Genomic DNA, 57671 nt, shown 5'->3' on the forward strand with positions numbered 1-57671 from the left:
TCAACTGTCTTTTTACTTAATCTTTTTTAATCGTGCAATAAAGAAACCATCGGTATGATATTGATGGGGCCAAATTCTTATCATGCCTTGGTCATTGATTAAACCAGCTGCCATAACTTCATCAGCGATAATCTGATCTAATTCAAAGTCTTCGTGCTCCTGTAGAAATGCTCCGACTTGTTCCTCATTCTCCTGACTTGCCAGTGTACAAGTCGAATAAATTAAATATCCACCCGGTTTAAGCAAGGAACTAGTATGATTCAATAACTCTGCTTGAATTTCGGCCAAGGCTTGAATATGGTTGGCCTGTTTACTATATTTAATTTCAGGTTTACGACGCATCAAACCTAGCCCTGAGCATGGCGCATCCAGATATATTCTATCATATAATTTACCATCTGTTGGTATAAATTTACTAGCATCTTCAACCTGCAAACTCACAAATTGAGATAAGCCTAAGCGTTGAAGATGGTCGTCTACTTTTGTTAATTTAGCCGAAGAAATATCTAAGGCTTGTAATTTTCCGCCACCCAAATCTCGTAAAATTTGGGCAATATGTGTCGCTTTACCACCCGGTGCAGCACAGGCATCCAGTACAGTCATCCCTGCCTGTAATTTTCCTAAAGAAGCCACTAATTGACTCGATTCATCTTGAATCGTTAAAGCTCCCTGTTGAAATAGTGACGAATGAACGGGATTGCCTGATTCAAACCGCAAACCCACTGGTGATATCGGACTAGCTTGACTCGTCAACCCTTCTTCTGATAACTGTTCCCGGGCAGCCTGACTATTTAAACCAGACTTGACGATTCGAGCCGACACATAGGGTTCTTCTAATAAAGATCCTAATAAAGCTTCTAAATCTGCCTCACTGATTTGATGCTGAAGCTCTTTAATAATCCAAGGAGCGATTGAATATTTTACTGCAAGAGCTTGAAGTGGATTTTCTAGCTTATTTAAATCCAAATCGGCTCGACGTTGAAAATTGCGGAGAACTCCATTGACAAAGCCACCTAGGCCAGCATGCCCAATTAGTTTGGCCATTTCAACTGCTTGCGAGAAAACCGCATGATCGGGAATACGGTCAAGATAAATAAATTGATAGATAGACAGGCGCAATAAGCTGGCCACCCAATCATCGACTTTTTTCCCCTTTATAAAGGGTGCTAGAAAATAATCCAAACTATATCGTCTTTGAATGACCCCATAGACTAATTTAACCACTAGATTAGTGTCTACTGGACTGAGACTGGTTTCTTGATGAAAACGATCGAGGAGGACATTTGAATATCCTCCATGGTTTTCCACTTGGTCAAGAATCAGTAAGGCTTGAAAGCGAGCTTGATCGGCTAATTTTCGAGCAACATTTTTCTTAACCTTCATGACCAGAACTCATTTCAAACACTTGGTTAACCAATTCATGGTCTGCCATTCCATTTAAATATTGTTTAACCGGCATTCTTTTTTTGCCATTAGGTTGAACTTCTTCAATGGCAAAATAAGTGTTTTGGCCTGCCTGAACAATCAGTTGGTCCTCGGTACTTGCTACAATTTGACCTACTTGACCTTGAGGAAAGTCTCCAGTAATTGGTCGGCCAGCCCAAATTTTAAACCGTTGCCCCTTTAACCGTGTAAAAGTTGAAGGAAAAGGTCTAAAGGCACGCACATGGCGGTCGATTTCAATGGCTGTCTGATTCCATTGAATTTCTTCTTCTTCTTTGCTGATATTAGGCGAGAAAGTTGCCTCTGCTTCATTTTGAGGCCAAGCTTGATTTGTCCCAGCAAAGACGGAGGGTAAGGTTTTTAATAATAAGTCACGACCTAGGTCGGCCATCTTAGCAAAAACATCAGCCACGTCATCCCGGTCAAGAATCGGAAGTGAGGCTTGGGCTAAGATATTGCCGGCATCCATTTTAGGTGTCATATAAATCAATGAAATCCCGGTTTCCTTCTCCCCTTTCCAAATTGCATAATGGATGGGAGCGCCCCCACGATATTTAGGTAGGAGTGATGCATGGACATTAATGGCTCCATATTTGGGTGCATTGAGAATGGATTTAGGGAGAAACTGACCAAAGGCTGCCGTAATGATAAGGTCAGGCTTCATTTCAATAATAGTTTTGGCTTGGTCAGACCCAGCTAGTTTTTCAGGTTGAAGTACGGGAATCCCATAGGCTTGCGCCAATTCTTTGACTGGTGATGGAGTAATCACACGCTTCCGGCCTACCGGCCGATCAGGTTGTGTAACTACTGCCATTATTTCATAGGCCTGACTATCAATTAGGCCTTGTAAAACTGTACGGGAAAATGCCGGCGTCCCCATAAAAATTACTTTTTTCATAAATTGCTTCCTTTCTACATAAAGAATAAAGGATCATTGTCAATGGTTACATAGATACCATTTTTAACTTCACTTTGATTGCTTTCAAGAATAATATCCAAAGCCTGGTCTATTTGACTTTTTTGCTTATATTTTAATAATAACTGAAAATAATATTGATTGTTAATTTTAGCAATTCCTGATTGGCTTGGACCTAGTAAGATAAAGTCCCGATTAGTCCCTGTGATTGACTGGTTTAGCTGACTTTTTAATTCATAAACTTTACGAAGAGCCTTGCCTTCGTACTTACTAGAAACGGTAATTAAAGTCATAAAATAGTATGGTGGATAGGCTGCCATATGCCGTCGTTGCATTTCATAATAATAAAAGCCCTCATAATCATGTTTTTGGGCAAAATGTAAGACATAGTGTTGTGGGTTATAAGTTTGAATAATAACTTGGCCTTGATAGGCACCCCGCCCCGTTCGTCCTGCTACTTGAGTTAAGAGTTGGAAACTTTTTTCAGCGGCGCGAAAGTCTGGTAGGTTCAAAGAGGTATCAGCATTAATGACACCCACCAAGGTGACCTTTTCAAAGTCGAGTCCCTTAGCAATCATTTGGGTACCTAAGAGAATATCAGCTTGACCTTGACCAAATTGATTCAGGATTTGTTCATGTTGGCCTTTACGACGAGTTGTATCATTATCCATCCGTAGAATGCGAGCTTGTGGAAAAAGACTTTGTAGGCTTTCATACACCTTTTGAGTGCCAAGGCCATGCCCCCGTAAATGGCGTGAACCACACTGAGGACAGGTTTGCGGCACCTGCTCTCGATAATCACAATAGTGGCATTTAAGCTTAGCATCATGCTTATGATAAGTTAATGAAATATCACAGCGAGGGCATTGTATAACATGCCCACATTCGCGACACATGAGATAAGAAGAATATCCCCGGCGATTTAATAACAAAATAATTTGTTCTTGCTTGTCCAAGCGTGTTTGGATAGCTTCTTTTAGCAAGGGGGAAAACTCATCAAGCGTTTCTTGAGCCAACATTTGTGACATATCTACAATTTGAACGGGTGGTAAAGGTGCTTGATTTACCCGGTCTTTCATCGTAATAAGATGGTAATTGCCAACTTGAGCCCGGGTACGCGACTCAATTGACGGGGTCGCAGACCCCAGGACTAAAGGACAATGGTGGTATTTAGCCCGTAACTTAGCGACCTGACGTGCATGGTAACGTGGGTTGTCTGACTGTTTATAGGTACTTTCATGTTCTTCGTCCATGATTATAATCCCAATGTTTTCTAAAGGAGCAAAGACTGAAGAACGTGCCCCAACAACAATTTTGGCTTCATGTTTGAGGATGCGACGCCATTCATCATAACGCTCCGCTGTTGACAAGCCAGAATGAAGAACCGCCACCCCTTGGCCAAACCGCCCCACAACCCGCTCAACCATTTGCGGGGTCAATGAGATCTCAGGAACTAATAAAAGAGCTGTTTGCCCCTTTTCTACTACGCGGTCGATTAATTGTAGGTAAACCTCAGTTTTTCCTGAACCTGTGACACCTTCAACTAAGAAGGTGTCATTTTTTTCTGTATCAATTGCTAAGGCAATTGTCTCATAGGCCCGTAATTGTTCCGGTTTAAGGTCCTGTTTTTGACTTCTTTCTAAATCCAAATGTTTTAACGGATCACGATATGCTTGGACTTGATTTAGACGTAACCACCCTTTATCTTGAGCCCGTTTAAGCACTTGATAATCAATCTTTGTATCTGTCATTACACTTTTAGCGGGGATAGCCTGTTTATCATCCACATCACGTAAATAATTTAATAAAGCACGTAAGTTACGGTAGTTCGCTGGAGTGTTATCTAAAATAGCTTGATAACCTGTCTGGTCCAGTAAGGGCTCGACCATTTTGATGTATTTCTGACTCGTTTGGTCAACCACATGGTATTCTAATTCAATTATTCCTTGGTCAACTAATTTACGAATACGATAGGCCGATAGCTTAGCTTCTAAGTCTTCCTTGGTTATAGCCTCTTGTGCTAAAATCCCCATTTCGGCTTCAAAACTTTGTCGATCATGAATCAGAATCCTAGTCTCATACTTAACCCGTAACATATTAGGTAACATGGCCTCAAGCATGGAAATCTCAAATACTTGTAAATCGTGGGCTAACTGATGGGCCAAAGAAATCAATTCTTGGTTCAGAAATGGTTGATAATCCAGTAAAGCAGAAATTTCCTTTAATTTACCATCAAAGTTAGTTTCGTCAACCAGTTCAACAACAAAACCCAAAAGATGTCGGGAACCAAAGGGGACTTTCACCCGCATACCAACTTGGATTAAAGCTTCAAACTTTTTGGGAATCTTATAGTCAAAGGGGCGATTCACTTGTGCAACTGGAATATCCACAATAATCTTCCCAATCATAGGTTCAACTCCTTTTAACCTGTCATAAAAAGAGAGCGGGAGAACAGGTTTCTAGCTTGCCAAAACCTCTATCATCCCACCCCTAGCTTTGTGGTTTTCTTGGTGGTCTGTTTTATCTATTGATAAACTCCTGTGAGCCACCCAAATAGATAAACACAATCATATTTAATATAAATTATGGCTGAAACATTTATTTGTTCCAGCCATTTTTATCCCATTATTTATCAACGATTTCTAACTTATCTGCGACTACTTCTTCTAAAGCTTGCCCCACTGGTTTAACTGATTGGTAGTCATCTAATTGATATTTCTTATGGGCTTGCATCTCATGCGCACGTTTACTTGCTAAAATAATTAAACTATAAGTTGAAGGAACTCTCTCAACCAACTTATCAATTGAAGGATATAACATCATAGGTCTTCATTTCCTTTCTGAAAATAATCACGAATTTGACTCTGAATTTGGTCTACAACGCGATCTACTTTTAAATGTTCGCTTTGGATAATTGCATTTACCTTTTGAACGGCATTTGAAACTTGATCATTCACTACAACATAGTCATAGTGTTTCATCATTTCAATTTCTTCTCTAGCTTTCTGCATACGTTCATAAATGACTGCCATATCATCAGTGCCACGGCCAATAATACGTGATTCTAACTCATGGAGATTAGGTGGTGCGAGAAAGATGAAAATTCCCTCAGACATCCGTTCACGTACCTTTAAGGCACCTTGAACTTCAATTTCTAAGAAAACATCTTTCCCTTTGGCTAAATTTTCTTCTATTTTTTCAATGGGTGTTCCATAGTAATTCCCCACGTATTCTGCATATTCAAGTAATTTGTCATGACGAATAAGTTCTTCAAAATGAGAACGTGTTACATAATAATAGTCTACCCCATCTTGCTCTCCAGGCCGCATTTTGCGGGTGGTTGCTGAAACAGAATATACATAGTTAAAAATATTGTTTTCAAAAATAGCTGCTCTTACTGTACCCTTACCTACACCAGAAGGGCCAGATAGGACAATCAGCAATCCTCGTCGATCCGTCATGATCTACCTCCATCTGTCTGCCAATTTATAATCCCTATCATAACACATTAGAAGCTCAACTTAAATGAATTCTAGCATTTCTTCCAAATTTTTCCTAGAAAAACGCTTGACAAAACGAACAAGTGTTCGTATAATAAAAACACAAACACATGTTCGCATAGAAAAGAGATGAAAGAAATGGAATCACCAATTAAATACAACTTCATAGTACACTTAAACCAAGAAAAAAATAAACTAGTTAATAAGTTAATGGATACCTTTAATTTGGCTGAATTCCGGGCGCCCCTTTCTACTACTATCATGCCGGTCACTCAAGTTGAACAAACCCTTAACCAACATTATGTAAGCCTAGACCCAATTTATATTGAATTTGAATACTACAATCATCAGAATAAAATCCAAGAAGATTACCGGGTTGTTCAAATACTTGCACCGATTAACCATGAACGACACGTTCAACTGCTAGATTGTCAAACCCATCAACAATTTTCTTTAAGCCTTCAACAAATCCTAACGGTCTCTGCCAAGGCCGCTTAGGATATATAAGAAAGACTTGTCTAGGGAAAGCTAGTATCTATTAGCTTTCCCTAGACAAGTCTTTTTTATTTAATCATTTAATAAAGAAGAAGTTTCTTTACGTGATAGATAACGACTATGGGGAGGAATAATTAATTTCGGCCAAAGTCGAGCCATAATTGAAAGGATTCCCCCTGTAATTAGCCCTGTTAACAAACAAGATAACCAAAAATTAAGCGATGTCAAGCTAAATTGGTTTGAAGCTTGTAGTAAATAACTAGCCAGTAGAAAAGCTAATAAATAATAAACTACTGAGACCAAAATGCTTGCTGTTATTATATTCAGGTAGACAGACGAATAACGACGATTATTTAGGGTTTTTTGTGTATTTTTGGTAAATAACCCTAACAAGACTAAACTCATCACTGGAACCAAGTAACGCAAGATTAGGGGTAACCATTGATGTTCTTGACCAATAAACCAACCAACACCAAGTACAGCTAGAGCTCCCGTCAGGATTGCTGCCGGTGCGCCTTGGCGTAAACCTAGCCAAATTAAAGGTATAAGAAACAAAGCAAAGCGATAAGGAAGTTGATTATTTAAGACTTGGTAAGCTACAAAAGCTAAGCCTAAAGCCAGAATTAAAGCAATCAAGCAGTCGCCCAACAAGCGGCGAGTTCGTTTATTCATAGGTTATTTCTCCTTTATTAACCTTCATCTTCAGGCTGATAACTAGAGCCTTCCATAATGATTGGCAAAATGACTGGACGTCGTTTGGTTTCCTTAAAGAGGTATTTACCAATTTTCTCACGTAGATCTGATTTCAAATTACCCCAGTCAAAATCGTCTTTGGCTAAATGTTCTTCAAGCACATCTAGGGTCATATCGGAACATTCTTCAATCAAATCTAAACTGGTCTTCATGAAAACAAATCCTCTTGAAGTTATTTGTGGCCCAACCAAAACACGTTTAAGTCGGCGAGAAATTGTAGCAACTACCACAAAAATACCATCTTCACTTAAAATACGACGATCTCTTAAGACCACATTCCCTATATCCCCTACGCCTGAACCATCAACGAGTACATCGCCAGCTGGCACAGAAGCAGCGATATTGACTGAATCCTGTTTAAATTCAATGACATCACCTAAAACTGGCATCAAAATTTGATCATCAGTATAGGCTAGTTCTTGGGCTAACTTAGCATGGGCATGTAAAGTTCTAGACTCACCATTAACTGGAATAAGATAATGGGGTTTTAAGAAATTCAACATAAACTGAAGGTCATTTTTATTAGCATGTCCAGAAACTTGTGCGTCTTCCTTAATCGAACGAACACTGGCACCAGCCCGGTAAATCATATCTGCCGTTTTAGCTTGGGTCGTTTCCATGGCAACAGATGGGGTTGTCCCTATATAGACTAAATCCCCTTCTTTTAAATGAACCGTTTTATGACGATTATTAGCCATCGCTTGCAAGGCTTTGATAGGTTCACCCACATTACCAGTTTCTAAGACAATAATTTTATCATCTGGGGTCTTAGTCATATCTTTCATTTGGCCAATGACATCTTTACTTGGAATCTGAATCTTATCAAGTTTAATAGCAACATCAATTAATTGCATTAATTGGTTACCACCAAAAAATACGGTCCGACCAGATAAGTAAGCCGCATTCAAAACTTGTTGAATCCGGGCGATATTAGAACCAATACTAGCAATAATGACCCGTCCAGGTGTATTCATAAATGTATCTGCCATATTTCCAACAATCGTGGTGACAGAATCATTGTTGGTCAAAATTTCTGCATCGGCTGAGTCACTTAGTAAAGCCAGAACACCCTTTTCACCAATATCGGTTAAACGGCCGAAATCTGTTTTATACAATTCTGAGGCAGAAGAATCAAATTTAAAGTCACCCGTATAGACAATAGCTCCTAAAGGCGTTGAGAGTACAATCCCTACTGATTCAGGGATGGTATGGGTGGTTTTAAAGAAAGAAACTGTAGAAGTCTCAAATTCAATTTCAGTTTCCGCATCAATCACAAAGAAATTATCCAAATGCTTCCCTAAACCAGCTGCTTTAGCATCTAACTTAGCTAGTTCAATCGTTAAATCGGTTCCGAATACAGGAGCTTCTAGCGTATCTAATAAGTAAGGTAAGGCACCCATGGCATCCGCATGCCCATGACTTAAGAAAATACCAACAACCCGTTCCTTATTTTCTTCTAAATAGGTAAAGTCAGGAATTACTGCATCAATACCTAACATTTCGTCTTCAGGGAAGACCAAACCACAATCGAGCACATAAATGGCCTCATCTATTTCGACCACATACATATTCTTGCCCTCTTCGCGTACCCCGCCAAGAGGAATAATTTTAACTGCATTCATATAGCACCTCATATATATTTATCTATTTTTCTTGTTTACAATCGTATTTAGTATAACACATTCTTAACTTAATTTAAAAAGCATCTGATTACTAGCGTCCTAAAAGATTTTTGCCTTAATTGCGCAAGTTTTTTACATTACAAAAAACCCAATCAACAAAAGGAATTAACCTATTGCTAATTGGATAATATAGACAAATTTTACTTGATTAATACTTTCCGTGATAAATTAATCCGACCCCGGTCATCAATTTCAGTTACTTTAACTGTCACATCATCACCCATGGCTAAGACATCTTCAACTTTATCGATTCGTTCTTTAGCTATTTGAGAGATATGGAGTAAGCCTTGTTTACCTGGTAAGATTTCAACAAAAGCGCCGAATTTTTCAATCCGAACTACTTTCCCCGTATAGACTTCACCAGCCGCCACTACATGGGTTAAACTTTCAATAATATCTTTGGCTTTATTAATCATGGCTTGGTCTTCAGAGTAAATTGACACATTACCTTCATCATCAATATCGATTTTAACACCTGTTTCATCGATAATTTTGTTGATCGTTTCGCCACCCTTACCAATCACCACTTTGATTTGGTCAATATCAATTTTAACCATTTCAATCTTAGGTGCATACTTACTCAATTCAGGTCTTGGTGCTGCAATGGTGGAAGTAATTTGATCCAAAATCTGCATCCGGGCTACTTTAGCTTGAGCTAAGGCTTCCCGCAAGATTTGTTCTGTAATTCCTTGGATTTTAATATCCATTTGTAAAGCGGTAATTCCTTTAGCAGTACCAGCTACCTTGAAGTCCATATCACCGAGGTGATCTTCTAGGCCCTGAATGTCCGTTAAGATGGTATAATCAGCATCATCATCCATCACCAAGCCCATGGCGATCCCAGCCACTGGAGCTTTAATTGGGATACCAGCATCCATCATGGCTAGGGTTGACCCACAGATAGAGGCCTGGGAAGACGAACCGTTTGATTCTAAAACTTCAGAGACAAGACGAATCACATATGGAAATTCTTCTTCTGAAGGAATAACATGTTTCAAGGCCCGTTCACCTAAAGCACCATGGCCCACTTCACGACGACCTGGGCTACCCATCCGGCCAGTTTCACCCACTGAATATGGAGGGAAATTATAGTGATGCATAAACCGTTTATAATCTTCGGTACCTAAGCCATCAATAATTTGATGCTCTCTTAATGGGGCCAAAGTTGCAACAGATAAGGCTTGCGTTTGTCCCCGAGTAAAGAGACCAGAACCATGGACCCGTGGTAAGAGACCAACTTCTGAAGAAAGTGGACGAATTTCATCAATTTTACGACCATCTGGCCGCACCCGTTCTTTGGTAATTAAACGGCGAACTTCATCTTTTTCTAAATCATGTAAGGCAATATTTACAGACTTAATGATTTCTTCAAATTCAGGATTACTATCATATTTTGTTTGGAAATATTCCACGGCCGCTGCCATAACGTCAGCAACGGCTTCTTCCCGGGCTTTCTTTTCTTCAGTTTGAATGGCTTGAACCATTTTAGCTTGGAAAAGTTCATTGACTTGGTCCACAATGTCAGGCAGAGGTTTAGCCAAGGTCAATTCAAATTTTTCTTTACCCACAGCTGATATGATTTCTTCTTGGAAGGCAACGAGTTCTTTAATAGCCTCATGACCGAATAATAAAGCTTCTAACATTTCGGCTTCAGGAACTTCAGCCGCATCAGACTCAACCATATTAATTGCTGTCTTAGTCCCAGCTACCGTTAAGTCAATTTCAGTTGTAGCGAGTTGGTCAACACTTGGATTAATAATTAATTGACCATCTACTCGAGCCACTTTAACCCCAGCAATTGGACCATCAAAAGGCACATCAGAAACACCTAATGCTAAGGAAGCACCAAACATAGCGGCCATCTCAGGACTATTATCTTGATCAACGGATAAGACGGTTGCTACAATTTGAACCTCATTCCGGACTCCATCAGGAAACATTGGCCGAATTGGACGGTCAATTAAACGCGCGGTTAAGGTTGCATGTTCTGAAGGACGCCCTTCTCGTTTTAAGAAGCCACCTGGTACTTTACCTACAGCATACATTTTTTCTTCATAGTTAACTGTCAGTGGGAAGAAATCACCAGTTCCAGCTTTTTTAGATCCAACCGCTGTAGCTAAAACAACCGTTTCACCGTAGCGAACTAGAACGGCACCCGATGCTTGCTTGGCAACTTGGCCAATCTCAACTTGTAGAGGTCGACCCCTAAAATCAAGCTTAAATACTTGTTTTGTCATATATACTCTCCTTTTTATTGCAAACGGTAGACTACTAAACAAATATCAATTAAACTCCTTAGCGTTTAACTCATACTTGTATAGTAGTGACCAACCATTTGTATATTTTTATATAAAAAGAAGGATGACAAAAATGTCACCCTTTTTAAAATCATGATTAACGACGTAATCCTAAACGAGAAATTAATTCACGGTAACGAGGAATATCGTTTTCACGTAAGTAAGCTAATAAGTTACGACGGTGTCCGATTTTCTTCATTAAACCACGATAAGAATGGAAATCTTTCTTATGTTCTTTAATATGCTCATTTAATAAGTTGATTTCTTCAGTTAAAACGGCAACTTGTACCTCAACTGAACCTGTATCGCCTTCATGAGTAGCATATTCTTTAATGATTTCGCTCTTGCGTTCTTTGCTTAATGCCATCTCATTTCACCTCTTTCTATGATTTTGTCCCTAACCAAGTAAACGTTGGTGATTCGATTACTGAGTTAAGGCTTTGCGCCCACCGTCCGTCGGTCAAAGACAGCAACAGACGGCTACTTGAATAATATAGCTTATTTACTAAGGATATTCAAGCTAAAACAGGATTTTTTATAGGGTTTTTATTTTTTCTTATAAAAAACAGCCTTTAATTCCATAATAATATCTCTAAGCTCGGCGGCTGCCTCGAAGTTCATGGCTTTAGCATGTTGCCTCATTTCCATTTCTAAGCGGTCCAACTCTTCTTCTCTTTGGACCCGCGATAGGGATTTGAATTGTTGCAAGATATTTTCTTCTTGTTCATCAGAAGATACTTCCTTAGATATCTTAATTAGATCGCGGACTTCTTTCTTAATGGTTTGTGGCGTAATCCCATGAGCTTCATTATAAGCCATTTGAATTTTCCGGCGTCGTTCTGTTTCATCCATGGCTTTCCGCATGGAATCGGTGATTGCATCTGCATACATAATCACCTTCCCATGATCATTCCGAGCAGCCCGACCAATGGTTTGAACTAAAGACCGTTCTGACCTTAAGAAGCCTTCTTTATCCGCATCTAAAATCATAACTAAGGAAACTTCGGGTACATCGAGTCCTTCCCGCAACAAGTTAATCCCGACTAAGACATCAAAGATTCCCAGGCGAAGATCACGAATTATTTCCGTCCGTTCCAGAGTCTTAATATCTGAGTGAAGGTACTTCACCTTAAAGTCTAATTCCTTCAAATAATCAGTTAAGTCTTCGGACATCTTCTTAGTTAAAGTTGTAATGAAGACCCGGTCACCACGGGAAATAGTTTCATTTATCTCACTAACAATATCATCCATTTGACCCTTGATTGGTCTGACCTCAATCACCGGATCAAGTAAGCCAGTTGGCCGGATTATTTGCTCAACATATTGGTTATCAGTTAGGTTTAATTCATAAGGACCTGGGGTGGCCGAAACATAGATCATTTGATTAACTTTTTTCTCAAATTCTTCCAAGCGTAATGGTCGATTATCTAAAGCTGACGGTAACCGAAAACCATAATCAATTAATTGTTGTTTCCGAGCCCGGTCACCGTTATACATACCGCGAATTTGGGGCAAGGTTATATGTGATTCATCGGCTACAATTAAATAGTCATCAGGGAAGAAATCCAAGAGAGTAAAGGGTGCTTGCCCTGGTGCCCGACCATCCATGTGCCGAGAGTAATTTTCAATACCTGAACAATACCCCATTTCCAAGAGCATTTCGATATCATAGTTGGTTCTTTGTTCCAAACGTTGGGCCTCAAGGAGCTTATGTTCTTTATTCAGTTCGGCCAGTCTTTCTTCTAATTCAGCGCGAATGGTTTCCACTGCCCTCAAAGTCTGTTCTTGGTTGGCCACAAAGTGAGTAGCAGGATAGACTGGGAAGTGCTTCAATTCGGATTTAATTTCACCTGTCATCACATCCACTTCACGGATCCGGTCAATTTCATCACCAAACCACTCAACCCTAAGCACAGAGGAGTCATGGGAGGCGATGAAAATTTCAACCACATCTCCCCGGACTCGGAAAGTTCCCCGTTGGAAATCATAGTCATTACGGACATACTGCATTTCAACTAAGCGGTTTAAGACATAGGCACGCGAGATTTCTTGTCCTTCTCTTAGAGACAAAACTTGGTCCCGGTACATTTCTGGGTCAACCAAACCATAAATACAAGATACCGACGCAACCACAATAACATCACGCCGTTCTAATAAGGCTGAGGAAGCAGAGTGACGTAATTTATCAATTTCATCATTAATAGAGGCTTCTTTTTCGATATAGGAATCAGATGAAGGTACATAGGCTTCTGGCTGATAGTAATCATAATAAGAGACAAAATATTCAACTGCATTATCCGGGAAAAATTCTAATAACTCACTATATAATTGACCTGCTAAAGTTTTATTGTGAGCTAGGACTAAAGTTGGCTTGTTTATTTCCTGTATCACATTAGCAATAGTAAAGGTTTTACCTGTCCCAGTAGCGCCTAAAAGAATTTGATCCCGTTTTCCTTCTTTTAGACCTTTTACTAAATCGGCAATCGCTTTGGGTTGATCCCCTGACGCTTGATAAGGTGCTTTTAAATTAAAATGATCCATCGTTTTACTCCTTTACGAATGAATGTTCGCTTTTATGATACCCTAATTTCTAAAAAATGCAAAAAGTAGGATTATATCTAAAGAAAAATAAAAAAAAGATTGCTTTTAGCTTTTTAAATACGTTATAATACTTCTTGTTGACTAAGTCAGCTTTGACTTATATACTATTAAGAACCAATATTGAAAGAGGTGACATCATGGCAAACTCAGCACAAGCAACTAAACGTGTGCGTCAAAACACTACTAAACGTGACTTAAATAAAGCTCAAGTATCTGAAATGCGTACCGCTATCAAAAACTTTAAAGCTGCCGTAGAATCTTCAGCCGATAATGCACAAGAATTATTCAATGCAGCCGCAAGTAAAATTGATCGTGCAGCTAAAAATGGTTTAATCCATGGTAATAAAGCTGACCGCGATAAAGCTAAATTAAACTCATTATTAAATAAATAATTAAAATAAATATTTTGAGCCAGCCTCTTCGCGATGCTGGCTTTTTTCTTTACTCTTTTTTATTTATTCTTTAATTTAGCTTTTATTTTTTTCTACCATATCTTGTAATTTCATCAGTAAAATATAAAAATAGGTTTCTTTATTGCCCAATCCTTGTTTCATAGCAAAATCAGCTTCTACCAAATCCATATAAAATTGTTGTAATTGATTTAGACTAAGGATCCGGTTATTTTTTAAAGCTAATTTAACCCGGTAAGGATGGACCGAAAGGGTTTTAGCAATATCTCCTTCTAAGTGGCCTGCTTCCATGAGGATTCGACTTTGGATAAATAAGCGAAATTGGGTAATCAGTAAAGCGTGCAATTGAATAGGATTATTGTTTAATAAGAGTAAATCGCGGTATATTTTGACTGCCTTTTCAATTTGGAGGGCCACCACCGCATTCGATAATTCAAACACATTTGATTCTAGGCTGCGAGGTACCAATAATGAAATATCTTTTTTGGTGATTAATTGGTCCGGATTAGCAAAAGAATTCAGTTTATTTAATTCACTTGTTACCTTTGTTAAATCATAATTTGTCCTAATTAATAGTTCTTGGATACCCTCTCTTTGAATCTTAAATTTTCCATCTCTAAGAAATTCTTTTAAATAGGCTTCAACCGCCCGTTCATCCATCGGCGTCATTTCTACGAAATTCGCCTCTTTTAAGAGTGCCTTACTTAACTTGCGCCGTTTGTCTAAATTATCCTTTAAGACCCTAAAAATCAATACTGAAGCCTCATTGGGTTGGGCTAAATACTCTAATAAGGCTGCTTGCTCTTTATCGGTGATACTTTTACGACTGGCCCCAATCAGGCTATCCGCTTGATCAACCACAATGACCCTGCGGTCTGCAAAGAAAGAAAAGAGATTCGCTTCATCAAGGACTAGGGTTAAACTGTCTTCTTGTAAATCAAAGCGCGTTAAATCAAGCTCCTCTTGTCCTTGACGACAATGGTCTAAGAGACTAGACAGAAAGGTATCTTGGAGATACTGTTCACTCCCATATAATAGATAGACTGGACTTACTTGGCCAGTTTTTAATTTTTTTAGGGCTGATTGGTAACTTGACACGAAATCTCCTCCTCTTACAAGATTACAATACTATTATCCTAGTTTAGCTTATTCTTTACTTAAATTAAAGCTCAGACTTGCATGTCTTTTTCAAAGCTATATAATAGGGAACATATTCTAGAAAAGGAGCCCATTATGAAAGCAAAAATTGGTATTACTGGTAATATTATTACCTACAAACGGCCTGAAGAAGTGGCTGCTTTTGACGCCAACTACACGCCACGTGAATTCTCACAAGCTGTAGAATTAGCAGGGGGAATTCCCTATATCATTCCGATTATGGATGAATCACTAGCTGAAGAAATTATGTCTAGCTTAGATGGCCTCATTCTAACGGGTGGGCAAGATGTTTCGCCCCTCTTATATAATCAAGAGCCCCATCAAGCCATCCAAGAAACTTCGCCCCAAAGAGACACCTTTGAATTAGCCCTTATCAATGCAGCAATTCACCAAGGTAAGGCTATCTTAGGTATTTGTCGCGGACTACAACTATTAAATGTCCGCTATGGGGGCACACTTTATCAAGATTTATCTGAAGATAAGACAGCTTACCTTCAACATAACCAACAAAGTTTACCCCAATTTCCAACCCATCGCATTCAAATCAAAGATCAGTCGAGTTTATCACCCATCTTTGGTAAGGAAATTACCGTTAACTCCTTCCATCACCAAGCAATCGATCAATTAGGTCAAGGGCTTACGGTGATTGCTCAATCTCTGGATCAGGTTATCGAAGCGGTTGAAGCACCCGCAGATAATGTCATCGCGGTCCAATGGCATCCTGAGTTAACCCATATTCATGACCAACACTCCATTAACCTCTTTCGAAATTTAGTCGAACGTGCCTTGCCAAAAGATTAAAAAATAAAGCTAGAGAGTTCTTCTGAAGAACTTTCTAGCTTTTAATATTAGGCTTCAATTTTAACAATCCAATTTTTTTCTTCATCTTGTGAATCTAAGAGGCTGGGATTATTTTCAGCTTCTACATGTTTAACAACAATTTTACCCGAAATTGGACTAGGAATTTCAATAGTGGCTTTGGAAGCTTCCACATTTAAGAGGGTATCCCCTGCTGCAATTTCACCCAGACGGGCTATATTCGCATAGACAATCTCTCCAACTTCTTCTTGTAGGACTTCATTAACACCTAATACGATTTGACCTGAGGCTTCTTTTTGCCATAAATATTCTACATTCATCTTAATTCCCCTATCTTTTTGTATGTCTAAAAATCATCATTGTCGAAAATGTATGACTTATAGTGATAACGCATTGACAGTATCAAGCCTACCCCAATCATGTTGGAAAGTAAAGCTGAACCCCCTTGAGAAATAAAAGGTAATGGCACCCCGGTAATTGGTAGGAGTCCAATATTCATTCCAATATTTTCCAAAATATGGAAGAGGATCATTGAAATAACCCCAGTTGCAATATAGGTATAAAACTCATTCTTAGTTTTAAAACAAGTTTGAACCATTTGATAAATCAAAATAAAATAAATTAAAAGTAAGAATGAGGCACCGATAAAACCAAAATTTTCACCAATGGTGGTAAATATAAAGTCAGATTCCCTAACCGGCACGGTTACTTCTGAAACCCCTAGTCCTTTGCCAAGTAACTGACCTGACCCAATGGCTTTAATTGATTGAGCTAACTGATATCCAGACCCCCGCGTATCCGCAAAAGGCTCTAGCCAGTCTTTAATCCGGTTAATTTGATAAGCTTGAACCAACTTATTCTCAATCAAGAAGTCTGGGAAAAAGACCACAGCAGAAAGTATTCCTGCAGCCAAGGCTACAACAATCAGAATCGCCGGTAATAAGATTTTCCAAGAAATACCCGATACCAGAATCACACCGCCGGTAATGGCTAACATAACCAAGTTCGTCCCTAAGTCATTTTGAAGTTGAATCAAAACCATTGCTGGCAAAGCAACCACAGCAATTTTTCCTAATAATAACCAATCTGATTTAAGGGTTCTTTCAATAAATTCATGGTTATGTTGGGTTACTACCCGCGCTAACATAATAATGTAAGCCGGTTTAACAACTTCCGAAGGTTGGAAAGATAAAGATCCTAGTCTAAACCAAGAACGAGCCCCCGTTTCAGCAGCTAGTTGCCGGTCGTAAAAAATAAGCACAAAAACTAATAAAAGGAGTCCTAAGCCATACAAGTAAGTGGATAATTTCCAGTATTGTTCACTATTAAACTGCATGACTACAATAACGGCAATCGACCCTACAGCATACCAGAGGGCATGAAACAAGGTTGGGGCGATATTTTCCCCATTAATCATGGTCGTGGTTGCATAGACGGATATTAAGCCAATTAGGGCTAAGATAATAATTGTTAAGATTATGCCATAATCAACCCGAGATTCTTGTTCAATTTTTAATTTTCGTGACATGTTCATTTAAATAGACTCCTTCGAAGTGTGGTCTGACTCCACTTGATATATCTGATTTTGTAAAACTGGTTGACTTTGACCATAGTAAACATAATTCGAACTTGTGGCCCGAAAGACTGCTTGATCTTTTACTTGGTCTGAGATTTCCCAATAATTTTTTTCTTTAAAGTCGTGGTAAAAGACATTAATAAAAGCACCAATCGCAATCACCATGGCATTAAAATATAACCAAATCAGTAGGATGATAAAAACACCAATTGTCTGATTCGAAGTAGACCGGCCCATCATGGAAACAACCAGTCCAAATAATTGGGATATCAAGGTAAAGCCAAGGAGAGCAAATAAAGTGCCCGGAATAGAATACCGCCAAGTCCAATTAACATTTGGGATAAATTGATAAATAATTAATAGAACTAAAGCTAATAAGGCAAACCCAATCAAACCACTCTGATTAATCAGGATTTCCAATAAAGCAAAATCAAAGCCAAAAATATCTTTTACTGCCTGGTAGAAGGTTTCACCATATAATACGGCAAAGCCTAGGAAGACCCCTACCAATACAAAAGCTATCGTAAATACGTAGGAAAACATTCGAGCAATTAAGGCATTTTTTCTTGGTTCCGCCTTATAAATCGTATTAAAAACCCTTTGAATCGTATTAAACACATTTGAAGCGGGCCATAAAGAAATAATCAAACCGAGTGAGAAAGCTCCAGAAGATGTTGATGATAGATAATCTTCCAATAAAGGCAGCAGGAGCCCTTGCACTTGGCTCGGCAGAACATCTTTAATTGTGGCTACAATATCCGTAGGTGAAAATGGTAAGACAGAAATTACGTTAGCTAAAGCCAACATTAAGGGAACAATGGCCCAAATGATATAGAAGGAAAGCTCAGCTGCATAGGAGCCAAAAGCTAACTGCTTCTGATTGAATTGAAAAGTTTTCAGTAAACGTTGAAAGACTGATGGTTGTTCTGACACACTAGCCCTCCTCTCCACTTTAATAGTCTTAAAAATTTTAACACACTTAGGAAAAAATTTCACTCATAGCTATTGGAAATTTGCTTTGCTTTTCTTAGACTTTTTCTAAATCTAGGTTATAATTAAATGGTAAAGAAAGGGAGGAAGATATATGTCTAAAGGTGTGACATTTTATTTTGTAAGACACGGAGAAACCTACCTAAACCGCTATGGCCGCATGCAAGGCTGGGCTAATGCCCCTTTAACCGATGAAGGGATTGAAGTGGTTCACCAAAGTGGTAAAGGCCTATCAAAAGTAAAATTTGATGCGGTTTATACTTCAGACCTTCAAAGAACCATTGATACAGCTAATATTTTATTAGAAGAAAATTTATATGCTGACGGATTAGAGATAACCCCCATGAAAGAATTCCGGGAAGTCCATTTTGGTTTCTATGAAGGCCTACCTGCTGAAGAAATTTGGCCCAAGGTGATGGAAGAAGCCTTAATTATTCATGACCTACCCGCTGGTAGTGAACCTGACATTAAAACAAGTCTAGACTTGTTAAAGAAATATGATCCTTATCACTATGCTGAATCTTACGCTGAGTTTTGGAACCGAGTTGAATCAGGTCTCCTAATTTTATTAAATAAACACGCTGCGACTGATCAAAATATTCTCGTAGTCTGCCATGGTATGACCATTCGCAATTTATTACATGGTCTGGTGGCTGACTTTAAAGAAACCATTCCACTCGACAACGCCTCTGTTTCTATTGTCCAATACAAGGATGGTCATTTTAAAATGACTGCTTATGGTAAGACCGACCACTTTGCAAAAATTGCGGAAAAAGCTGGGGAATAACATATAAATCGATAATTCGCTCAACTTCTTTATTGGATGTTGAGCTTTTCTTTTGAAAGTGTAGCTTTTGCGTTTAATAAAATAGTATGCTATAATTAGTATCTAAATTTTCGGGGGTGTACTGGTTTCGACAGATTTCATACGAGCTCTTGATGCGTCAGGAAGGCAGCGACTACCTAAAAACGCTACAGTTAAATATAACTGCAAACAATAATAATAATTTTGCTTTAGCAGCCTAATAACTGCTTGCAAAGATCAGCCCGGTATCGCCCATGTACCGGTTCCTGGTCTCAATTAAGTGGGATACGATTTAACTTTCCGTCTGCAAGTTAAGTAAGAGATCATCAGACTCGCGACCTCAAATGCCTGTTGGCCGGCTATGAGACAGCTAAATCTTAATAGGATCAACTATTGACGTAGATTCGGGAGTGGCGGGCTTTCTGGACAGGGGTTCGATTCCCCTCATCTCCATAATAAAATAGCTGGACTTTGGATGTTTATTATCCAAAGTCCAGCTATTTTTATGAAAAAATGTAATAATTGAAACGCCATATTTTTTATTTAATAATAAATATGCTATACTCTTTACAATTTGAGGAGGTAATTCTATGCGTTTGTTCCAAGTTGAGTCAATTACTGAAGATATTTTCCGTATCAAAATGCCCTATGTTTGCGTTTATGTCTTTGAGGGACGAGATCGAGCGCTTGTCTTAGACACCGGCTGGGGCTACGGGGACCTAAAGTCAGTCATCGACTCAGTCACTACCAAACCATATGATGTAATTATTTCCCATGCCCATTCTGATCATTATGGAGGCGCTTCTCAATTCAATGAAGTCTATATGAGTTTACCTGATAAAAATGGCTATTTAAACCGACTTAAAAATGATATTCGACCACGAATTATGCGCAATGCTCTCAAAAAAGACAACTTTCCCGTCCATAACCCCCTCTTTGTTGATCCTATCCCCAAAGCAATTAAATATTATTCTAATGGTCATATCTTCGATCTTGGGGGGCTTTCTCTCCAAGCCCTTCATCTACCAGGACACACACTCGGTGAAATGGTCTTTCTTATTCCAGAACGGCGCCTCCTCTTTACTGGTGACGCCTGTACCGACAATACCATGATTTATTTTGACCACTCTGCCCCCTTATCCGCATTTCGTGAGAGCCTTTTAAATATATTGAAAATTAAAGAACAATACGATACTGTTCTATTGAGTCATGCTCCCTATCAAATAGATAAAGAAATCGTCGACTCTAACTATTATTGGGTCGAGGAAATTTTGGCCAATCGGGATGATCAATTAATCATCGGTGATAATGACGGCCAACCCATCTATACAGCACGTGACCGCCGTAAATCATATCCTCCCCTTCAAAGCCTAGGTAATATTCGCTATAGCCAAAATCTAAAGTATTAAAAAAACTCCCCTCGGAGGTTTTTTCTTTTATGCTTAATGATTTTTTTGATAAAGCCGAATAAAATAAACCACAAATATAACCGACATAGTCATGGTTAGCAATGCAACTTTCCAGTTTAATACAATTGATCCCACAACCAGGATTATAATCCCAAAAGTAGCTAATAAAGGACAAACAATCCCAAAGAAGGCTGATTTGATTTCCCCCTGCTTGTGGAGCCGGTAGGTTGCATAAAATAAAGGTAAAAGACAAATAGAGTTAAAAACCACAGCAGATTCACAGATATCAGATCCAGGTAACCATTGGTATTTTTCAACTAAATAATGAATTCCTAACCAAAAAATAGTTAAGCCATAAGTTAAAAGCGTTGATGCCGTGGAAACTTGATATTTCGGATGTAATTTAGCCAAGCGCGGTGACTGAATCCATTGACGTTCTGCCATGGCTTGAGGCAAACGTTGGGCGGCTAAATACATGCCGTCAGCAACCCCCATAACTGATACAATCACACAGAAGATAATAGCAGAAGCAAATCCCTTACCCAGAATCATTTGGGCCGCATATTGGATGGCAACATTTCCCGTAGATAAAATAAAGGTCTCCCCTAAGATTTCATTCAGTCCCCAGAAATAAACCACATAGATAAAGACAATAGCCAAGGGGCCTAAGGTATAAGCCAAAGGTAGGTTGCGTCGCGGATTCTTCACTTCAGGTGCAATGGTTGCGGCTACAGTCCAGCCATCATAGGTGAAGGCTAAAGGAACCAAGGACGCTAACCACCCCCAACCATTATCAAAGGGTTCAATCACCTTTATTCCTTGGGGTACAATTGGCAAATCTTTAGACCAAAAGAATCCAACGATCGCAATAATGACTAAAGGAATCACTTTAATAAAGGTGGCTGCCGATTGAAATTGCCCTGCTAACTTCTTAGACAGATAATTTATGGCTACAATCCCGGACATATAAACGAAGGTTAAGGCAATTTTTGCTTCTAAACTAGCATTGGGATTAAAAATCGACCAAGTATAAGCTGACCCCACCCAAGAAACGATCACAGTAAAAATCGGAAAATAAACGAAGGCTTGGTAGGCTCCCACCCCGGTAGCAAGCGCAGGACTGACAAAATCGCCAATATAAGAGGCAATCCCCCCTGCTTGACTAGAGCGTTGGGTTAGTTGAGCCAAGGCTAGAGAGCCAAAGACAATAACAAGGGCACCAAAGACAATTAGGACAATTCCCAACCAAAGTTTCCCTCCAGTAAACATCAGGATATCATCGGCTTTAAAATAAATACCGGATCCGATTACGGATCCTACAATCATAGTAATGGCATTGGTAAGGCCATAAGTTTTTTTAATCTCATTTTGCATTCACTTCACTCCTATATAGGTCATTATTATAGGCTTTTTATTTGCAGATGGAAATACTTTTCTGCTTAAAAATTTGAATTATATAAATACTCCACTTTTAAACAGATCGTTTTCCTGTACTACTTTTATATTTTTACGCATTATCCTATTTATTCATTTGTTACAATAAAAATTAATAAATATAATTAAAATTTAGTCTAAGAATTTAATCATTATAATTGATTTTATTGTATACTTACTTTAACAACATAAGGAGGTCACTTATGACCCAGAAAATCGCAATTATTGGGATGGGGGTTGCTGGGGGCGCAGTCCTAGCCAGTTACCACAAATTTTATCCCAAGGAAAAACTAGAAATTGACTGTTATGATGACCCTATCCATTTTGGTAAAGGTATTCCCTTCCGACCTGATTCTAGCCTCGCCTTAAATAACTCCAGGTCTGACGCTATATCCTTTGATTACCAAGACATGGATGATTTTGTATCTTGGTTGAAAGACCAAGATATCCCTTTCCAAGAGTATATGCCCCGCTGGACTTATGGAGATTATATGCTAGACCGTATCCAAGAGCTTAGCCATGACTTAAAGGCCAAAGCCATATACCAAAGAGTGACCGACATAACTTGGCTAGACCAAACTCAGCAGTGGCAACTAGTCGATCAAAGTGGCCAAAGCCAGGATTATGACCAAGTCCACCTTTGCTGTGGGGATTTACCCGCCCACGATTTTTATCACTTACTCGGCCAAAACCACTATATTCATAATCCATACCCGCTCCAAGCTATACCTATGACTGAAATGCCAGACCAAACATTAACAGTCATCGGTACTGGCCTTGCGGCCATCGATGTCCTAAAATATTGTTTGACACATAGTCCTCAAAGTCTGATTCAAGTCTTTTCTTTAAACAATTATTTTCCAACTATCCGCGGCAGGGACCAAGTTGACCTAGATTATAAATTTTTGACAGAGAATAATTTAGACCATGCCATGGCTAACAATCAAGGTCACCTGTCTTTTAATGACTTAGACCAATGGATTCAAGTAGACTTCGAACAAGTGGGAGTCACCTGGCCCGTTTTCAAATCAGAATGGCTTTTACCGGGTAAGGCAGGCCTTGACTTAAGTATGGGGCACCCCAAAATATTTGGCCGGGCCCAAGCTCTATTTCTCCACCTCTCAAACCTCTTATCCACCCGCCTTGCCACGATGACCGTTTCTGATTACCAAGCATTTAAAGACCATTATATGGATGCCCTCATCAATCTAAGGAATCCTATGCCCAAAGATTCTGCACTTATATTATTGAGAGCCTTCGAAGAAGGACGCTTGAAAACTTTAAATGGTATTGACAGTGTCCAAGCTGAAAACCAGACCTTCCATTTATTAAATGAGGGCCATACTCTCATAGCTAGTTCTGATTGGGTTATTAATGCCACTGGCTACGGCTTAAATGACCAAAATCTAAATCAAGCGTCTTCTATCTTTAAATCTCTCATTAATAAAGGCTATGTTCAATTTGCAGACCTAGGTGGCCTAGCCATTGACTTGGACACAGGTCAGACAATTTCACCCAAATTAGGCCCCATTAGCCACCTACTGATTCATGGCACCCTGATTAATGGCCAAGTATTTCAGAATAATTCCACTATTAAGATTCAAGCCTGGGCCGATAAGTTAATCAAAAATAAAGCTCTATAACCCATAAAGACCTCCCGTCTTGGATAAAATTTTCCAAGCACAGGAGGTCTTCTTTTTATTTCTTTTCTGACGTTAAACTACCAAATAACCACCCGGTCTTCAGGAGCTAGGTACATACCATCGCCTGGTTGAGTTTGGAAGACTTCATGGAACTCCGCCAAATTACGGGGTTGGATATTAGCACGTAATTCACCCGGTGAATGCACGTCAATCTTTAAGAGGAGTTGCATGTATTCTAAGCGGGCCTTACGACACCAGATTAAATAAATAAGGCCACCTAGCTTTCATAATCAATTAAGCTAGGTGGTGACATTCTTTTATCAAAAATTTTCTTTGTAAATATTAATTAATTTCTTAGGCCATGTAAGATATATTGGCGGACTTGAGAGATAAAATAAAGCGAGCCTGTCACTAACAAGACTTGATTGTTTTCCCCCTCAAATTGATCAATGAATTCAGCCCAATCACCAATTACATGAAGATTAGGATTTGGGTCTTCATTCACTAGATTTTGCCATTCAGCCTGACTATAGGATTCATGGTGGTCAAAAGGGGCAATATAAATTTGACTAGCGGGGAAAAGATCTAATATTTGCAAGTGGGCTGACTGATTTTTACGATTCAATCCAGCAAAAAGAATTGTCACTTGACGGTCAATTAAATAAGTTTCAACCACTTGTTTTAAAGCTTCAAGTCCAGCTTCATTATGGGCGCCATCAATAAAAATTAAAGGCTGGTCACTAATTTTTTCCATCCGCCCTTGCCAGTGGGTAGTTAATAAATCTTGAGCCATCTTTTCTTTATGGAGCTCTATACCCTGATCATACATCCAATGTTGGAAGACCATCAAGGCAATTGCGGCATTATGCATTTGGTGTTGTCCTAACATTGATAGGCGAAATTCTTCTTTCTCCATACCTAAGTCATTCCAGTAAGTAAATTTGGACCCGTTTTCTAAAGATAAAGTCATAGGTAGGGTCCCAAATTCGTGGCCGTATTGGTAGAGCTTAGCCCCCTCTTCTTCCACCTTTGCTTCCACTACAGCCACACTGGAAGCTGGTAGTTGTCCAATAAAGACCTGGGCACCCCTCTTGATGATTCCTGCTTTTTGGTAGGCCACTGCCTCGACGGTATCGCCTAATTTGTCCACATGGTCTAATGCAACGGTGGTAATGACCGCATATTGGGCATCAACGACATTAGTACAGTCATTTAAGCCTCCAATTCCGACTTCAATCAGACATACATCAGGTTGCTTTTCATGGAAATATAAAAACAATAAGCAGGTATAAATCTCAAAAAATACTAATCGACCATATTTGGTTTGAGCCATATGTTCATTTAAATCATAAATTAGTGGCATTAACCGCAATAAATCTGCATCAGAAATATCATGGCCAGCATAAGAAATTCTTTCATTAAATTTTTCAATATGGGGTGAAGTAAAGGTCCCCACTTTTAAGCCTGCCCCAGCAAAAAGATTTTTTAAAAATGCGGTCGTGGACCCCTTTCCATTGGTTCCAGTCACTTGGATGACTTTCAGCCCTTTTTGGGGGTTACCCAAATAATTCATCGCATAATAAATCTTTTCAATCCCTTCACGTTGAATGGGATTAGACTCTTGGTTCATCCAATTTAAGGCTGCATTAATATCAGTAAATTTCATAAGACACCTACCTTATTCAAACTAGACAAATCATACTTTATTTAACAACAAATTTCTATAGAAATTTAATATTTTACAAAGAATTAACATAAAGATTCACTAGGATACTTCCACGAGCTTTTGCTAGGACAAATGGGATGATAATAGACTTTCTGAGTTTGGTAGTGACGACTTTTTCCTTATTCGTCAGTCCTTGCACAATATTATGACGACTTAACCTCCAACTCGTCACCCCTCCCTACTCCCCGCCAAAACACACGCCTTTTAAGACTAGAACGCAAAAAGCCCTCGCCTAAGAAACGGGCGAGAGCAAATTAAAATTATCAATTAAACTAAATCTGATTCAGGAATAGCAGCAAGGTAGTCACGAATAGTATTAACCAAACCTTCTAAGTTGCCTTTTTCAAATGGTGACTTCAAGTTAGCTTTTTCCACGATTTGACGGAAGGATAAGGTACCCCCAGCACGACAGATTGCAAGATAATCTTCCCAAGCTTTTGGATCGTGGTCAATGACTTGACGTTTCCAGAATTGTAAGGCACAAACTTGGGCCAAGGTATAATCAATATAATAGAATGGTGAGCTAAAGATGTGTCCTTGTCGGAACCAGAAGCCACCAGCTTCTAGGAACTCATCACCATCAAAGTCTTTCCATGGATTATATTGTTTTTCGAGTCGCCGCCAAGTTGCCCGGCGTTCAGCTGGAGTCATTTCTGGATGTTCGTAAACTTCATGTTGGAAGTGGTCTACTAGGACTCCATACGGTAAGAAGGTCACTGTTCCCATTAAATGACTGTATTTATATTTTTGTTCTTGGTCTTGGAAGAAGTCTTTCATCCAAGGATAGGCAAAGAATTCCATGGACATGGAGTGAATTTCACAGGATTCAAAGGTTGGCCAGACACATTCTGGACTTTGGATCCAACGAGAAGAATAGACTTGGAAGGCGTGGCCCGCTTCATGGGTCAGTACATCCACGTCACCAGAAGTCCCATTAAAGTTAGAGAAAATAAAGGGTGATTGGTAACCTGGAATATAGGTACAGTAGCCGCCCCCTTGTTTACCTGGTTTAGTAACTAGGTCTAATAATTCATGGTCAACCATAAAGTCAATGAACTCACCGGTTTCAGGTGACATTTCATGATACATCTTGACCCCATTGGCCAAGATTTCATCGGAAGTCCCTACTGGTGTCGCATTACCCTCTTTAAATTCTAAAGGCAAGTCATAAGACTTCAAAGCATCCAATCCTAAACGCTTAGCTTGGCGGGCATAGAGTTCTTGGTCCAACGGAACTACATGTTTTAGAATTTCTTGCCGGTAGGTTTCCACATCTCGACGGTTATAATCTAAACGGTCCATGCGGACATAACCTAATTCAACGAAGTCTTTAAAACCAAGGTCTTTAGCAATCTTATCTCTCACCTTAACCATCCGGTCATAAATTTCATCAATTTTTGCTTGATTATCTGCAAAGAACTTACTGTTTAAGGCAGCTACTTCTTTTCGGACTTGGCGGTCAGGGTCTTGTGCAAACTTGCCTAAGCCTGGTAAATTATAAGTTTTACCCTTGTATTCAATCTCAGCCGATGCAATCAAACGATTATATTCAGTCACTAGACGATTTTCTTCTTGAATCAATTCAATGACCTTAGGATCAAAGGATTTCAAGGAGTTTTCAGCTAATTTAAAGAAGGTGCCTGGTAAATCTTCTTTTAATTGGTCTAAGTAGGATGAATTGAGGATAGCCCGATAGAAGTCAGTGAACCATTCTGTCACAATTGGACTGTGTTCATCCCAAAAAGCTTGTTCAGCTTCATAGAATTCATCCCGACTATCAATGGAAGCCCGGATGCCCACTAATTCTTGTAAGGTCATTAAATCATTTTGAAGGGCTTGTAGCTTATCAAGATTTTCTTTGACAGTTTCATAAGAATCTGCCTTTTTAATCGCATCAATATAGCCATAGAATTCAGCTTTAGCTTGGTCTAAGTCAGGTCGTTCATATTTGTATTCACTAAATTTCATTCAAAAACCTTCTTTCATTTTCATAAAGCTAGTATAGCACAATTTACAGCGTGCACCCTACTACTTATCTTATTAATCATCTTCCAGGAGAATATTCTCACAACTGTTCTAAAAATCTAAGGAGCTGTCCCACCTGCTTCTTCAACTTGAGCTTGATACATTTGCGCATAACTTCCCCCAGCTGCTAAGAGTGACCGATGATTACCCAATTCGACAATTTCGCCTTGGTCCAAGACTAAAATCAAATCTGCATCCATAATGGTCGATAAACGGTGGGCTACTACAATCGACGTCCGGCCGGTTTGAACCACTTGCATAGCATGTTGAATTAAGCTCTCTGTTTCAGTATCAATATGGGAAGTGGCCTCATCCAAGATTAAAATCTTAGGGTCAGAGGCTAAAGCCCGAGCAAAAGAAATTAATTGTCGTTCACCCGAAGATAAGTCTTGACCTTTTTCAACCACTGGACTTTGGATACCCTGGTCTAACTTAGCCAAAAGGGGGCCTGCCCCTACTTTAATTAAGGCTTCTTCTACCATTTGATCACTAATCCCTGCTTGGTTCATGGAGACATTGGAAGCGATGGTACCAGTAAATAGATAAGGATCTTGTAAGACAATTCCCATATCCTGGCGCACACTTTCCCGGTTATAGTCTTGAATAACTTTCCCATCAATCCGAATTTGGCCCTTTTGGGGGTCATAAAAACGGAATAATAAATTAATAATGGATGACTTCCCAGACCCGGTATGGCCCACCAAGGCAACCTTCTGCCCTTCTTGCACAGAAAAAGTAATATCTTTCAGGATATAATTATCCCCGTCATAAGCAAAGGATACATGATCAAAGTCAATATCTGCTTGCTTTATGGTCAAGCTAGCCTCTTGGTCCACTTCAACTGGTTGGTCTAAGAGTTCAAACACCCGTTTGGCTGCAGCTAAGGCTTGTTGAACCTGGGTCATCATCCGTACAATCATAGTAATCGGGTCAAAGAGACGGCTAACATAATTGATGAGCATATAGATTACCCCAACTGAAAAGCCTAATATTCTTTGGTTAAAACGAATCCCAATCATCGCCATAATCGCAAATAGAACAAGGTTTTTGAGTAACTCAGATAAGTTCCAAGATAAAAAGGCATCAGTGAATAAGTATTTCTTTTGCGAATTGAGGTATGCATCATTATCTTGATCATATGCATCAACCATATATTTTTGGCGACCGAATATCTGAACAATTCCAATCCCATTCACTAGCTCAGCTACATGACTATTTAAGTTGGAATAGGATTCACGCATGGCGGTATTGACCGGTCCAATGATCCGACTATAGGTGAGTTGCCAAAGGATAATAATTGGAATCAGTACCAATAAGGCTAAGGCAATCCACCCATTGATGCGGGCAATGGCCCAATAGGCCCCAATCACAGTTAAGGCATTAATCAAGACATTATTGGCAAAGACAGCAAAGAAATTATTTAAAATCACTTCGGTATCATTCACCACCCGGGTAGCAACCTTTCCGGCCGGCTTATCATCAAAATAAGAGACAGGTAACTTCTGCATATGAGCATGGGCCTGATCACGGAGAATCTTCCCAATTCGATTGGTCATATGTCTTAAAAGGACTGCTCCTGAAAAAGACAGTATTAAATTTAAAATCTGCAAGCCCATATAAATTCCGAAAAACTGGGTTAATTCAGCGAGTGGGACTTGACTGCCCTCCCTATAGGCATGAGTCAACCGGTCAATCAATTTGGAAGCAAACATAGGTAAATATACTGAGATTGCAATAGCTGACACAAGGAGTAAAAGTCCTATAAGTAAGCTTTGCCATTCATAAATAAAATAAGCGGACAAACGTTTAACGAGTTTCATAAGGACTCACCTCCTTAAGATAACCCTGCCGACGAGCCTGGGCTTGATACCAGCCATCCTGACTTATCAACTCCTGATGGGAGCCCTGTTGAATAATCTTACCCTGGTCTAACACCAGAATTAAATCAGCCTCTTCTACAGCTGATAGGCGATGACTGACAATAATCTTAATTTGGTCTTGGGCCTGGGCTTTTAAGTTGTCAATAATTTGACTTTCTGTTTTCGCATCAACCGCTGATAAAGAATCGTCTAAGATAAGTAAATCACCTTGAGCTAGAAAAGCCCGGGCTAAGGAAACTCTTTGTTTTTGTCCCCCCGAAATGGCGACCCCTTTCTCACCAATCATAGTATCTAAACCTTGGTTAAGATTGACAATATCTTTTTTGAAGTCTGCGGCAATAATGGCTTGATCAAGTGAACTTTCATCTGCTTGCGGATTGGAAAAATAAATATTATCCGCTACCGATTTAGAAAAAAGAATGTGTTCTTGCGGAACATAAGCCACTAATGATTCATATTGACTGAGATCAAAGTTTTCAATTGACTGACCATTAATCAGAATTTCCCCCTGGTGACTTAAGGGATATTGTCGGAGTAACTGCCGGATTAAACTTGACTTACCTGCTCCGGTTTTACCCACTAAGCCCAGAGTCTGACCTTTACTTATTTTAAAAGAAATATGATCTAGGCTTTTAAGTTTAGCACCAGGATAGGTAAAGGAATAATCCCTAAATTCAATTTGTTCAATCTGACTAATCGGTAGATTCCCCTCTTGGTCAGGCTCCCCTTTTTCTGTCTGTAAGGTAGTTAACTTACCGTAAGAAATCATAGCTTGTCGATACATCACAATAATTTCAGATAACCCCCAAATTGACATATGAAACATACCTAAGTACATTTGAACCGCCACTAGTTGCCCCAAGGTTACCTGACCCTGGCCTAAAAGATAGCCGCCATAAGTCAAAGAAATTGCTAAACTGAGTCCCCCAAAAATATTAGGAACTGATCCGAAGGTGGCAAAATATGGGTTCAACCGGTCTGCTTGGGCGACCACATCCTGGGTCCGATTGGCAAAATTTGTCTGTAAGGTCTCGGATTGACCGAAAGCCCGCATCACACGGACCCCCTCGACTGACTCTAATACTTCTTGGTTTAGGGCGACTACCGCATCCCGTTTTTGATCGTAAAGGCGGTCAAAAGTCTGACTTACATAATACATAATCACTGAAAAAAGGATGAAAGGACTCAGAGAAATTAAAACCAATTTAGCTGGATATAATAGGAGCATTACCACAAAAACCGCAACACACCGGAAGCAATCTCCGACTACCATCATAAACCCATAGCCAAGAAAGTCCCCCACCATATCCATATCTGAAGACAAGCGGGTAATTAAATCTCCTGACCGGAAGCGTTCATAGAAGGGGGCCCTAAAGCCTAACAAACGTTTAAAAAAATGATGGCGTAAATCTTTAACATAAGTATAAGCATTTCCTAAAATAAGAATAACCCAGGATAAATCCACCAAATATAAAGTGACAATTGCCAATAAAAAAGTAAGCATCAGGGTCATCAACCGCTGATTAGATAATTGATTAGCCACGACCGTATCAACAAATGTTTCAACCACCCGGTTAGGAACCATCCCAATCAGATTAGATAGCATGGCAAAGAGCGTGGCCAAACCATAAGTGATCGGCTTGCTGCGCATATATGCCCATAAATCCTTTAACATAGGGACCTCTTTTCTAAGTAAATTTGCATAAAAAAACACCTATTCATAGAGTTATAATCTCCACAAATAGGCGCTCTTGACAGAAAATTGGTGTAGGGGTACACCAAGACCTAAATATCAATGTGTGGAGAATTTAACTGCATTGTATTTTGAATTACTTTGATCATATTAAACCCTCCTCTTCAATAGATATTAACTGTATTTTAACCCTTTTCTTAATTTTAGTAAAGATAAATTTGCATTTTTATTAGAAAATACAGCTGTTTTTAATCAATTACTTAATAATAAATGTTATGAGCTATAATCAAATTAGGATAGCTAAGTATAAAATATTCTAAATAACTAAGCCTGAATGGCTTGCCCATCTTTTTCAAAAATATATATAGGTTCATCCCGGCTCGCATCATAGCTCACCCGTAAATCATGGCCATCAAAGAACCACTCATCACTGGCTTCAACAAAGAATAAATAACCATCTTTTTCTTGGAACTGAGCTACTGGATTCTGTGGTTGACTTAACTCGATAGCCAAGCCAAAGGAATCAGTCACTGGTGAATCACCATAAATCCGGTTGCGAAATCGTACTCCTATACCTGTGGGTTCCTGCGGCATCCCTACAGATTCCTTAAACCATTGGCCCGCTTTTTCTTCAATAATTATTTTCATGTCATACCACTCCTTAAAGACTCATTATAGAACAAGTTCTTAAGTTGGCACAGGAATTTGCCTAGTCTTCGACTAGTTTATGCTGATAAGCATAAATTGTTGCTTGCGTCCGGTCAGAAACTTCTAATTTAGCAAGTATATTAGACACATGGGTCTTTACGGTTTTCAAAGTAATGAATAATTCATCTGCAATTTCCTGATTAGAGTAACCTTTAGCAATCAAGAGTAAGACTTCATATTCACGCCGCGTTAATTCATCGTGGAGCTGAGGTTGACTATCCTTGATATCTTTAGCCAATAAAATGTCATTGACTTCATCGTCCATAACTTGTTCACCCGAATAAGTTTCTCGGATTGCTTCCGCAATTTCCTTGGCTGATGAAGTTTTTAATATATAGGATTTTGCACCAGCTTCCAAGGCTGGATAGACTTTCTCATCATCTAGGAAGGAAGTCACAATGATTATTTTAGCCTGGGGCCAATCTTGCATTATCCGTTGTGTCGCTTCAATCCCATCCATGACGTCCATGACCAAATCCATCAAAATAATATCCGGCTTTAGCTCAACCGCTAAATGGTAGCCTTCCAAACCATTGGCCGCCTCACCAATCACTTCAATATCATCTTGAATGGATAAATAGCTAGATACTCCCAGCCGAACCATTTCATGATCATCAACTAATATCACTTTAATCATACTGTGCCTCTTTCTATTTGCATCGGTCTAGTTTTAGGAATCGAAATAATAATGGCTGTGCCTTGTTTTGGTAGAGTACGGATCCGTAATTGGCCACCTAAACTTTTGACCCGTTCTTCAATATTAGCCAGGCCATAGTTACCCGCATTGCGTAATTTTTCTAGGTCAAAACCAATGCCGTCATCAATGACCCTTAAGTCTACACTGTCGGGGCTCGCTTCAAGATAAACATCCAACTGACTAGCCTGAGCATGGCGGAGCGTGTTGGAAATTGATTCTTGGGCAATCCGGAAAAGATGATCTTCAATCCCCGAGTCTAACCGAATACTAGGATCTAGTTGCCAGTTAATGGTAATCGGCACTCGTCCTTGTAATTCTTTAAGAATCTGTTCCAAGCCCTCAGTTAACCGCCTGTCCCTCAATTCAACCGGACGTAAATGTAATAGGAGCGCCCGCATTTCAGTTTGTCCCCTAGCAATCACTTGGTCAATCCTAGCCACAGCTTGCTTAAGTTTTTCTGGAGCTAGGTCATCCATGCCCTCATTCAAAGCTGAAAGCATCATAGTTGCCGCAAACAAATCTTGACTAACCGAATCATGTAATTCTCGGGCAATCCTGCCCCGCTCCCCTTCAATAATCTCTTCTTTGGTATCTTGGCCAACAAAGGTTGGAGCAGCTGAATATTCTTGAATATCACTGGATAATTGAATCAATTTTTGTCTTAAGTCTTCAATATCCTGATAAAGACTAATCATCTGATTGCTCGCCCCCTTTTTCTGATTGGTTTCAGAAAAAATAGTATGGTTATATTTCCCCATGACTAACCAATTAAGCCGAGCCTGGATATCTTCATAAGGTTGATTAATTTGCAAACTATAAATTGAAGCATAGAAAGCTGCAATTAATATAATCGCCGCTAGTAACCAAGCGGTTAAAGGTAAGTCAAATGCTTTTAGGTCCCAGAACTGCTGAAAGCTCAGGAGATCAAGCCCCCAAATAAAGAAAGCTAATAAAGCAAGTAATGGTACAAATAACATGAGTAGTTGTTGGGCAAAAATAAGAAGCCACAGCCGTCCTTTCATAAGAAAATCACCTCAATATCTCCAAAAGCAACCGAAATAATTAACTTAATCCGGCGTTGATTTTTCTCATAGTCCGGGGTCAACCAGCGGAAATTTTCCATCAATAGTTGATACTTTTCCTGCTCAAAAACTACTTTACCTGACATAATTGAAATATTTAAGTGAATACCCAAGTCTTTTGGAATAATAATCCGGGTATTCCCAAAAAGCTTACGTATCATCACAACATTCTCACCTTGAGGCATAACAGCATTACCTAGATCGATGATATCATTGCCGCCAATATAAACTAAATTAATATCATCCCACTCAAAAATCGTTTGATGATTACTTAAAGAATCTTTGATATTTTGTTTTCTTAAGAGATGAACCTGGCCATGCTGGGGTGCCCTTAATTGAAGACCTCGATAGTAAGTCGACCGATTTAAAGGCCGCAGATAAGCTTGATCAAAATGTAGCAAACTATTTCCTTCATCGGTTGAAAACAATAAATAGACGATAATTAACATGGCGGCTGCCAACCAAAATGATTTAGTGGCTAGAAGGGCTGACAACATCAGAAACAAGCTCATTAAAGTCAAAATAATCCTTGGTATCCGTGCTTCAAAGAAAAGAGAGGCAACTAATAATATAGCTCCAAGAGCAAATACAATTAAGAAATGCCCATTCATTAAAATTTCTAAAAAGATCAGCAAAATCGAGAATAATAAGACAATAAAAATATTTCGCTTTAATAATGACTTCATAGGCCACCTCCCTGTGCTCTCCTATATTTTACTTTAGCCCTAGGGAGCCTGCAAGGCCTTCAAAAGATTTCACCCTTATTAATAATAAAATTTTGGAATTATTTATATCCAGAGTTAAAGCAAGTTTTGATTCCCTTTAATTTTTTTCCAAATAAAAAAACCTAATCCTTACGCGCAGATTGACTTTTGACTCAACAAAAGCCTACCTAATAGCGCCAGCGGACTAGGTTACTTGATACTATTTATTTTCCTTAAATTTTTTCAATATTGGTGATTTCTACATCGAAAGCTCCACCAGGAGATTCGATTGAAACAATTTGTCCCAATTTTTTTCCAATCAGTGATTTGGCAATAGGGGAATCATTAGAAATTTTGAATTCCATTGGATCTGCTTCAGCTGATCCAACAATAATGTAGGATTCTTCATCACCATCAGGTAATTCTTTAAACGTAACTTTCCGACCTAAAGAAACTTCATCTTCATCAACATGCTTATCATCGATAATTTCAGCAAAGCGAATCATGTTTTCAATGGTAGCAATGCGACCTTCAAGCATGGCTTGTTCGTCTTTGGCAGCTTCATATTCTGAGTTTTCAGATAAATCACCAAATGAACGAGCAATCTTGATTCGTTCAATAATTTCTTTACGACGGTTTACTTTTAAATCTTCTAATTCAAGTTCCAATTTTTCCTTTCCCTCAAGGGTCATAGGATATACTTTTTCGTCCATGGGTCTATATTTCCTCTCTAACTTAACCATTCACATGATTGAGAATGGTTGCAACTTTGGTTGTTAACAAATCGATTGCCACTTGGTTATAACCACCTTCGGGCACAATTATATCGGCGTAGCGTTTTTGGGGCTCCACAAATTGATGGTGCATAGGTTTAACCACATCCACGTATTGGTTAATTACGGAATCAATCGACCGCCCCCGTTCCTTAATGTCTCGTAGAATTCGACGACATAAACGAATATCATCATCTGTATCGACGTAGACTTTGATATCCATCAAGTTACGTAAACGAACATCATCTAAAATAAGAATACCTTCAACAATAATAACTTCTCGTGATTCTAGGAATTGAAATTCACCTGTCCGTGTAAAACTAGCAAAATCATACACAGGCATTTCTACCCCACCACCTTTAATTAAGGTAGTTAAATGTTGGAAAAATAAATCATTATCGAAAGCAAGTGGATGGTCATAGTTCACCTGACGTCTTTGTTCCATACTTAGATCAGATTGGTCCCTGTAATAAGAATCTTGTTGTAATAATAAAACGGATAAGTCCGAAAAATTTTCTACAATTTGTCGGCTTACACTCGACTTACCCGAACCAGATCCCCCGGTGACACCTATGACAATGGGCTGTGCCATCAAGCTCCCTCCTTAATCAAAAACAGAAGTGAGACTAGGAAACCTAATCTCACCGAATGTTTTACATTTGGTTGTTCTAAACATCCAATTAATAATGATAGTATACTATAACTTTCAAAAAAAGCTATAGTAAATTGCTTCTATAAATAAAAATTTATTGATTTGATTCATCTTGGTTATCACTTGCTTGTTCTTCTTGGTTGCTTCCATCAGTACTTTCAGATGAATCATTAACATATTGTTCCACTAAGGCATTATGCTCTTCTATCGTCGTTGAATAATATATTTTTTGCGTTTCAATATCTGCAACAAAATAATAATATTCATTCCAAGTTGGATAAATAGCTGCAACAATGGCTGTCTTCGACGGACTATTCATAGGTCCTGGTGCAAGTCCGGTATTTTTGTATAAATTATAGGGTGAATCTACTTCTAAATCATCATATGTCACTTTTTCCTTATGCACTCCTAAGGCGTATAAGACTGAAATATCAGATTGAAGTGGCATTTCCGCCGCTATCCGATTATAGAAGACACCTGATACTAGGCCACGATCTTCCTCAGTCACCGCTTCACGTTCAATCAAGGAGGCTAAGGTCAGAACTTGATGATAATTTAAGGTAGTATTGACTAAATCATCTTTTAATTCTTGATAAACTAAGTTTGAAGCAGCGACCATATCTTCAATCAATTCTTGGGCAGACATCCCTGCAAAATAATCATAGGTTGCCGGATACAGATACCCCTCTAAAGGTACCTTCATTTCACTGGTGTCTGCTAAACCTTCTAGCAAGGAAGGATATTTCTTCCTTAACTGCTCTAAATAGTCTTCGTTTTTTAATTCTTTCATGAAATCATCGGCCGAAATAGCAGTGTTTTCCCCTACCATCTCAGCAATTTGGTCTGCAGTCATCCCCTCAACCACGGTTAACTTAGTATCTGCATCAACAAAGATAGGTTCTCCTCCAGCCTGAATGGTTTCCATTACCTTAGCCGCATTCATATCCTTAGAGAACTCATAATGACCAGCTTGAAGTGCTTTATCATTATTAAAACGCATATAATAGTTAAAAATTTGACTATTTTTAATGATCCCAGCGTCTTGTAAAATTTGAGTCACATCTTTGGTAGACGAATTAACTGGAATCGTGACAGCAACTGTCTCGTGATTATTGGGATCCATAGCTTTTAAGGCATCATTTACATACCAGAACCCCAAACCAGCCCCAATAATTACTAGGATAACCAGGCCTAAAATTAAGTATTTTAAAATTCGATTCGTTAAACGTTGTTCTTGTTTGACTTGTTTTTCTTTGTCTCGCGCTTGTTTGCGCGCTTCTTGCCACCGTTCTTTGAATGACAGATTGGACTTTTCTTCTTTCTTGGTCATACATGCTCCTCTATCTTCTAGGATTTCCAAAATTATAACAAAAATTTCAGGAAAATACCATGCAGACAAGGAAAATCCCACTTTTCACTAGAAAAAGTGGGATTTTCTTCAAATTTATTCATCATCATCTGCAAGAAATGTATTTAGGACCTCATCAATCATATCCCATTCTTCTTCAGTCTCAATCGCTTGAAGGGCACCCGTTGTCCCGTCATCCGCTTCGACATAAGAGTAGGCCTGTAATTCAATGTCTTCTTCTTCAGCCAAGCCTGCAGGGTAAATTAATACATAACTCTTATTAAAGTCAGGAGATTCAAAGGTAAATAAAATTTCATAAAGGACTTCATTACCCTCTTCATCGACAACAGTAATATATTCATGGTCATGATTGTGGTCTAATTGTGGTTGGTATTCCATTTTATGCTCCTTTACTACTTAGAATTAGCATCTAAATAATTTTGTAAAATAATTACAGCGGCAAGTTTATCAATGACTTTCTTACGTTTTGACCGTGATACATTCCCCTCAGAAACTAACATCCGTTCAGCCTGAGAAGTTGTTAAGCGTTCATCTTGATAAGCTATCAATAAATCAGGACGGATATCCAATAATTTCTGACCATAGCGCTGTGAAGCTTGAGCTCGTGGCCCAATCGTATTATTCATATTTTTAGGTAAGCCAATAACAACTTTTTTTACTTGGTGCTGATCTAATAGTTCTAAGAGACGATCAAAACCAAAATCACCCGCTTCTTCATCAATGCGAATGGTTTCTAATCCCTGAGCTATCCAACCCAAGAGGTCACTCATGGCAACCCCTACGGTCTTAGAACCAACGTCAAGGCCCACGATCCGTTCATATGCTGTCATTTAGGCTTGATCCTTAAGATACTCACGCACCAATTCTTCCATAATTTCGTCACGTTCATAACGGCGAATTAAGTTACGAGCATCATGATAACGTGGGATATAAGCAGGGTCGCCTGATAAGAGGTAACCAACAATTTGATTAATCGGATCATAGCCTTTTTCTTTCAAAGCTTCAAAGACGAGTTCTAAAGTTTCTCGAACACTATGTTGCGCAAGATCATCAACATTGAACAATATTGTTTCATCTAATGACATGATAACATCCTTCCTTTCTAGCAATAATTGCTAAATAATCGTTTTAGAATGGTAAAAAATTCTAAGCTTGTTATCTTTCTACATTATAAACTATTTTACTAATTTTTCAATTTCTAGGTCGATGGATTCCATTAATTCAGGAATACCGACTGGATTTTTACCACCTGCTTGGGCCATTTGAGGCTTACCGCCACCACCACCTTGAACATATTTAGCCAAAGCCTTAATCAAATCACCAGCTTTTACCCCTTTGTCAATTGCTTGGTCATTCGCCAACACTAGTAGGTTAGCTTTTTCTCCATTATCGGCGGCGACAATTAAAAGATCGGCATTGGCTTTTTGCTTCCAAATGTCCCCTAATTGACGCATGGCATCAGCAGATTGGTCTTTTAGGCTTAGAGCAATATACGATACAGCGCCTACTTCTTTTACTTCATCAAATAATTTATCAGAAGCGGCTTGCATTACCTTAGCTTGAAGGGATTCAATTTGAGCATGAGCTTCTTTAAGTTCAGCTTGCATTTGATCAATGCGATTCACTAACATATCAGTTTGACTTACTTTTAGACGGTCTTGGATTTGATGTAAAATTGCTTCTTGGTCGCGATAATAATTAAAGGCGGCTTGGCCAGTTAGTGCTTCAATCCGACGAATTCCAGCACCAATCCCTGTTTCACTTAATAACTTAAAGGTACCAATTTGGTTGGTATTAGCCACATGGGTTCCACCACACAATTCAATGGATTCATTTGAAATATTTACGACTCGGACAACATCTCCGTATTTTTCACCAAAGAGGGCCATGGCACCTAAAGCTTTTGCTTCATCAATTGGCATTTCGGTCGTATTAACTGCAAGGGAAGCTTCAATAAAGGCATTTACCTTATCTTCAACTGCCTTTATTTCTTCAGCGGTCATCTTGCCAAAGTGAGAGAAGTCAAAACGTAACCGGTCTGGTCCAACATAAGACCCTGCTTGGTTGGCATGGTCACCCAAGACATCTTTTAAAGCCCGATGGAGTAAGTGAGTTGCCGTATGGTTTTGGTTAGTTAAAGTCCGGTGTTTAGGGTCTACTTGTAAAGTATATGATTGGTCTAGGTTGATTGGCATCGTTAAAGCTTCAACCTTATGCATGGCTTGCCCATTTGGTGCTTTTTGAACATCAAGGACCCGACCCACTTCATCGTTACCGTCCATTATTAGACCCTTATCAGCAATTTGTCCTCCCATTTCAGCGTAAAAAGGTGAGCGATTAAAGAAGACCCAACCAATTTGGTTTTTAGCCAAGTTTTGGACGGACTCATCTTCAAAAACAATGGCTTTAACCGTCGCATTGCTAACTAAGCTGTCATAGCCAACAAAATCATATTCCGTATGGATATCCGTAAAGACTGTTGATTGAACGTTCATTGACTCTTCTTTAGACCGTGCTTGACGGGCTCGTTGTCTTTGTTGTTCCATTTCGGCTTCGAAACCTTGAGTATCAACAGAGAAACCACGTAATTCAGCTTCTTCTTGGGTTAATTCAAGTGGGAAGCCAAAGGTATCATAGAGTTTGAAGGCTTGGTCGCCAGGGATTTCATAAACTTCTTCAGTCTTAAGGCTTTCAATAATCGAAACCAGGTGGTCTTCCCCTGCTTCAATCGTTTCATGGAAGCGATCTTCTTCTGAAGCTAAGACTGACTGAACAAATTCAACTTTTTCTTGTAATTCACTATAGAATTGACCCATAATTTGAGCAATGGTTGGGACTAACTGAGCCAAGAATTTATCTTTTATACCTAAGCGTCGACCGTGCATCACAGACCGACGAATTAAACGACGTAAGATATATCCACGGCCTTCATTAGAAGGTAAGGCCCCATCAGAAATAGCAAAAGAAACCGCTCTGATATGGTCAGCAATCACTTTGAAGGAAACTTTATTAGCACCAGCCTCTTCGTAGACAATCCCATCTGTTAAGCCTTCGATTTGTTTAATAATTGGTAAGAATAAGTCTGTTTCAAAGTTGGTTGGTGTATCTTGAACTACGGAAGTCATCCGTTCCAAACCCATCCCGGTATCGACGTTCTTGTTAGGTAGGGGTTGATACGTATCATCTGGCATATGGTTAAATTCAGAGAAAACTAAGTTCCAGATTTCTAACCAACGTTCATTTTCCCCCCCTGGGTAATTTTCAGGATCATCCTCGGCTAAATTATTATAGGCTTCACCACGGTCATAGAAAATTTCGGTATCAGGACCACATGGGCCAGCACCAATATCCCAGAAGTTATCTTCAACTGGCACTAAATGATCTGGATTGAAATTAGGTTGTTGTTTCCAGATTTCAGGTGTATCGGTATCTTCCGGATAGTAAGTGGCATACAATAACTCTGGCTCAAAGCCCATCCATTTGTCTGAAGTTAAGAATTCCCAGGCCCAGGCAATGGCTTCTTCTTTAAAGTAGTCACCAATTGACCAGTTACCTAACATTTCAAATAAAGTATGGTGGCGGGCCGTCACGCCAACATTTTCAATATCGTTGGTCCGAATACATTTTTGGGCATTGGTAATCCGTGGATTGGCTGGCACTTCAGTCCCATCAAAATATTTCTTAAGGGTGGCTACCCCTGAATTAATCCATAAAAGGGTTGGATCATTGATTGGAATCAATGAAGCAGAAGGTTTCACATCATGGTTTTTCTCTGCAAAGAAATCTAAATACATTTGCCGAATTTGTGCACTGGTCAATTCTTTCATTTATAGTCTCCATTCATAAAAATATATAAAGAGCCGCTATATGCAAGGGCGACATTCCGCGGTACCACCTTACTTATAACGACTCATCATTATCTCTCTTCTATCATTAACGCTGATGAACGCCAATTTTTCAATTGGGATACTTAAGGGAGCATTATCACTGTGTCCTTTCACCAACCGACACTCGCTTTTCATCGGATAATATGGCCTTAATCATTGGTATTATACAGAATTATAGGGACTAAAGTCAATCCATACAAAGTCGATTCATTTATTTATTCAAAAAATACTTATCCACGATCGCTGCAACCCCATCTTCATCACTCGATAAGGTGACCTCATCAGCCACAGCTTTTAGGGCTGCCGATGCATTCGCCATGGCTACCCCAAGTCCCGCTGCTTGAATCATTGAAATATCATTATTCCCATCACCCATGGCAATCACTTGGTCGATTCCATAACCTAATTTATTAGCTAGGGTTTGTACAGCTAACCCTTTAGACACCTTAGAATTATAAAATTCAAGGTAAAATGGTTTGGAAGAAGTGCAGGTTGTTTCTTGACCAAAGTGTTGTTGTAAATCCATTTCAACCGTGTTGACTAGGTCTGGTTCCCCTACTGCAATAAATTTTAACTTAGCTTCTTGTAAATTTTTGAAATAGTCTGGATCAATATAATCAGACATCCCCGTAAGCTCAGACTCAACATGACTATAGGTAGAAACTTTATCTACAATGATTTTCCCCTCATGGTAGGTTAAGACAGAAAATCCTTTTTCTTGCAAGAAAGGAATAAAGGCTTTTTGGTCTTCAAAATTTATTGGCTGCTTAAAGATTATAGCTTGGTCTTGCATCCGATTCACTTGAGCCCCATTCATTGAAATAATATAGGAATTATAAGAATGCAAGTGAAGTTCTTTAGCTAAACCAATCATACCTTCATAGGGTCTACCTGAAGCAAGCACCAATTGAAACCCTGCTTCTTGAAAAGCCATCAAGCGGTCATAAGTTTTAGGGCTAATTTCTTGGTCAGAGTTTAGGAGTGTGTCGTCAATATCTAATACCAACATTTTATAAGTCATGGGTCACGCTCATTTCTTTTTTTGTTATGTCTCTATTATACATGGACCTAAATAGGAAACAAAACAAAAAGTTGGACAGGATGGTTTATTTATAAAGTCATATAGCTTATAATAAATACAAATTTTAAAAAGGAGTTTACTATGGGTAAACCAATTTATATCATTTGTCATCCTGGTTCTGGTAATGGTAAGGGAGGCAAATTGTTAAAAGCCGTCACCGATTGCTTAAAAGAATTTCATTTAGACTATTTAACCTATTTAACCGATTATCAAAATCATGCTCAACTTTTGTGCCAACAACTAGTAAAACGGACCCAAGGGAATTTTCAGCAAGCCGTCATTATTATTGGGGGGGATGGCACCTTACACGAAGTCATCAATGGTTTCCTTGCCAGTGGTTATAAGGTGCCTCTCGCCTATCTTCCGGCAGGAACAGGCAATGACTTTGCTCGAGTTTGGTCACCTAAGTTAAGTCCTCGTCAACTGGTCGAAAACCTAATCTACCAAAGAAAAATCAGCCAAGTACCTATCATTAAAGCCTTTAACAATGCTAATGAACATATTGATTATATGCTAAATAGCAATGGGTATGGCCTTGATGCCCAGATTAACTACCAGGCCCAGGTCTTTCAAAAAATGCCCCTCTTTCAAAAGTTTGGTCTCCATAAACTTGTCTATCTAGCCGGCTTAGTCAAAAGTTTAAGTCAAATCCAACGTTTTCAGGTTGAATTAAAAGTTGATGGACAAAGCTATCACTTTAATGAAGTTGGAATCCATTGCACCATGACCAATCCTTACCTTGGGGGTGGCATCTACCTCAGTAATCTAACTCAGCCTGAAGAAAAATTACTTTGTGCTGTAACCTACCATGATATCACCCTTAAAGCCGTCTTCGATGCGATTAAACGCGTCTTTCTTTCAAAAGACCATGATCAATCACCTTACATCTCGCAAATTAAAGGCAAACAAATGCAGGTTATGATTCAAGAGCCTGTTTGGGGACAAGCCGATGGTGAAGTAATTAGCAAAGATTTGGTCAATGTTTCTTACGAAATGGATACCTATCCGTTTATCCTTAATGAAGAACCTAAGTCATAGCTTATCCAAAAAAGGCCACTGTATCTTAGTCTAACTAAGTTACAGTGGCCTTTTTCTATTTTGAGTCAATCCTTATTTTGTTGAACTGGAATAAAATCTAATTGGTCTGATTGTTGATTCAATAATTGCTCCAGTTCATCGACATAAACTTGCTTGCCACGGTACAATATATCCAAGGGATAGCCATTCATAATTGACTGATATTTGGATACTTGAAAGTCATTGGCTAAATAAAAAGCGAGCCGACGTTGCCGCTGCTGGGCATTAGCCGCTGCTTTATCCTGAGGTTCAACTTCTAGGACGATGCTATAGTCAGGAAATGAGTGACCCAAGGCTTTGAATACACGACTACCATAGCCTTTGGAACGCTTGCTTGGATCAATTACCAAGTAATTGATATAAAAATGATGAGAGGACCGCATGGCTGTTAAGAAACCCACAAAGTCTAAACCATCAAAAATTCCAATTAAATCTACATGGTCTTGATCCAACATAACTAATAAATCTGACCAAGATAATAACTCTGCAGGCGGAAAACTATCTAAATAAAGTTGTTTAATCCTCTCAATTAAAGGCGACTGGTTCCCACGAGCATGTAGAGTTTTAAGCTGTATCATTTTATCCCTCCTATAGTTTTATGCCTTCCATCCCTATCATAGGATCAATATTTTGGTAATTATCCATGGTCAGATGATAGTCTGCCACTGCTTCTTCAATTTTATCCCTGACACCGAGCTCTTGTAATCCCGCTTCTTGAGCTTTCTTTATTTCCTTTATTTTCTTAGCTGATTCTTCTTGGCCTGACTTAAGCTCGATCCTTGCTTCACTTGTTTCTTTATGATCTTCAGGGATTGGGCTAACAGAATTATTGTCATCGACTTGGTCTATTCCTAGTATTGCTACTTTTAACAAGTCTAAGAGAAATGTTTTGCGCTTGACTTGTCCTGAGCTCACGGCTTTTTGAAAGGCAGACAATGAGCCCAATAAAATTAAGCTATCTTGTGCCCTTGTTACAGCGGTATAAAGAATGTCTTTACGTAGCATCCGGTAATAATCATTGACAATAGGTAGGATAACCAAGGGATATTCCGACCCTTGTGCCTTATGGATGGACATACAATAGGCTAAAGCTAAATTATTGAGGTCTCCAGTCTTATAAGCCAAGACTTGATCATCAAACTGGACTAACATCTCAAAGTTTTCCTTAAGTTTCTTGTTAGCTAAATTAATCTCAATAATTTGCCCAATATCGCCATTATAGACCCCATCTTCACTATTATTCACTAATTGTAAAACCTTATCTCCTTCGCGGAAAATTCGGTTAAAATGTTGGTATTCAATTTTTTGGGGACTTTGAGGATTAAGGAGGTCTTGCAGCATGGTGTTCAATTGGTTGATGCCAGCCGAACCTTTGTACATGGGGGCTAAGATTTGCATCGTTTGGGCCGAAAACCCTTTATTTAGAGCATGGCCTACTATTTGTTGGACCAATTGGACAATTTGATTAGTGGGAGCAGGAATAAAAGTTCGGTCATTGTGCTTTACTTGAAAATCTTTTGGTAATTGGCCTTGGCGAATATGGTGAGCAAGGTCAATAATCGAAGAATCCTGGGCTTGACGGTAAATCCGATTTAATTCAGTAGTAGCTAGGGTCCTTGATTCAATCATATCAGCGAAAACACGGCCAGGACCTACAGAAGGTAATTGGTCGCGGTCACCTACAAATACGACTTGAAGATGATAAGGAATGGCCTGAACCAACCAATTCATTAACCAAGTGTCGACCATTGACATTTCGTCAACTACCAATAAGGTTCCATCTAACTCTTGACCAATAAATGTTTCATAAGAAGCCCCTAAGGTATAGCCAATCATCCGGTGAATGGTAGCAGCCGGAAGTCCTGTCGTCTCTTGCATCCGTTTCGCAGCACGCCCAGTAGGAGCTGCTAATAAAATAGGCATTTGATTGGGATTTTGATCTAATTGACTTAAGTCATAGTCATGTAAGATAGCATGAACTTGAATAATGGCATTAATCAAAGTGGTTTTACCAGTTCCTGGCCCCCCTGTAATAATTGACATAGGTGCACTAATTGCCTGTTTAATCGCTGCTATTTGGTCTGGGTCATAATTAATCCCCGTTTGCAGAATTACCTGGTCAATTGCTTGTTGGATATCCTCATTGGGGTAACGTTCTACTGCTTCATATTTAAGGAAATCACGAATACGGCGCGCAATATTTGTCTCCGCATGATAGAGACTAGGTAACATAATGCCTTGATCTAACCTCATCAAATGCTGGGTTCGGATTGCCTCCTCTAAAGCTTCTACTAGAAGATCTTGGGAGACCATGACAGGTCGACTCGTTTCTAAAATTTCTTGGGCTTTTTTGAGGGCTTGGTCTTGACTTAAAAAGGTATCTCCTTGATTGTTCGATACCTGATAAACTGCGGTATAGAGCCCGGCAACGAGACGCTGGCTAGCCAAAGCATCAATGGCTAAACTTTCTGCCAGGTCATCCGCCTTATTAAAGCCAATTCCTTCAACCTGTTCGATCAGTTGGTAGGGATTATCATGAATCACTTCGAGGGTTTTTGATTCAAATTGACTATATATTTTCTCAGCCAAATGGCTCCCAAACCCCCACTGGTTTAATTGCATAAAAATCCGCTCAGTGCCCTGGTTCTCCATTAGGGTTTGGTGAATTTGATCGGCAACTTCTGCTTTCAAACCTTTGATTGAATCCAAAACCCGACGGTTTTCGATAATCTGATCAATAGTGCTTTCACCCAAAGCTTCAACAATTCGGCTAGCTAAAACTTCGCCCACTCCCTTAAATCGATAAGAAGATAGATAATCAATGAGTCCTTCTTCCGAAGTTGGGGTCAGTTGTTGGTAACGATTCACCTGAAATTGTTGGCCATATTTAGGGTGGCTGGTTACATAACCAAAAAATTCATATTCCGTGTCATAATGGAGGGTGGCCATTTGACCAGTTAAGGTCATAGTACCATCGCTCATAAACGAGGTTTCGTTAGCATCGACTGCAACTGCAACCACCTTATAAAAATTAGTGGGGTTCTCAAAAATAATCGCATCCACCTGACCGACTAGCCGTTCTTCGTCTTGCTTTGCCTGCATCAATCCCCCACCTTTCCTTCAAAGATTTACTATGTTCTACTATATCACAATCCCGCACATTTTTTTAGTTTCCTACAGGAAATTATATTAAAAAACACGAAGCTCAAGCCATACGGACGAGCTTCGTGTAAAATTTAGTAAAATTTGTAATCATTTAAACATATTGACGTTGGCCTTGGGCCACTGAGTAAGCAGCATCAATAATTCCGCCACCCAAACATTCTAAACCATCATAGAAGACGACCGCTTGACCGGGTGTAATCGCCCTAACCGGATCTTGGAAATAAACCCGACCACTCTCTTGGTCCTCATTCAAGACTACTTTTACCTTAACGTCTTTTTGACGGTAACGGAATTTAGCAGTACATTCAAATTCCTGCGGCATATCCCTATCCACGGTAAAATGGATTTGAGAGGCATCCAAGTAATCTGAATATAGATTAGGGTGGTGATAACCTTGACCTACATAGAGCGTATTGGTTTCAAGATCTTTGCCAACTACAAACCATGGCTCGTTGGATTCGCCTCCACCGCCTATCCCTAAGCCGTGTCGTTGACCAATGGTATAGTACATCAAACCGGCATGGTCCCCCATAATTTGGCCATCAAGGGTCACCATCTTACCTGATTTATTCGGTAAATAGTTAGATAAGAATTCATTGAAATTACGTTCACCAATGAAGCAAACACCGGTTGAATCTTTCTTTTTAGCAGTCGCTAAACCAGCTTTTTCAGCGATTTCCCGTACTTGTGATTTTTGCAAATGCCCTAATGGGAAAAGTGATTTTTTTAATTGATCTTGAGATAATTGGCTTAAGAAATAAGTTTGATCTTTATTATCATCCAAACCTCTTAATAAATGAACCGTTCCATCTGCATCGGTTTCCACTTGGGCATAGTGCCCCATAGCAACATAATCCGCGCCTAAGTCCATGGCATAATCTAAAAAGGCTTTAAATTTAATTTCTTTATTACACATCACATCTGGATTAGGTGTGCGGCCGGCCCGATATTCGGCTAAGAAATATTCAAAAACCCGATCCCAATATTCTTTTTCAAAGTTAACAGAATAATAAGGAATCCCAATTTTTTCAGCCACTAAGGCTACATCCTTATAGTCTTCCGTTGCAGTACAGACACCATTTTCATCAGTATCATCCCAATTTTTCATAAAGAGGCCGATCACATCATATCCCGCTTCTTTTAGTAAGAGCGCTGCGACAGAAGAATCCACCCCACCAGACATACCCACAATGACGCGGGCTTTTTTTTCAGTCATAATTGCTCCCTTCTCTTAGTCTTTAATTTCTACGAAGACATTCCGGTCTACGAAACCATCAAAGATAAAGTTCACTTTTTCTAATAACATGTCATTATTTGCTAATTTGGTAATATCAACTGCCTGTATGCCAGACCCGTTTACGGTTGAAATTTTTAATCCTTTTAAGTCTTTATCTACCGTTACTTTTAAGACAAATTCTTGATTGGATTCATTCTCCATATCTCGCTTATACTGGAAATTACCCCCCCGGGTATTCACGAAGCCATTATCTCTCAAAGTATAGGGTCTAGCTTCTGGACTCACGGCAAAAACTCGGTCTAATCCTTTAATACTTGCTTCTTTTTTAAATGCCATAATCTTACTCCTTTATACTATACAATTATTTTTGACGTTTACGATGAACGAGTTCACTTAATACTTTAATAAATTGATCAATATCCGCCCGACTGGTTTCACGCCCAAAGGAAATACGAATACTTTCTTGCCACCGATCTTCTTGACCTGGATAGTATGCTTGTAGAACCGCTGAGGGTTGAATGGAACCAGCTGAACAAGCCGAGCCAGCTGAAAGATAAATCCCTGCTAAATCCATTTGAATCAGAACTTGACTTGCAGGAATCCCCTTCAGCCAAAGATTATGAATATGAGCTGCTTGGTGATCTGAATCACCATTAGACTCATAGTCAATGCCTGTCTGATCCATCTGGTCAAATAAATAACGACTAAGGTCTTGATGTTGCTTCAAAACCTGGTCTAGGTCAGCTTGCATTAAGGTCAAAGCATGACTCATACCAGCAATATAAGGTATATTTTCAGTTCCTGACCGTTTGCTAGCTTCTTGGCCCCCCCCATATAAGAGTGGTTCTAGCACCATTTCTTTTTGGAAAGGTTGGTAAACAAGAAAACCAATCCCTTTAGGGGCTTGAAATTTATGACCCGAACCTACAAAAGAAGTACAAGGTAAATCAGCAAAACTCCAATCCAAATGTCCAATGGCTTGCACTGTATCGACATGGAACCAATAACCTAATTCTTTCGCCGCTTGCCCTAACTCCCTGATAGGCAAGATCGCGCCCACTTCATTATTCACCGCCATAGCGGTCCACCCAATGGTATTAGCTTTAGAAGCTGCTTGAAAATCAGTCAACTTAAATTGGCCACTTGCATCAGGATTAATATAAGAAACTTCAAAGCCTTGACTCTCTAAATGCTTAAGTACATTTTTTACTGAGGGATGTTCAATCGCTGAAGCAACAATATGGTTACCCAAGCCTAATTTACGAGCTTGGTGGGCTTGTGACCGTAGGGCCCAATTATTAGACTCGGTCGCACCAGAAGTAAAATACAAGGAATGGGAATCCACACCTAAAATATTTGCAAAATCTTGCCGAGCTTGCATGAGCTCCATCTTGGCGTTCTTACCTAAACGGTAGGTTGAAGATGGGTTACCATAATTTTCTTGCAAGACTTGCTGGATTTTAGTCACCACTTCCGGTCGCACTGGACTAGTTGCTGCATAATCAAGATATACCACACTGTTCACCCCTTTTTTTAATAACCTGGTTATTATAACATTGATTTGAACGTAATCAAGTCACAAGACTTAACTTCTTTATATTATACACTAGACATCCGGGGAAACCAATCTCCACCTAAGCTTAGAAGTCGAAAATCATGTATACTATCTTTAGATAAAGAAATGAGGGATTCTAAAATGCAACAACCCCTAGCTTACCGGATGCGGCCGCAAGATATCGACCAAGTCTTGGGCCAAGAACACTTAGTTGGACCTGGTCGTATCATTCGCAGAATGGTTCAAGCCAACCGTTTAACCTCCATGATTTTATACGGACCCCCAGGTACAGGTAAAACCAGTATTGCCACTGCCATAGCTGGAACAACCCACTACGCTTTCCGCCAACTAAATGCTGCCACAGATAGTAAAAAAGACTTAGAAATTGCGGTCGAAGAAGCTAAAATGTCCGGCACCCTAATTTTACTGCTGGATGAAATTCACCGTCTGAATAAAGTAAAACAAGACTTTCTCCTCCCCCACCTAGAAAGTGGTCGTCTCATTTTAATTGGAGCCACCACCGAAAACCCTTATATATCAATTAATCCTGCCATTCGCAGTCGTGCCCAAATTTTTGAAGTCAAGCCCCTCTCTAGTGAGGAGATTGTTTTAGGTTTACAAAGAGCTTTAACTGATGAAAAAAATGGCCTGGGTAAGTATAATGTCTCTATCAGTAGTGATGTCTTACAACATTTTGCCCATGTTACCCAGGGGGATATTCGCTCGGCTCTAAATGCTTTAGAATTAGCGGTCTTATCTACCCCACAGAATGACCAAGGACAGATTGTTATCAGTCAGGCAATTGCGGAAGAATGTTTGCAACATAAACGTTTAACCCATGATAGGGATGGAGATGCCCATTATGATGTGATCTCGGCATTACAAAAATCAATTCGTGGCTCAGATGTCAATGCTGCTCTTTATTATTTGGCAATCTTACTTGAAGCTGGCGAACTTGTCATTGCTTGCCGCCGCCTCCTAGTCATTGCTTATGAGGATATTGGGCTCGGTAATCCCCAAGCCACTGAGCGCACTGTCGCAGCCATCAATGCTGCTGAAAAGCTGGGTTTACCCGAAGCCAGAATCCCCTTGAGCTTTGCCACCATTGAATTATCCTTAAGTCCCAAATCAAATACTGCTATCACTTCAATAGATGCCGCTATGGTTGCTATTCATGCCGGTCAAACGGGATCCGTGCCGGACCACTTGCGAGATAGCCATTATCAAGGTGCCAGTAAACTAGGTCGTGGGACTGATTATAAGTACCCCCATGCCTACCCTGGTCATTATGTCGTCCAAGATTACCTCCCTCAGAACCTCCTTAATAAGGAATTTTTTCAGACTGATCCTAATAGTAGTTATGAAGAAAAATTGGTTCAAATCTACCAAAATATTCAAGCAAAAAAAAGTCAATAGAATATTGCTGAAAGAGTTTTCTTTATTATTAGAATAACCTTTAAACCAATATTCTTTACAAGTTAATTGCTACATGCTATACTATAAACAGTAAAAAGCGTCTGAGATGTGCGTTGTTCATATATCGTGTGGACCGAACACTTCTAATCAAGGGATCCTATGATTTTGTAACAATGACGAGCCAATGAAACTTTGGATGTCAAGACCTATAAATGTGGAGCCCACCTGTATATACTTACAGGTTCAGTACATATATGTACATAGACGGCATCATCGGATTCTTTTTAAGCCAACCCTCGGGTTGGCTTTTTTAATCGGTAAAATCGAACCGGAGGTATCATTCATGTTAAAACTTGCTTTATTTCTCTTCGCCTTGCTCTTGGGTTTTATAGGGATATTTGTTCTGATAAAAGCCTCTAGCTTGCAACAATTATTTAGCCTCAAAAACAAATTAGGCTTAAGCATTTATGCTGCTATTTTTCTCATATTATGTTTGGTTATTAATTGGGCGACCTTAAGTGATCAGATTCAAATTGCCTTGGGTGTGGTCTTTATTGCCATCCTACTTTCTCTTTCTTTAATGCCGATTCTGTATTTTATGTTAAGTAGGAAATTATAGGTTTATCTTTTATCCATATCCACCATAGGAATTACATTTCCAAGCACTTCTCACTTTGCCCATAAGCATTTAACTAAAAAGGAGACTGAGTATTAAAAAACTCAGTCTCTCTTTTTTAAAGAATCAATTAATTTTTAGACTAGGCTTAACTAGGATCACTAGTCTGAAAATTTTATTCTTTAGCAAATTCATCTTGTAAAGCTTTGATAAATTCAAAAGCTTTATTAGCTTTTTCAATCGTAGTGTCAGTCACATATTTAGCAGCATCTTCTGGATCCGCTGCAAATTTTTCATTTAATTGAGCCACGATATCATCAATTTCAGCTAAGGTTGCTTCTTCTTCGGCATTCACTTTTTCACGAACTGCCATCTTAACATTGTCTTCATCTGCTAGGACAGCTTCACGAATCTTATTAGTTACCCAATAATATGAATTTTCGTCATATTCATTTGTGGTTACCTTATAAGCTTCAGCAGTATCAGTAATATTAGCAAAGAATGGTAGGTATGGTGAAGCCAATGGTGAACCAATTGTTAACCACATAATAGCTGGAGATTCAGCTGGCATATCCTCCCGGACTTGGAAGATATGAGCTTCCATCGTATTTTGGTTACCAATTGGATATAATTCTTTCACTACTTCACCTTCAGCTGCGGCAGCTTCTTCTTCAGGATTACCTGTAGAAGATGATTTTCCATCAACTGCTTTTACATCAGTATCTTCGAAACGATCACGTTGGAAAGCAAAAATATCATCAATTGAAATCTTTTCATCGGTAGTATGATAGAAAGGATATTCTTCCATTTCTAAGTCAACTTCTTCAGTTGGGTTAAGGCGGTTAACCCCTGCCCAATACCGAGAATAAGTTCCTTCAGTTGGTTTTTCGCCATAAGAAGCAGCTACTTTAATCATTTCACCATCTTTAACTAAAGTGCCCGCTTCTTCAGCGGTTTTAACTAAGTTTTCAGAAGCAATCACATTTTCTGTATCAGTTACATCAATGGCACCCATAAAGAATGCATTAGGGAAAACAACGAATTTATCCGTTGGCATTTTGATTGCAGCATAGTTATGACCAGAAACAATTTCGATATACCAAGTTTCAGTTTGGTCAGCAATAATCAAAGAGTTGCCCTCAGCGGCACCTTTTTCATCGATGACTTTAGCTAACATTTCTACCCCTTCACGGGCGGTTTTAACGTGTGGCAAAATTAGGTTGGTAATAGCTGATTCAGCTAAACCATCTTCAAGTAATGGGTCAACAGCTAAAATTTCTTCCTTAACATAGGTAGAAACCGTAGCATCCATCATCACCCCAAATTCATTGAAACCTGCTTCATGATATTCACCATATTCTGGTGTGGTATCAGGTAAAGCAGTATATTTGAAAGATTTTTCAGGTAATTCATATTTAAAACCATTCACATCTTCTAACATAGCACCTTCTTCGTTATCCTTTTCAGGGAAAACAACGAAAGTCTTATTATGATCTGTTTCCAAATCTTCAGTCCGACCAAAGATCGTAGAACCATCTTCAGTTAAATCCTTACCAACATAAACCCCAGTACAAGCTAGTGCTGGTTGCGACAACAAGAGGGCCAAGCCCAATCCTGACATCAAACTAACAAGTTTTTTCATTCTCCATAACTCCTTTTCTTTATTATTTATTACTATGATAAAACTTGTTTATTCTAAAGCGTTCACTTGTCAATTTCTCTCCCAAAAAATTTACCAAGCTAATCTGGCTATATTATAATACAAAAATAAAGATTTTGATAAAAACTTTGAAAATTCATATCTAATTCTTAAAACGTTTTCATTTTATTATAAGCGTTTTCATTTTATTATAAGCGTTTTCATTACATTCTAATGATTTGTTCAAACAAAAATAACCCAAAAAAGTAACTTCAGAAACCACCTTTTCTTAAGGGTTATTAATTAAGTTTAATTTACAATGACAACCCGTTCATCCTGATCAACCTCGGTTAAGCGTACTTCTACCCGTTCACTTCTTGCAGTAGGAATATTTTTTCCAATGTAATCCGGACGAATCGGTAATTCGCGGTGACCACGGTCCACTAGGACAGCTAATTGAATGTTAGCGGGTCGGTCATGCATCATTAAGGCATCCATGGCAGCCCTAACCGTCCGACCCGTATACAGGACATCATCAACAATCACACACCGTTTATTCGTCAAACTTTGCGAAAAGTTAATTGACTTAATGCGGGGCTCAGCTTGTTTTTGACTCAAATCATCACGGTAAAAGGTAATATCTAAGCTCTCTAGTGGAATATCTACGCCTTCAATTTCTTTAATTTTAAGAGCTAGGCGCTGGGCTAGATAAATACCACGTGTTTTTATTCCGACCAATATCAAATTATCAGTGCTTTTATTGCGTTCTAAAATTTCATGAGCAATCCGCTTTAAAGTCCTATCTAAAGCAACTTGTTCCATTATCTGTCTTTCCATGAATATCCTCCTTTCACAAATAGAATCAATCGATAAAAAACACGAACCTAGACAAGATGAGGCTGTATTTTGAATTTCATTTCTCAATAATTATTAGAGAAGTGACTCAATGCTCTGCCCTTTTCTGGTTCGTGTTTTTATAGTCAATAATGACTGTTTAAAGATGATAAATTTCTATTTTAAACGTTCAACATCACGGGCAATTTCGACTTCTTCATTTGTAGGAATATTAATTACTGTAACTTTAGAATTATCAGCTGAGATAATCGCTTCTTTACGAGTGTCATTACGATCTGGGTCAAGTTCAATACCAAACCAAGTAATGCCCTTAAGAATATTTTCCCGTTCTTCTTTAGAGTTTTCACCAATACCAGCCGTGAAGACAATCACATCTACACCATTCATGGCCGCAATATATTGACCAATATACTTTTGAACCCGATTTTCAAAAATTTCAAGCGCTAATTGAGCACGTTCGTTTCCTTCGTAAGCAGCTATTTCAACATCCCGCATATCAGAAGAAACACCTGAAATACCTAATAAACCAGATTGTTTATTAAAAATATTAATCATTTCATTAACATCCGTAATATTTAATTTATCCATTAAGAAAGGAATTAATGAAGCATCAATATCACCAGTACGTGTTCCCATAGTAATCCCAGCTAATGGAGTGAAGCCCATTGAAGTATCAATTGATTTACCACCATCAACGGCAGTAATAGAACCACCATTTCCTAGATGGCAAGTAATAATTTTAAGCTCTTCGATCGGTTTACCTACAATTTCTGCAGCACGACGTGAAACATAACGATGGCTAGTACCATGCGCCCCATAACGACGAGCTCCAAACTTTTCATAATATTCATAAGGTAAGCTATATAAGTAATTTACCGCTGGCATAGTGGTATGGAAGGATGTATCGAAAACAGCAACCATATGCGCATTTGGTAAGCGTTTTTGGAATTCACGCATCACTAATGCTTCAGCAGGATTATGAAGTGGCGCAAATTCTGCCAATTCTTCAACTTTTTTAATTACATCTTCAGTTACAACGGTTGAATCCTTAAAGAATTCGCCCCCAGCAACAACCCGGTGACCCACACCTGTAATTTCTTCTAAATCTTCAATGATTTTGAATTCTTTTAATTTTTCAAATAAGATTTCAACTGCACGACCATGGTCGGTAATATCTTCCACCGTTTTAAATTCTTGGTCATCACCGTATTCAATTTTGAAGATAGAGTCACCAATTCCAATTCTTTCTACAAGGCCCTTAGCGATGACGGTTTCAGCCGGCATTTCAAAAAGTTGGAATTTTAAACTAGAAGATCCTGCGTTAATTGCAAATGTTTTTGTCATTTAGACATACGCTCCTTTATTTTTAATCTTACATACTCTATATTATACAGATTTTTCCTATTCTGTGCAGTAAAAGTTAAGCCTTTCCATAAAAAAGGCTTGTTATTTTCTTATAAAATCTATTAATCTATGTAATAACCTTTGGCTTTTATCTTTCTTTAGCGTAGAATAACAATAGAATTTCTTTAGAGAGAAGGATAATTATGGCTTTTAAAGATACATTTACTTTTGACCATTCAAAATCTTTAGGAGATGTCTTAAAAAAAATTCTTACCAAAGATAATGATCAGGCAGAGCTGGGAAAAATCAAGGATGAAAACGGGAATGTTTTACCTTACGATACATACTTAGACCAACTAATTTCCCAAGAAGAGTTTGAAACAGCCCATCAATTTATTAATGATTTTAAGTTTCAATTATCTCTCCATGACCACACGGTACTAGTCAATCAATATATTAATGGGCTTTACGATCTTGATCCTGCAATTCGGGAAAGAAATGATCTGGGTGAACAACAATTAGAAGCCATCAGAACCCGCCTGAATGATATTTTATAATCCTTAATAGGTGGAATTGATCAAACATCAGTTAACACAAATAAACAGAAATATAAATTTTAAAAAATAGAGGGGGTTGGGCTTTTTTGCCCAACCCCCTCTATTTTTTTAATTATTCTCTAAAGCTTTTTCATAAACATATCTTAAGCCCTTTGGTTTCTCTGCCACATAAATTATCCCAGACTGAATAAAACCTAAACTAGCAGCCAATGCTTGTAAGCGTCGATTCTTAGGATGAGTATCAATTCGAACAAAATGGTAGCCTTGATTAAGCGATAAGGTCAGTAAATGGCTGACGAAATTTCTGCTTATTCCCTGCCCCCTAACTGAAGGATCCAGGGCCAAACGGTGGATGGTTGTATAGGGTTGGTCAGGATACAGCCAATGGCCCACATAAATTTCTTGATAGAAAGGATCCGCTTCTGTCATTAAAGTCGCGGTCCCAATAATCTTGTTCTCATGAATTAATAGTTGACACCACTGCTTATCAATATCTGCTTTCAAAATCTCTTCATTTGGGCCTTCGCCATTTTGCCACTGGTCTGATCCGTCCTGGGCTAAAAGCTGACGAGCACTCGCAATAATATCCATTATAGAATGTAAATCTTCAGTTTTTGCTGGACGTACATACATAAGATGGCCTCCCTACTTGGAAATCCAACCTTGAATCATAGTTGTTTTATTTTCAAAAACCTGGTCCTCAATCTCACGATCAGACGTCTTATTTTTTAATTGGATCGGAATTTGGTATTTCTCCAACATCACCCGTGATTTTTCATTAAACCCAATTTTTTGAAATTGATTATCATTAAGGTAATAGACTTTACCCACCCGCCGCGGCTGATCTACTTTATCAGTAAACTCAATCCAGCGTTTACCAGCAGAATAAATTCGATCTTGAATTTTAAAATAGTAGACCCCTTGGGGGTTTTTACCAAGGTATTCGATGTCTTGGCTTTTTTCTTTGGCTATATATAAATCTGTCTTCTCAAATACTTGCGGAATCAAAGCGATACTATAGGCTGACTTCTCTGTAGCTGAATAAGGAAAATCCATCATAAAAAAAGTCCGTTTATATTGTCTTACTGCAGCGTTTAGGCCACCGGTTTTATTAATTAAATCACCATATTTAGTAAAACCATAAGCAGAATAGGCCCCTACAAGGAGTAAGACTATACAGGAAGTTTGTAAAATTCTTTTTGCGGTTTTAGAAACTTTTATATGTGAAACAGTCGAAATTACCAACAAAAATGCAATTAATCCAATAATCAACATCACCGCGAAATGCCAGTAATAAAATTGTTCCATCTTTAGCCACTCTTGATACACCAGTAAATCCTCTTTTCATTTTCTTATTTTCTTCTAGGAAGTCTCTAGATAGTATCCTTGTGTTTTTCAACATTAACTTATTTAAAAGTATTTTTCTAAAAAATTTTAGGTCTAGTCAAGCCCAAGTTCAGTCTTTAACCGCACCTGAGTCTCAGCTAAAGTATTTTCATCTAATACTTCATAAGAAACACCATCAATCGTTTGCCCTTGACCACTTAACTGATATTCATTTACTTGGCTAATTGCAGGTCGGTAGTGATCATTCAAGTACATTAATTGTTTGATACTTAAATTGGTTTGAATATTATTTTTTAAACTCTTCATTAACCCCAAGTATTTAATTGGATTTTTTATTTCTAACGCAGATTGTAGAATAGCCATGATTACAATCCGTTGGTTACCTTGGCGACCGTAATCACCACCTGTATCATCCCTATTTCGAGCAAAAGCTAAAGCTCCTTGCCCATCTAAATGAATGGCTTGACCTTCAACAAAACTATATCCGTCTTGGTCAAAAGTGGAAGTAGGGGTAATATCTATACCTCCTACCGCATCAACAACTTCTTCTAGCCCTTCCATATTTACTGTGATGAAAAAATCAATTGGAATATCCAATAAGTCTTTTACTGTCCGACTGGCCAAATCTTCACCCCCATAGGCGTAGGCGTGATTA

General features: G+C 38.9%; 52 protein-coding genes, 2 other RNA genes and 1 pseudogene (1 of these 55 cut by a window edge). 12 read left to right on the forward strand and 43 right to left on the reverse strand.

Features of this window, described 5'->3' with window-relative positions; all coding sequences use genetic code 11:
- Positions 1 to 12: 12 nt before the first annotated feature.
- From rsmB to gmk, 5 genes are all read right to left on the reverse strand, one after another.
- On the reverse strand, positions 13 to 1383 hold the full coding sequence (gene rsmB, locus HMPREF9257_RS04250) for a 16S rRNA (cytosine(967)-C(5))-methyltransferase RsmB (protein WP_006418564.1): 1371 nt from the start codon (positions 1381 to 1383) through the stop codon (positions 13 to 15).
- Positions 1373 to 2341 carry a methionyl-tRNA formyltransferase gene (gene fmt / locus HMPREF9257_RS04255; RefSeq protein WP_006418543.1) on the reverse strand — a complete coding sequence of 323 codons (969 nt, stop codon included), beginning with the start codon at positions 2339 to 2341 and terminating at the stop codon, positions 1373 to 1375. The genes rsmB and fmt overlap by 11 nt, the downstream gene beginning before the upstream one ends.
- A gap of 14 nt (positions 2342 to 2355) precedes the next feature.
- Positions 2356 to 4767, reverse strand: a complete 2412-nt coding sequence (gene priA / locus HMPREF9257_RS04260; RefSeq protein WP_006418296.1) for a primosomal protein N' — start codon at positions 4765 to 4767, stop codon at positions 2356 to 2358.
- A 217-nt stretch (positions 4768 to 4984) separates the two neighbouring features.
- A complete protein-coding gene (rpoZ, locus tag HMPREF9257_RS04265; protein ID WP_006418446.1) occupies positions 4985 to 5182 on the reverse strand; it encodes a DNA-directed RNA polymerase subunit omega in 198 nt (65 codons plus the stop codon).
- The gene (gene gmk, locus HMPREF9257_RS04270; protein WP_006418227.1) at positions 5179 to 5820 is read right to left on the reverse strand and encodes a guanylate kinase; all 642 of its coding nucleotides are present in this window, start codon (positions 5818 to 5820) and stop codon (positions 5179 to 5181) included. Before gmk ends, rpoZ begins: the two co-directional genes overlap by 4 nt.
- A 177-nt stretch (positions 5821 to 5997) precedes the next feature.
- On the opposite strand from gmk, the gene HMPREF9257_RS04275 reads away from it, so the two are divergent.
- Positions 5998 to 6357 carry a hypothetical protein gene (locus HMPREF9257_RS04275; RefSeq protein ID WP_006418185.1) on the forward strand — a complete coding sequence of 120 codons (360 nt, stop codon included), beginning with the start codon at positions 5998 to 6000 and terminating at the stop codon, positions 6355 to 6357.
- Positions 6358 to 6426: 69 nt separating this feature from the next.
- On the opposite strand, the gene HMPREF9257_RS04280 is transcribed toward HMPREF9257_RS04275, so the two are convergent.
- The 5 genes from HMPREF9257_RS04280 to uvrB form a co-directional block, all read right to left on the reverse strand.
- Complete coding sequence (locus HMPREF9257_RS04280; protein WP_006418542.1) at positions 6427 to 7026, reverse strand: energy-coupled thiamine transporter ThiT; 600 nt, start codon at positions 7024 to 7026, stop codon at positions 6427 to 6429.
- Positions 7027 to 7043: 17 nt separating this feature from the next.
- Positions 7044 to 8729, reverse strand: coding sequence for a ribonuclease J (locus HMPREF9257_RS04285; protein ID WP_006418349.1), 1686 nt, complete (start codon positions 8727 to 8729; stop codon positions 7044 to 7046).
- 200 nt (positions 8730 to 8929) lie between these two features.
- A complete protein-coding gene (pnp, locus tag HMPREF9257_RS04290) occupies positions 8930 to 11026 on the reverse strand; it encodes a polyribonucleotide nucleotidyltransferase (protein WP_006418230.1) in 2097 nt (698 codons plus the stop codon).
- A 157-nt stretch (positions 11027 to 11183) separates the two neighbouring features.
- On the reverse strand, positions 11184 to 11453 hold the full coding sequence (gene rpsO, locus HMPREF9257_RS04295) for a 30S ribosomal protein S15 (RefSeq protein ID WP_006418372.1): 270 nt from the start codon (positions 11451 to 11453) through the stop codon (positions 11184 to 11186).
- A gap of 179 nt (positions 11454 to 11632) precedes the next feature.
- A complete protein-coding gene (uvrB, locus tag HMPREF9257_RS04300) occupies positions 11633 to 13627 on the reverse strand; it encodes an excinuclease ABC subunit UvrB (protein WP_006418442.1) in 1995 nt (664 codons plus the stop codon).
- A gap of 197 nt (positions 13628 to 13824) precedes the next feature.
- Between uvrB and rpsT the strand changes: the two genes are divergently transcribed.
- The gene (gene rpsT / locus HMPREF9257_RS04305; protein WP_006418511.1) at positions 13825 to 14079 is read left to right on the forward strand and encodes a 30S ribosomal protein S20; all 255 of its coding nucleotides are present in this window, start codon (positions 13825 to 13827) and stop codon (positions 14077 to 14079) included.
- Positions 14080 to 14154: 75 nt separating this feature from the next.
- On the opposite strand, the gene holA is transcribed toward rpsT, so the two are convergent.
- The gene (gene holA, locus HMPREF9257_RS04310; protein ID WP_006418375.1) at positions 14155 to 15195 is read right to left on the reverse strand and encodes a DNA polymerase III subunit delta; all 1041 of its coding nucleotides are present in this window, start codon (positions 15193 to 15195) and stop codon (positions 14155 to 14157) included.
- Positions 15196 to 15330: 135 nt separating this feature from the next.
- Between holA and HMPREF9257_RS04315 the strand changes: the two genes are divergently transcribed.
- Positions 15331 to 16056, forward strand: coding sequence for a gamma-glutamyl-gamma-aminobutyrate hydrolase family protein (locus HMPREF9257_RS04315; RefSeq protein ID WP_006418265.1), 726 nt, complete (start codon positions 15331 to 15333; stop codon positions 16054 to 16056).
- A 47-nt stretch (positions 16057 to 16103) separates the two neighbouring features.
- Here the strand turns inward: HMPREF9257_RS04315 and HMPREF9257_RS04320 are convergent, their stop codons facing one another.
- The 3 genes from HMPREF9257_RS04320 to HMPREF9257_RS04330 are packed head-to-tail and all read right to left on the reverse strand — an operon-like array spanning position 16104 to position 18583.
- Positions 16104 to 16394: a glycine cleavage system H family protein gene (locus tag HMPREF9257_RS04320; RefSeq protein WP_006418382.1), complete on the reverse strand. Its 291-nt coding sequence runs from the start codon at positions 16392 to 16394 to the stop codon at positions 16104 to 16106.
- Between the two features lie 26 nt (positions 16395 to 16420).
- Positions 16421 to 17608 (reverse strand): FtsW/RodA/SpoVE family cell cycle protein, encoded by a 1188-nt coding sequence (locus tag HMPREF9257_RS04325; protein WP_006418426.1) that lies wholly within the window; start codon positions 17606 to 17608, stop codon positions 16421 to 16423.
- A complete protein-coding gene (locus HMPREF9257_RS04330) occupies positions 17609 to 18583 on the reverse strand; it encodes a YihY/virulence factor BrkB family protein (RefSeq protein WP_006418238.1) in 975 nt (324 codons plus the stop codon). It lies immediately after the preceding gene.
- A 151-nt stretch (positions 18584 to 18734) separates the two neighbouring features.
- Here HMPREF9257_RS04330 and HMPREF9257_RS04335 point away from each other — a divergent pair, with 151 nt between their 5' ends.
- The 3 genes from HMPREF9257_RS04335 to HMPREF9257_RS04340 all read left to right on the forward strand — a co-directional run bounded on the left by HMPREF9257_RS04335 (position 18735) and on the right by HMPREF9257_RS04340 (position 20854).
- Positions 18735 to 19427, forward strand: coding sequence for a histidine phosphatase family protein (locus HMPREF9257_RS04335; RefSeq protein WP_006418597.1), 693 nt, complete (start codon positions 18735 to 18737; stop codon positions 19425 to 19427).
- A gap of 112 nt (positions 19428 to 19539) precedes the next feature.
- Positions 19540 to 19901, forward strand: a transfer-messenger RNA (tmRNA) gene (ssrA, locus tag HMPREF9257_RS08960).
- A 134-nt stretch (positions 19902 to 20035) separates the two neighbouring features.
- Positions 20036 to 20854, forward strand: a complete 819-nt coding sequence (locus HMPREF9257_RS04340; RefSeq protein ID WP_006418472.1) for an MBL fold metallo-hydrolase — start codon at positions 20036 to 20038, stop codon at positions 20852 to 20854.
- Between the two features lie 33 nt (positions 20855 to 20887).
- Here HMPREF9257_RS04340 and HMPREF9257_RS04345 read toward each other — a convergent pair whose 3' ends face one another.
- The gene (locus tag HMPREF9257_RS04345) at positions 20888 to 22228 is read right to left on the reverse strand and encodes an APC family permease (protein ID WP_006418358.1); all 1341 of its coding nucleotides are present in this window, start codon (positions 22226 to 22228) and stop codon (positions 20888 to 20890) included.
- Between the two features lie 263 nt (positions 22229 to 22491).
- Between HMPREF9257_RS04345 and HMPREF9257_RS04350 the strand changes: the two genes are divergently transcribed.
- Positions 22492 to 23931 (forward strand): FAD/NAD(P)-binding protein, encoded by a 1440-nt coding sequence (locus tag HMPREF9257_RS04350; RefSeq protein WP_006418244.1) that lies wholly within the window; start codon positions 22492 to 22494, stop codon positions 23929 to 23931.
- 77 nt (positions 23932 to 24008) lie between these two features.
- On the opposite strand, the pseudogene HMPREF9257_RS08965 reads toward HMPREF9257_RS04350, so the two are convergent.
- The 17 genes and pseudogenes from HMPREF9257_RS08965 to HMPREF9257_RS04430 all read right to left on the reverse strand — a co-directional run.
- Positions 24009 to 24191: pseudogene (locus HMPREF9257_RS08965) on the reverse strand (M13-type metalloendopeptidase); the annotation flags it as partial.
- 86 nt (positions 24192 to 24277) lie between these two features.
- Positions 24278 to 25597, reverse strand: coding sequence for a bifunctional folylpolyglutamate synthase/dihydrofolate synthase (locus tag HMPREF9257_RS04355; RefSeq protein WP_006418525.1), 1320 nt, complete (start codon positions 25595 to 25597; stop codon positions 24278 to 24280).
- A gap of 327 nt (positions 25598 to 25924) precedes the next feature.
- The gene (locus HMPREF9257_RS04360; RefSeq protein WP_006418191.1) at positions 25925 to 27625 is read right to left on the reverse strand and encodes a M3 family oligoendopeptidase; all 1701 of its coding nucleotides are present in this window, start codon (positions 27623 to 27625) and stop codon (positions 25925 to 25927) included.
- Between the two features lie 116 nt (positions 27626 to 27741).
- Complete coding sequence (locus tag HMPREF9257_RS04365) at positions 27742 to 29502, reverse strand: ABC transporter ATP-binding protein (RefSeq protein WP_006418319.1); 1761 nt, start codon at positions 29500 to 29502, stop codon at positions 27742 to 27744.
- The gene (locus tag HMPREF9257_RS04370; protein ID WP_006418456.1) at positions 29489 to 31237 is read right to left on the reverse strand and encodes an ABC transporter ATP-binding protein; all 1749 of its coding nucleotides are present in this window, start codon (positions 31235 to 31237) and stop codon (positions 29489 to 29491) included. The genes HMPREF9257_RS04365 and HMPREF9257_RS04370 overlap by 14 nt, the downstream gene beginning before the upstream one ends.
- Before the next feature lie 342 nt (positions 31238 to 31579).
- Positions 31580 to 31903, reverse strand: coding sequence for a HesB/YadR/YfhF family protein (locus HMPREF9257_RS04375; RefSeq protein WP_006418144.1), 324 nt, complete (start codon positions 31901 to 31903; stop codon positions 31580 to 31582).
- 61 nt (positions 31904 to 31964) lie between these two features.
- The gene (locus tag HMPREF9257_RS04380; RefSeq protein WP_006418272.1) at positions 31965 to 32600 is read right to left on the reverse strand and encodes a response regulator; all 636 of its coding nucleotides are present in this window, start codon (positions 32598 to 32600) and stop codon (positions 31965 to 31967) included.
- Entirely contained in the window at positions 32597 to 33682 is a 1086-nt protein-coding gene (locus tag HMPREF9257_RS04385) for a sensor histidine kinase (RefSeq protein WP_006418376.1), read from the reverse strand. The genes HMPREF9257_RS04380 and HMPREF9257_RS04385 overlap by 4 nt, the downstream gene beginning before the upstream one ends.
- Positions 33679 to 34428 (reverse strand): cell wall-active antibiotics response protein LiaF, encoded by a 750-nt coding sequence (gene liaF, locus HMPREF9257_RS04390; protein WP_006418183.1) that lies wholly within the window; start codon positions 34426 to 34428, stop codon positions 33679 to 33681. Before liaF ends, HMPREF9257_RS04385 begins: the two co-directional genes overlap by 4 nt.
- 251 nt (positions 34429 to 34679) lie before the next feature.
- A complete protein-coding gene (gene greA / locus HMPREF9257_RS04395; protein WP_006418595.1) occupies positions 34680 to 35159 on the reverse strand; it encodes a transcription elongation factor GreA in 480 nt (159 codons plus the stop codon).
- Between the two features lie 22 nt (positions 35160 to 35181).
- Positions 35182 to 35811, reverse strand: coding sequence for a uridine kinase (udk, locus tag HMPREF9257_RS04400; protein ID WP_006418460.1), 630 nt, complete (start codon positions 35809 to 35811; stop codon positions 35182 to 35184).
- Between the two features lie 154 nt (positions 35812 to 35965).
- Positions 35966 to 37201, reverse strand: coding sequence for an endolytic transglycosylase MltG (mltG, locus tag HMPREF9257_RS04405; RefSeq protein WP_006418219.1), 1236 nt, complete (start codon positions 37199 to 37201; stop codon positions 35966 to 35968).
- Between the two features lie 114 nt (positions 37202 to 37315).
- Positions 37316 to 37618, reverse strand: a complete 303-nt coding sequence (locus HMPREF9257_RS04410; RefSeq protein ID WP_006418206.1) for a DUF1292 domain-containing protein — start codon at positions 37616 to 37618, stop codon at positions 37316 to 37318.
- Positions 37619 to 37632: 14 nt separating this feature from the next.
- Positions 37633 to 38070 carry a Holliday junction resolvase RuvX gene (ruvX, locus tag HMPREF9257_RS04415; protein WP_006418329.1) on the reverse strand — a complete coding sequence of 146 codons (438 nt, stop codon included), beginning with the start codon at positions 38068 to 38070 and terminating at the stop codon, positions 37633 to 37635.
- Entirely contained in the window at positions 38071 to 38328 is a 258-nt protein-coding gene (locus tag HMPREF9257_RS04420; protein WP_028124711.1) for an IreB family regulatory phosphoprotein, read from the reverse strand.
- Positions 38329 to 38415: 87 nt separating this feature from the next.
- Entirely contained in the window at positions 38416 to 41067 is a 2652-nt protein-coding gene (gene alaS, locus HMPREF9257_RS04425) for an alanine--tRNA ligase (RefSeq protein WP_006418356.1), read from the reverse strand.
- A 271-nt stretch (positions 41068 to 41338) separates the two neighbouring features.
- Positions 41339 to 42148: a Cof-type HAD-IIB family hydrolase gene (locus HMPREF9257_RS04430; protein ID WP_006418544.1), complete on the reverse strand. Its 810-nt coding sequence runs from the start codon at positions 42146 to 42148 to the stop codon at positions 41339 to 41341.
- Positions 42149 to 42289: 141 nt separating this feature from the next.
- Here HMPREF9257_RS04430 and HMPREF9257_RS08750 point away from each other — a divergent pair, with 141 nt between their 5' ends.
- Entirely contained in the window at positions 42290 to 43246 is a 957-nt protein-coding gene (locus tag HMPREF9257_RS08750) for a diacylglycerol/lipid kinase family protein (RefSeq protein ID WP_006418570.1), read from the forward strand.
- Positions 43247 to 43311: 65 nt separating this feature from the next.
- On the opposite strand, the gene HMPREF9257_RS08755 is transcribed toward HMPREF9257_RS08750, so the two are convergent.
- The 5 genes from HMPREF9257_RS08755 to HMPREF9257_RS04460 all read right to left on the reverse strand — a co-directional run bounded on the left by HMPREF9257_RS08755 (position 43312) and on the right by HMPREF9257_RS04460 (position 49203).
- On the reverse strand, positions 43312 to 43863 hold the full coding sequence (locus HMPREF9257_RS08755; RefSeq protein ID WP_006418439.1) for a GNAT family N-acetyltransferase: 552 nt from the start codon (positions 43861 to 43863) through the stop codon (positions 43312 to 43314).
- A gap of 10 nt (positions 43864 to 43873) precedes the next feature.
- Positions 43874 to 46387 carry an SF1B family DNA helicase RecD2 gene (gene recD2, locus HMPREF9257_RS04445; RefSeq protein WP_006418529.1) on the reverse strand — a complete coding sequence of 838 codons (2514 nt, stop codon included), beginning with the start codon at positions 46385 to 46387 and terminating at the stop codon, positions 43874 to 43876.
- Positions 46388 to 46541: 154 nt separating this feature from the next.
- Positions 46542 to 47666 carry a tRNA 2-thiouridine(34) synthase MnmA gene (gene mnmA / locus HMPREF9257_RS04450; RefSeq protein WP_006418213.1) on the reverse strand — a complete coding sequence of 375 codons (1125 nt, stop codon included), beginning with the start codon at positions 47664 to 47666 and terminating at the stop codon, positions 46542 to 46544.
- 15 nt (positions 47667 to 47681) lie between these two features.
- Complete coding sequence (locus HMPREF9257_RS04455; protein ID WP_006418274.1) at positions 47682 to 48023, reverse strand: cysteine desulfurase; 342 nt, start codon at positions 48021 to 48023, stop codon at positions 47682 to 47684.
- Positions 48024 to 48048: 25 nt separating this feature from the next.
- Positions 48049 to 49203, reverse strand: coding sequence for a cysteine desulfurase family protein (locus tag HMPREF9257_RS04460; RefSeq protein ID WP_006418422.1), 1155 nt, complete (start codon positions 49201 to 49203; stop codon positions 48049 to 48051).
- 180 nt (positions 49204 to 49383) lie between these two features.
- Between HMPREF9257_RS04460 and HMPREF9257_RS04465 the strand changes: the two genes are divergently transcribed.
- From HMPREF9257_RS04465 to HMPREF9257_RS09230, 3 genes are all read left to right on the forward strand, one after another.
- Positions 49384 to 50658: a replication-associated recombination protein A gene (locus tag HMPREF9257_RS04465; protein WP_006418474.1), complete on the forward strand. Its 1275-nt coding sequence runs from the start codon at positions 49384 to 49386 to the stop codon at positions 50656 to 50658.
- Positions 50659 to 50753: 95 nt separating this feature from the next.
- A non-coding RNA gene (gene ssrS, locus HMPREF9257_RS08970) (6S RNA) lies at positions 50754 to 50942 on the forward strand.
- A 59-nt stretch (positions 50943 to 51001) separates the two neighbouring features.
- The gene (locus tag HMPREF9257_RS09230; protein WP_006418548.1) at positions 51002 to 51277 is read left to right on the forward strand and encodes a hypothetical protein; all 276 of its coding nucleotides are present in this window, start codon (positions 51002 to 51004) and stop codon (positions 51275 to 51277) included.
- Between the two features lie 172 nt (positions 51278 to 51449).
- Here the strand turns inward: HMPREF9257_RS09230 and HMPREF9257_RS04475 are convergent, their stop codons facing one another.
- From HMPREF9257_RS04475 to HMPREF9257_RS04485, 3 genes are all read right to left on the reverse strand, one after another.
- The gene (locus tag HMPREF9257_RS04475) at positions 51450 to 52916 is read right to left on the reverse strand and encodes a C69 family dipeptidase (protein WP_006418501.1); all 1467 of its coding nucleotides are present in this window, start codon (positions 52914 to 52916) and stop codon (positions 51450 to 51452) included.
- 306 nt (positions 52917 to 53222) lie between these two features.
- The gene (gene pyrR, locus HMPREF9257_RS04480; RefSeq protein ID WP_006418539.1) at positions 53223 to 53750 is read right to left on the reverse strand and encodes a bifunctional pyr operon transcriptional regulator/uracil phosphoribosyltransferase PyrR; all 528 of its coding nucleotides are present in this window, start codon (positions 53748 to 53750) and stop codon (positions 53223 to 53225) included.
- A gap of 174 nt (positions 53751 to 53924) precedes the next feature.
- Positions 53925 to 55112 carry an acetate/propionate family kinase gene (locus tag HMPREF9257_RS04485; protein WP_006418263.1) on the reverse strand — a complete coding sequence of 396 codons (1188 nt, stop codon included), beginning with the start codon at positions 55110 to 55112 and terminating at the stop codon, positions 53925 to 53927.
- Between the two features lie 203 nt (positions 55113 to 55315).
- Between HMPREF9257_RS04485 and HMPREF9257_RS04490 the strand changes: the two genes are divergently transcribed.
- Positions 55316 to 55669, forward strand: coding sequence for a hypothetical protein (locus tag HMPREF9257_RS04490; protein WP_006418607.1), 354 nt, complete (start codon positions 55316 to 55318; stop codon positions 55667 to 55669).
- Positions 55670 to 55777: 108 nt separating this feature from the next.
- On the opposite strand, the gene HMPREF9257_RS04495 is transcribed toward HMPREF9257_RS04490, so the two are convergent.
- From HMPREF9257_RS04495 to HMPREF9257_RS04505, 3 genes are all read right to left on the reverse strand, one after another.
- Positions 55778 to 56302: a GNAT family N-acetyltransferase gene (locus HMPREF9257_RS04495; protein ID WP_006418216.1), complete on the reverse strand. Its 525-nt coding sequence runs from the start codon at positions 56300 to 56302 to the stop codon at positions 55778 to 55780.
- Between the two features lie 12 nt (positions 56303 to 56314).
- Positions 56315 to 56977: a hypothetical protein gene (locus HMPREF9257_RS04500; protein WP_006418194.1), complete on the reverse strand. Its 663-nt coding sequence runs from the start codon at positions 56975 to 56977 to the stop codon at positions 56315 to 56317.
- A gap of 132 nt (positions 56978 to 57109) precedes the next feature.
- On the reverse strand, positions 57110 to 57671 hold the 3' portion of the coding sequence (locus HMPREF9257_RS04505) for an LCP family glycopolymer transferase (RefSeq protein WP_006418405.1). The gene runs 377 nt beyond the window's last position; 562 of the gene's 939 nt are visible here — the last part of the coding sequence; its start codon lies beyond the right edge, outside the window — the gene reads right to left on this strand; the stop codon is at positions 57110 to 57112.

Source organism: Eremococcus coleocola ACS-139-V-Col8 (genome assembly GCF_000183205.1).
Classification (GTDB): Bacteria; Bacillota; Bacilli; order Lactobacillales; family Aerococcaceae; genus Eremococcus; species Eremococcus coleocola.

What these genes read in the sequence shown, in the direction of transcription:
- rsmB (WP_006418564.1), bottom strand. Translation starts at nt 1,383, where the DNA reads ATGAAGGTTAAGAAAAATGTTGCTCGAAAATTAGCCGATCAAGCTCGC.
- fmt (WP_006418543.1), bottom strand. Translation starts at nt 2,341, where the DNA reads ATGAAAAAAGTAATTTTTATGGGGACGCCGGCATTTTCCCGTACAGTT.
- priA (WP_006418296.1), bottom strand. Translation starts at nt 4,767, where the DNA reads ATGATTGGGAAGATTATTGTGGATATTCCAGTTGCACAAGTGAATCGC.
- rpoZ (WP_006418446.1), bottom strand. Translation starts at nt 5,182, where the DNA reads ATGATGTTATATCCTTCAATTGATAAGTTGGTTGAGAGAGTTCCTTCA.
- gmk (WP_006418227.1), bottom strand. Translation starts at nt 5,820, where the DNA reads ATGACGGATCGACGAGGATTGCTGATTGTCCTATCTGGCCCTTCTGGT.
- HMPREF9257_RS04275 (WP_006418185.1), top strand. Translation starts at nt 5,998, where the DNA reads ATGGAATCACCAATTAAATACAACTTCATAGTACACTTAAACCAAGAA.
- HMPREF9257_RS04280 (WP_006418542.1), bottom strand. Translation starts at nt 7,026, where the DNA reads ATGAATAAACGAACTCGCCGCTTGTTGGGCGACTGCTTGATTGCTTTA.
- HMPREF9257_RS04285 (WP_006418349.1), bottom strand. Translation starts at nt 8,729, where the DNA reads ATGAATGCAGTTAAAATTATTCCTCTTGGCGGGGTACGCGAAGAGGGC.
- pnp (WP_006418230.1), bottom strand. Translation starts at nt 11,026, where the DNA reads ATGACAAAACAAGTATTTAAGCTTGATTTTAGGGGTCGACCTCTACAA.
- rpsO (WP_006418372.1), bottom strand. Translation starts at nt 11,453, where the DNA reads ATGGCATTAAGCAAAGAACGCAAGAGCGAAATCATTAAAGAATATGCT.
- uvrB (WP_006418442.1), bottom strand. Translation starts at nt 13,627, where the DNA reads ATGGATCATTTTAATTTAAAAGCACCTTATCAAGCGTCAGGGGATCAA.
- rpsT (WP_006418511.1), top strand. Translation starts at nt 13,825, where the DNA reads ATGGCAAACTCAGCACAAGCAACTAAACGTGTGCGTCAAAACACTACT.
- HMPREF9257_RS04315 (WP_006418265.1), top strand. Translation starts at nt 15,331, where the DNA reads ATGAAAGCAAAAATTGGTATTACTGGTAATATTATTACCTACAAACGG.
- HMPREF9257_RS04320 (WP_006418382.1), bottom strand. Translation starts at nt 16,394, where the DNA reads ATGAATGTAGAATATTTATGGCAAAAAGAAGCCTCAGGTCAAATCGTA.
- HMPREF9257_RS04325 (WP_006418426.1), bottom strand. Translation starts at nt 17,608, where the DNA reads ATGAACATGTCACGAAAATTAAAAATTGAACAAGAATCTCGGGTTGAT.
- HMPREF9257_RS04335 (WP_006418597.1), top strand. Translation starts at nt 18,735, where the DNA reads ATGTCTAAAGGTGTGACATTTTATTTTGTAAGACACGGAGAAACCTAC.
- HMPREF9257_RS04340 (WP_006418472.1), top strand. Translation starts at nt 20,036, where the DNA reads ATGCGTTTGTTCCAAGTTGAGTCAATTACTGAAGATATTTTCCGTATC.
- HMPREF9257_RS04345 (WP_006418358.1), bottom strand. Translation starts at nt 22,228, where the DNA reads ATGCAAAATGAGATTAAAAAAACTTATGGCCTTACCAATGCCATTACT.
- HMPREF9257_RS04350 (WP_006418244.1), top strand. Translation starts at nt 22,492, where the DNA reads ATGACCCAGAAAATCGCAATTATTGGGATGGGGGTTGCTGGGGGCGCA.
- HMPREF9257_RS04355 (WP_006418525.1), bottom strand. Translation starts at nt 25,597, where the DNA reads ATGAAATTTACTGATATTAATGCAGCCTTAAATTGGATGAACCAAGAG.
- HMPREF9257_RS04360 (WP_006418191.1), bottom strand. Translation starts at nt 27,625, where the DNA reads ATGAAATTTAGTGAATACAAATATGAACGACCTGACTTAGACCAAGCT.
- HMPREF9257_RS04365 (WP_006418319.1), bottom strand. Translation starts at nt 29,502, where the DNA reads ATGAAACTCGTTAAACGTTTGTCCGCTTATTTTATTTATGAATGGCAA.
- HMPREF9257_RS04370 (WP_006418456.1), bottom strand. Translation starts at nt 31,237, where the DNA reads ATGTTAAAGGATTTATGGGCATATATGCGCAGCAAGCCGATCACTTAT.
- HMPREF9257_RS04375 (WP_006418144.1), bottom strand. Translation starts at nt 31,903, where the DNA reads ATGAAAATAATTATTGAAGAAAAAGCGGGCCAATGGTTTAAGGAATCT.
- HMPREF9257_RS04380 (WP_006418272.1), bottom strand. Translation starts at nt 32,600, where the DNA reads ATGATTAAAGTGATATTAGTTGATGATCATGAAATGGTTCGGCTGGGA.
- HMPREF9257_RS04385 (WP_006418376.1), bottom strand. Translation starts at nt 33,682, where the DNA reads ATGAAAGGACGGCTGTGGCTTCTTATTTTTGCCCAACAACTACTCATG.
- liaF (WP_006418183.1), bottom strand. Translation starts at nt 34,428, where the DNA reads ATGAAGTCATTATTAAAGCGAAATATTTTTATTGTCTTATTATTCTCG.
- greA (WP_006418595.1), bottom strand. Translation starts at nt 35,159, where the DNA reads ATGGACGAAAAAGTATATCCTATGACCCTTGAGGGAAAGGAAAAATTG.
- udk (WP_006418460.1), bottom strand. Translation starts at nt 35,811, where the DNA reads ATGGCACAGCCCATTGTCATAGGTGTCACCGGGGGATCTGGTTCGGGT.
- mltG (WP_006418219.1), bottom strand. Translation starts at nt 37,201, where the DNA reads ATGACCAAGAAAGAAGAAAAGTCCAATCTGTCATTCAAAGAACGGTGG.
- HMPREF9257_RS04410 (WP_006418206.1), bottom strand. Translation starts at nt 37,618, where the DNA reads ATGGAATACCAACCACAATTAGACCACAATCATGACCATGAATATATT.
- ruvX (WP_006418329.1), bottom strand. Translation starts at nt 38,070, where the DNA reads ATGACAGCATATGAACGGATCGTGGGCCTTGACGTTGGTTCTAAGACC.
- alaS (WP_006418356.1), bottom strand. Translation starts at nt 41,067, where the DNA reads ATGAAAGAATTGACCAGTGCACAAATTCGGCAAATGTATTTAGATTTC.
- HMPREF9257_RS04430 (WP_006418544.1), bottom strand. Translation starts at nt 42,148, where the DNA reads ATGACTTATAAAATGTTGGTATTAGATATTGACGACACACTCCTAAAC.
- HMPREF9257_RS08750 (WP_006418570.1), top strand. Translation starts at nt 42,290, where the DNA reads ATGGGTAAACCAATTTATATCATTTGTCATCCTGGTTCTGGTAATGGT.
- HMPREF9257_RS08755 (WP_006418439.1), bottom strand. Translation starts at nt 43,863, where the DNA reads ATGATACAGCTTAAAACTCTACATGCTCGTGGGAACCAGTCGCCTTTA.
- recD2 (WP_006418529.1), bottom strand. Translation starts at nt 46,387, where the DNA reads ATGCAGGCAAAGCAAGACGAAGAACGGCTAGTCGGTCAGGTGGATGCG.
- mnmA (WP_006418213.1), bottom strand. Translation starts at nt 47,666, where the DNA reads ATGACTGAAAAAAAAGCCCGCGTCATTGTGGGTATGTCTGGTGGGGTG.
- HMPREF9257_RS04455 (WP_006418274.1), bottom strand. Translation starts at nt 48,023, where the DNA reads ATGGCATTTAAAAAAGAAGCAAGTATTAAAGGATTAGACCGAGTTTTT.
- HMPREF9257_RS04465 (WP_006418474.1), top strand. Translation starts at nt 49,384, where the DNA reads ATGCAACAACCCCTAGCTTACCGGATGCGGCCGCAAGATATCGACCAA.
- HMPREF9257_RS09230 (WP_006418548.1), top strand. Translation starts at nt 51,002, where the DNA reads ATGTTAAAACTTGCTTTATTTCTCTTCGCCTTGCTCTTGGGTTTTATA.
- HMPREF9257_RS04475 (WP_006418501.1), bottom strand. Translation starts at nt 52,916, where the DNA reads ATGAAAAAACTTGTTAGTTTGATGTCAGGATTGGGCTTGGCCCTCTTG.
- pyrR (WP_006418539.1), bottom strand. Translation starts at nt 53,750, where the DNA reads ATGGAAAGACAGATAATGGAACAAGTTGCTTTAGATAGGACTTTAAAG.
- HMPREF9257_RS04485 (WP_006418263.1), bottom strand. Translation starts at nt 55,112, where the DNA reads ATGACAAAAACATTTGCAATTAACGCAGGATCTTCTAGTTTAAAATTC.
- HMPREF9257_RS04490 (WP_006418607.1), top strand. Translation starts at nt 55,316, where the DNA reads ATGGCTTTTAAAGATACATTTACTTTTGACCATTCAAAATCTTTAGGA.
- HMPREF9257_RS04495 (WP_006418216.1), bottom strand. Translation starts at nt 56,302, where the DNA reads ATGTATGTACGTCCAGCAAAAACTGAAGATTTACATTCTATAATGGAT.
- HMPREF9257_RS04500 (WP_006418194.1), bottom strand. Translation starts at nt 56,977, where the DNA reads ATGGAACAATTTTATTACTGGCATTTCGCGGTGATGTTGATTATTGGA.